Annotated in this window: 53 protein-coding genes (2 of these 53 running past the window's edge); 50 read left to right on the forward strand and 3 right to left on the reverse strand. The window is 74.5% G+C overall.

Annotated elements, in window-relative coordinates:
* The 17 genes from alaS to ACGFZ2_RS22455 all read left to right on the forward strand — a co-directional run.
* Nucleotides 1-2546 carry the 3' portion of an alanine--tRNA ligase gene (gene alaS, locus ACGFZ2_RS22375; RefSeq protein ID WP_393456451.1) on the forward strand. The gene continues 133 nt to the left of window position 1, outside the view, so 2546 of the gene's 2679 nt are visible here — the last part of the coding sequence; the start codon falls outside the window, past its left edge; it ends in the stop codon at nt 2544-2546.
* 73 nt (nt 2547-2619) lie between these two features.
* Nucleotides 2620-3081: a Holliday junction resolvase RuvX gene (gene ruvX / locus ACGFZ2_RS22380; protein WP_350708988.1), complete on the forward strand. Its 462-nt coding sequence runs from the start codon at nt 2620-2622 to the stop codon at nt 3079-3081.
* Nucleotides 3078-4277, forward strand: coding sequence for an endolytic transglycosylase MltG (gene mltG, locus ACGFZ2_RS22385; RefSeq protein ID WP_393263805.1), 1200 nt, complete (start codon nt 3078-3080; stop codon nt 4275-4277). Before ruvX ends, mltG begins: the two co-directional genes overlap by 4 nt.
* Nucleotides 4277-5101, forward strand: coding sequence for a shikimate dehydrogenase (locus tag ACGFZ2_RS22390; protein ID WP_393456454.1), 825 nt, complete (start codon nt 4277-4279; stop codon nt 5099-5101). Before mltG ends, ACGFZ2_RS22390 begins: the two co-directional genes overlap by 1 nt.
* 153 nt (nt 5102-5254) lie before the next feature.
* Nucleotides 5255-6955: a glycosyl hydrolase gene (locus tag ACGFZ2_RS22395; protein ID WP_393456457.1), complete on the forward strand. Its 1701-nt coding sequence runs from the start codon at nt 5255-5257 to the stop codon at nt 6953-6955.
* A 212-nt stretch (nt 6956-7167) separates the two neighbouring features.
* Nucleotides 7168-9099: a hypothetical protein gene (locus tag ACGFZ2_RS22400; protein ID WP_393456614.1), complete on the forward strand. Its 1932-nt coding sequence runs from the start codon at nt 7168-7170 to the stop codon at nt 9097-9099.
* Nucleotides 9100-9191: 92 nt separating this feature from the next.
* A complete protein-coding gene (locus tag ACGFZ2_RS22405) occupies nt 9192-9743 on the forward strand; it encodes an acyltransferase (RefSeq protein ID WP_393263799.1) in 552 nt (183 codons plus the stop codon).
* Nucleotides 9736-11346, forward strand: a complete 1611-nt coding sequence (locus ACGFZ2_RS22410) for a lipopolysaccharide biosynthesis protein (protein ID WP_393263797.1) — start codon at nt 9736-9738, stop codon at nt 11344-11346. Before ACGFZ2_RS22405 ends, ACGFZ2_RS22410 begins: the two co-directional genes overlap by 8 nt.
* A gap of 3 nt (nt 11347-11349) precedes the next feature.
* The gene (locus tag ACGFZ2_RS22415) at nt 11350-12702 is read left to right on the forward strand and encodes an O-antigen ligase family protein (RefSeq protein WP_393456460.1); all 1353 of its coding nucleotides are present in this window, start codon (nt 11350-11352) and stop codon (nt 12700-12702) included.
* Nucleotides 12699-14297, forward strand: coding sequence for a lipopolysaccharide biosynthesis protein (locus ACGFZ2_RS22420; RefSeq protein WP_393456463.1), 1599 nt, complete (start codon nt 12699-12701; stop codon nt 14295-14297). Before ACGFZ2_RS22415 ends, ACGFZ2_RS22420 begins: the two co-directional genes overlap by 4 nt.
* 8 nt (nt 14298-14305) lie before the next feature.
* On the forward strand, nt 14306-15208 hold the full coding sequence (locus ACGFZ2_RS22425) for a sulfotransferase domain-containing protein (RefSeq protein WP_393456617.1): 903 nt from the start codon (nt 14306-14308) through the stop codon (nt 15206-15208).
* The gene (locus ACGFZ2_RS22430) at nt 15205-16479 is read left to right on the forward strand and encodes a hypothetical protein (protein WP_393456466.1); all 1275 of its coding nucleotides are present in this window, start codon (nt 15205-15207) and stop codon (nt 16477-16479) included. The genes ACGFZ2_RS22425 and ACGFZ2_RS22430 overlap by 4 nt, the downstream gene beginning before the upstream one ends.
* Nucleotides 16480-16549: 70 nt before the next feature.
* Entirely contained in the window at nt 16550-17032 is a 483-nt protein-coding gene (locus ACGFZ2_RS22435; protein ID WP_357701423.1) for a UDP-N-acetylglucosamine--LPS N-acetylglucosamine transferase, read from the forward strand.
* Nucleotides 17033-17106: 74 nt separating this feature from the next.
* Nucleotides 17107-17721 carry a glycosyltransferase gene (locus ACGFZ2_RS22440; protein WP_393456620.1) on the forward strand — a complete coding sequence of 205 codons (615 nt, stop codon included), beginning with the start codon at nt 17107-17109 and terminating at the stop codon, nt 17719-17721.
* On the forward strand, nt 17718-18638 hold the full coding sequence (locus ACGFZ2_RS22445) for a glycosyltransferase family 2 protein (protein ID WP_357701421.1): 921 nt from the start codon (nt 17718-17720) through the stop codon (nt 18636-18638). Before ACGFZ2_RS22440 ends, ACGFZ2_RS22445 begins: the two co-directional genes overlap by 4 nt.
* Nucleotides 18639-18819: 181 nt before the next feature.
* Nucleotides 18820-19998 carry a chorismate synthase gene (gene aroC, locus ACGFZ2_RS22450; RefSeq protein ID WP_350708967.1) on the forward strand — a complete coding sequence of 393 codons (1179 nt, stop codon included), beginning with the start codon at nt 18820-18822 and terminating at the stop codon, nt 19996-19998.
* A gap of 46 nt (nt 19999-20044) precedes the next feature.
* The gene (locus ACGFZ2_RS22455; RefSeq protein WP_350708966.1) at nt 20045-20548 is read left to right on the forward strand and encodes a shikimate kinase; all 504 of its coding nucleotides are present in this window, start codon (nt 20045-20047) and stop codon (nt 20546-20548) included.
* 133 nt (nt 20549-20681) lie between these two features.
* On the opposite strand, the gene ACGFZ2_RS22460 is transcribed toward ACGFZ2_RS22455, so the two are convergent.
* Nucleotides 20682-21410 (reverse strand): alpha/beta fold hydrolase, encoded by a 729-nt coding sequence (locus ACGFZ2_RS22460; protein WP_393456469.1) that lies wholly within the window; start codon nt 21408-21410, stop codon nt 20682-20684.
* A gap of 81 nt (nt 21411-21491) precedes the next feature.
* Here ACGFZ2_RS22460 and ACGFZ2_RS22465 point away from each other — a divergent pair, with 81 nt between their 5' ends.
* The 5 genes from ACGFZ2_RS22465 (at nt 21492) to nusB (ending at nt 25560) form a co-directional block, all read left to right on the forward strand.
* Nucleotides 21492-22457, forward strand: coding sequence for a helix-turn-helix transcriptional regulator (locus tag ACGFZ2_RS22465; RefSeq protein WP_393263786.1), 966 nt, complete (start codon nt 21492-21494; stop codon nt 22455-22457).
* A 134-nt stretch (nt 22458-22591) separates the two neighbouring features.
* The gene (gene aroB, locus ACGFZ2_RS22470; RefSeq protein WP_393263784.1) at nt 22592-23668 is read left to right on the forward strand and encodes a 3-dehydroquinate synthase; all 1077 of its coding nucleotides are present in this window, start codon (nt 22592-22594) and stop codon (nt 23666-23668) included.
* Nucleotides 23665-24120, forward strand: a complete 456-nt coding sequence (gene aroQ, locus ACGFZ2_RS22475) for a type II 3-dehydroquinate dehydratase (RefSeq protein ID WP_393263782.1) — start codon at nt 23665-23667, stop codon at nt 24118-24120. The genes aroB and aroQ overlap by 4 nt, the downstream gene beginning before the upstream one ends.
* Nucleotides 24121-24568: 448 nt before the next feature.
* Nucleotides 24569-25126, forward strand: coding sequence for an elongation factor P (gene efp / locus ACGFZ2_RS22480; RefSeq protein ID WP_013285503.1), 558 nt, complete (start codon nt 24569-24571; stop codon nt 25124-25126).
* Nucleotides 25127-25149: 23 nt separating this feature from the next.
* Nucleotides 25150-25560, forward strand: coding sequence for a transcription antitermination factor NusB (gene nusB / locus ACGFZ2_RS22485; RefSeq protein WP_176737511.1), 411 nt, complete (start codon nt 25150-25152; stop codon nt 25558-25560).
* Nucleotides 25561-25673: 113 nt separating this feature from the next.
* On the opposite strand, the gene ACGFZ2_RS22490 is transcribed toward nusB, so the two are convergent.
* A complete protein-coding gene (locus ACGFZ2_RS22490; protein WP_013285505.1) occupies nt 25674-26162 on the reverse strand; it encodes a transcriptional regulator in 489 nt (162 codons plus the stop codon).
* A gap of 284 nt (nt 26163-26446) precedes the next feature.
* On the opposite strand from ACGFZ2_RS22490, the gene pyrR reads away from it, so the two are divergent.
* The 18 genes from pyrR (at nt 26447) to ACGFZ2_RS22580 (ending at nt 48034) form a co-directional block, all read left to right on the forward strand.
* Nucleotides 26447-27031: a bifunctional pyr operon transcriptional regulator/uracil phosphoribosyltransferase PyrR gene (pyrR, locus tag ACGFZ2_RS22495; RefSeq protein ID WP_393456472.1), complete on the forward strand. Its 585-nt coding sequence runs from the start codon at nt 26447-26449 to the stop codon at nt 27029-27031.
* Complete coding sequence (locus ACGFZ2_RS22500; protein WP_091095578.1) at nt 27028-27954, forward strand: aspartate carbamoyltransferase catalytic subunit; 927 nt, start codon at nt 27028-27030, stop codon at nt 27952-27954. Before pyrR ends, ACGFZ2_RS22500 begins: the two co-directional genes overlap by 4 nt.
* Nucleotides 27951-29282 (forward strand): dihydroorotase, encoded by a 1332-nt coding sequence (locus ACGFZ2_RS22505; RefSeq protein ID WP_393456475.1) that lies wholly within the window; start codon nt 27951-27953, stop codon nt 29280-29282. Before ACGFZ2_RS22500 ends, ACGFZ2_RS22505 begins: the two co-directional genes overlap by 4 nt.
* Nucleotides 29279-30442, forward strand: coding sequence for a glutamine-hydrolyzing carbamoyl-phosphate synthase small subunit (gene carA, locus ACGFZ2_RS22510; RefSeq protein WP_393456478.1), 1164 nt, complete (start codon nt 29279-29281; stop codon nt 30440-30442). The genes ACGFZ2_RS22505 and carA overlap by 4 nt, the downstream gene beginning before the upstream one ends.
* Nucleotides 30435-33896, forward strand: coding sequence for a carbamoyl-phosphate synthase large subunit (carB, locus tag ACGFZ2_RS22515; RefSeq protein WP_393456481.1), 3462 nt, complete (start codon nt 30435-30437; stop codon nt 33894-33896). Before carA ends, carB begins: the two co-directional genes overlap by 8 nt.
* Nucleotides 33897-33993: 97 nt before the next feature.
* A complete protein-coding gene (locus tag ACGFZ2_RS22520; protein ID WP_393456484.1) occupies nt 33994-35025 on the forward strand; it encodes a quinone-dependent dihydroorotate dehydrogenase in 1032 nt (343 codons plus the stop codon).
* A 106-nt stretch (nt 35026-35131) separates the two neighbouring features.
* Complete coding sequence (locus tag ACGFZ2_RS22525) at nt 35132-36406, forward strand: adenosylmethionine--8-amino-7-oxononanoate transaminase (RefSeq protein ID WP_393456487.1); 1275 nt, start codon at nt 35132-35134, stop codon at nt 36404-36406.
* A 102-nt stretch (nt 36407-36508) separates the two neighbouring features.
* Nucleotides 36509-37345: an orotidine-5'-phosphate decarboxylase gene (gene pyrF, locus ACGFZ2_RS22530; protein WP_393456490.1), complete on the forward strand. Its 837-nt coding sequence runs from the start codon at nt 36509-36511 to the stop codon at nt 37343-37345.
* A gap of 178 nt (nt 37346-37523) precedes the next feature.
* Complete coding sequence (mihF, locus tag ACGFZ2_RS22535; protein ID WP_007458370.1) at nt 37524-37841, forward strand: integration host factor, actinobacterial type; 318 nt, start codon at nt 37524-37526, stop codon at nt 37839-37841.
* A 25-nt stretch (nt 37842-37866) separates the two neighbouring features.
* Complete coding sequence (locus tag ACGFZ2_RS22540; RefSeq protein WP_393456493.1) at nt 37867-38400, forward strand: guanylate kinase; 534 nt, start codon at nt 37867-37869, stop codon at nt 38398-38400.
* Between the two features lie 46 nt (nt 38401-38446).
* On the forward strand, nt 38447-38710 hold the full coding sequence (rpoZ, locus tag ACGFZ2_RS22545; RefSeq protein ID WP_101366725.1) for a DNA-directed RNA polymerase subunit omega: 264 nt from the start codon (nt 38447-38449) through the stop codon (nt 38708-38710).
* A gap of 14 nt (nt 38711-38724) precedes the next feature.
* Entirely contained in the window at nt 38725-39933 is a 1209-nt protein-coding gene (gene coaBC / locus ACGFZ2_RS22550) for a bifunctional phosphopantothenoylcysteine decarboxylase/phosphopantothenate--cysteine ligase CoaBC (RefSeq protein ID WP_393263768.1), read from the forward strand.
* Nucleotides 39934-40023: 90 nt separating this feature from the next.
* Complete coding sequence (gene metK / locus ACGFZ2_RS22555) at nt 40024-41217, forward strand: methionine adenosyltransferase (protein ID WP_393263766.1); 1194 nt, start codon at nt 40024-40026, stop codon at nt 41215-41217.
* A 65-nt stretch (nt 41218-41282) separates the two neighbouring features.
* Nucleotides 41283-43403, forward strand: a complete 2121-nt coding sequence (locus ACGFZ2_RS22560; protein WP_393456622.1) for a primosomal protein N' — start codon at nt 41283-41285, stop codon at nt 43401-43403.
* A gap of 414 nt (nt 43404-43817) precedes the next feature.
* Nucleotides 43818-44801 carry an AAA family ATPase gene (locus ACGFZ2_RS22565; protein ID WP_393263765.1) on the forward strand — a complete coding sequence of 328 codons (984 nt, stop codon included), beginning with the start codon at nt 43818-43820 and terminating at the stop codon, nt 44799-44801.
* A 197-nt stretch (nt 44802-44998) separates the two neighbouring features.
* Nucleotides 44999-45559, forward strand: coding sequence for a peptide deformylase (gene def / locus ACGFZ2_RS22570; RefSeq protein ID WP_393263763.1), 561 nt, complete (start codon nt 44999-45001; stop codon nt 45557-45559).
* Between the two features lie 7 nt (nt 45560-45566).
* On the forward strand, nt 45567-46493 hold the full coding sequence (gene fmt, locus ACGFZ2_RS22575) for a methionyl-tRNA formyltransferase (RefSeq protein WP_393456496.1): 927 nt from the start codon (nt 45567-45569) through the stop codon (nt 46491-46493).
* Nucleotides 46490-48034, forward strand: a complete 1545-nt coding sequence (locus ACGFZ2_RS22580) for an RsmB/NOP family class I SAM-dependent RNA methyltransferase (RefSeq protein ID WP_393456499.1) — start codon at nt 46490-46492, stop codon at nt 48032-48034. Before fmt ends, ACGFZ2_RS22580 begins: the two co-directional genes overlap by 4 nt.
* A 75-nt stretch (nt 48035-48109) precedes the next feature.
* On the opposite strand, the gene ACGFZ2_RS22585 is transcribed toward ACGFZ2_RS22580, so the two are convergent.
* A complete protein-coding gene (locus ACGFZ2_RS22585) occupies nt 48110-49000 on the reverse strand; it encodes a septum formation family protein (RefSeq protein ID WP_393263759.1) in 891 nt (296 codons plus the stop codon).
* A 264-nt stretch (nt 49001-49264) separates the two neighbouring features.
* Between ACGFZ2_RS22585 and rpe the strand changes: the two genes are divergently transcribed.
* From rpe to ACGFZ2_RS22635, 10 genes are all read left to right on the forward strand, one after another.
* Complete coding sequence (rpe, locus tag ACGFZ2_RS22590; protein ID WP_393456501.1) at nt 49265-49945, forward strand: ribulose-phosphate 3-epimerase; 681 nt, start codon at nt 49265-49267, stop codon at nt 49943-49945.
* Nucleotide 49946: 1 nt separating this feature from the next.
* Entirely contained in the window at nt 49947-50903 is a 957-nt protein-coding gene (locus ACGFZ2_RS22595) for a response regulator (RefSeq protein ID WP_393263758.1), read from the forward strand.
* Between the two features lie 413 nt (nt 50904-51316).
* On the forward strand, nt 51317-52378 hold the full coding sequence (gene ribD, locus ACGFZ2_RS22600; RefSeq protein ID WP_393263756.1) for a bifunctional diaminohydroxyphosphoribosylaminopyrimidine deaminase/5-amino-6-(5-phosphoribosylamino)uracil reductase RibD: 1062 nt from the start codon (nt 51317-51319) through the stop codon (nt 52376-52378).
* Nucleotide 52379: 1 nt separating this feature from the next.
* The gene (locus tag ACGFZ2_RS22605) at nt 52380-53078 is read left to right on the forward strand and encodes a riboflavin synthase (RefSeq protein WP_393263754.1); all 699 of its coding nucleotides are present in this window, start codon (nt 52380-52382) and stop codon (nt 53076-53078) included.
* Entirely contained in the window at nt 53078-53776 is a 699-nt protein-coding gene (gene pnuC / locus ACGFZ2_RS22610) for a nicotinamide riboside transporter PnuC (RefSeq protein WP_357457685.1), read from the forward strand. Before ACGFZ2_RS22605 ends, pnuC begins: the two co-directional genes overlap by 1 nt.
* A gap of 73 nt (nt 53777-53849) precedes the next feature.
* Nucleotides 53850-55115, forward strand: a complete 1266-nt coding sequence (locus tag ACGFZ2_RS22615; RefSeq protein WP_393263752.1) for a bifunctional 3,4-dihydroxy-2-butanone-4-phosphate synthase/GTP cyclohydrolase II — start codon at nt 53850-53852, stop codon at nt 55113-55115.
* Between the two features lie 2 nt (nt 55116-55117).
* Nucleotides 55118-55615 carry a 6,7-dimethyl-8-ribityllumazine synthase gene (gene ribH, locus ACGFZ2_RS22620; protein ID WP_350708915.1) on the forward strand — a complete coding sequence of 166 codons (498 nt, stop codon included), beginning with the start codon at nt 55118-55120 and terminating at the stop codon, nt 55613-55615.
* A gap of 138 nt (nt 55616-55753) precedes the next feature.
* Nucleotides 55754-56017: a phosphoribosyl-ATP diphosphatase gene (locus ACGFZ2_RS22625; RefSeq protein WP_088947482.1), complete on the forward strand. Its 264-nt coding sequence runs from the start codon at nt 55754-55756 to the stop codon at nt 56015-56017.
* A 45-nt stretch (nt 56018-56062) separates the two neighbouring features.
* The gene (gene hisG, locus ACGFZ2_RS22630; protein ID WP_393263751.1) at nt 56063-56908 is read left to right on the forward strand and encodes an ATP phosphoribosyltransferase; all 846 of its coding nucleotides are present in this window, start codon (nt 56063-56065) and stop codon (nt 56906-56908) included.
* Nucleotides 56905-57671: the 5' portion of a DMT family transporter gene (locus ACGFZ2_RS22635; RefSeq protein ID WP_393263750.1), read on the forward strand. Its footprint extends 268 nt past the window's final position; only the first 767 of its 1035 coding nucleotides appear in the window; the start codon lies at nt 56905-56907; its stop codon lies beyond the right edge, outside the window. Before hisG ends, ACGFZ2_RS22635 begins: the two co-directional genes overlap by 4 nt.

Consider the following 57671-nt stretch of genomic DNA (forward strand, 5'->3'; position numbering starts at 1 on the left):
TCGTCCCCTACTTCCTGGGGCAGCAGACCCCGCCGTACCGGCGGGCCGTCAGCGTGCAGAAGTGCATCCGCACGCCCGACATCGACGAGGTCGGCAAGACCAGCCGGCACGGCACGTTCTTCCAGATGAACGGCAACTTCTCCTTCGGTGACTACTTCAAGGACGGGGCGATCCCGCTCGCCTGGGACCTGGTCACCAAGTCGCAGGAGCAGGGCGGGTTCGGCCTCGACCCGGAGCGGATCTGGCCGACGGTCTACCTGGACGACGACGAGGCGTACGACATCTGGCGCTCCGTGGGCGTGCCCGCCCAGCGGATCGTGCGTCGGGGCAAGGCGGACAACTTCTGGTCGATGGGCATCCCCGGCCCGTGCGGCCCGTGCTCCGAGCTGTTCTACGACCGCGGCCCCGAGTACGGCCGCGAGGGCGGCCCGGCGGTCGACGAGGACCGCTACATGGAGTTCTGGAACCTCGTCTTCATGCAGTTCGAGCGGGGCCCGGGCACCGGCAAGGAGGACTACCCGATCCTCGGCGACCTGCCGGCGAAGAACATCGACACGGGCATGGGCCTGGAGCGGATGGCATCCATCCTCCAGGGCGTCGACAACCTCTACGAGATCGACGAGGTCCGGCCGATCCTCGACAAGGCCGCCGAGCTGACCGGCAAGCGCTACGGCGCCCGCTCCGGCCACGTCGCCAGCGAGTCGCACCCGGACGACGTCCGGCTGCGGGTGATCGCCGACCACGTGCGTACCGCGCTGATGCTGATCGGCGACGGGGTCACCCCGAGCAACGAGGGGCGCGGCTACGTGCTGCGGCGCATCATGCGGCGGGCGATCCGGGCCGTGCGGCTGCTCGGCTGGCAGGAGCGGGCGCTGCCCGAGCTGCTGCCGGTCGCCCGGGACTGCATGTCCCCGTCGTACCCGGAGCTGGCCGCCGACTTCGACCGGATCGCCGACTACGCGTACGCGGAGGAGGACGCGTTCCTGTCCACCCTGCGCGCCGGCACGACGATCCTGGACACGGCGATCGCCGAGACCCGGACCGCCGGTCAGAAGGCGCTCTCCGGCGAGAAGGCGTTCCAGCTGCACGACACGTACGGCTTCCCGATCGACCTGACCCTGGAGATCGCGGCCGAGCAGGGCCTCCAGGTCGACGCCGAGGGCTTCCGCCGGCTGATGGCCGACCAGCGGGCCCGGGCCAAGGCCGACGCCCAGGCGCGCAAGACCGGGCACACCGACCTGTCGGCGTACCGGTCGGTGCTCGACTCGGGCGGGCCGGTGACGTTCACCGGCTACAGCGAGGTGTCCCGGGAGTCGACGGTGCGGGCGGTGCTCGGCGTCGACGGCCCCCGCCAGGCGGCGGTCGAGGGCGACACGGTCGAGCTGGTGCTCGACGCCACCCCGTTCTACGCCGAGGGCGGCGGGCAGCAGCCCGACCTGGGCATGATCACGGTCGGCGGCGGCCAGGTCGAGGTGCTCGACGTGCAGCAGCCGGTGCCCGGCCTGATCGTGCACCGCGCCCGGGTGGTCCGGGGCGAGGTGCGGGCGGGGGAGACCGGCTACGCGGAGATCGACACCACCCGCCGGCGGGCCATCTCCCGGTCGCACACCGCGACCCACCTGGTGCACCAGACCATGCGCAACTTCCTCGGCGAGTCCGCGACCCAGGCCGGTTCGCTGAACGCCCCCGGGCGGCTGCGCTTCGACTTCAACACCCCCACCGGGGTGGCGCCGAGCGTGCTGCGCGACGTCGAGCAGCAGGTCAACGAGGTGCTCCTCGCCGACCTGGAGGTGCACGCCTTCGTCACCTCCCTGGAGGAGGCACGGCGGATCGGCGCGATGGCGCTGTTCGGCGAGAAGTACGGCGAGGAGGTGCGGGTCGTCGAGGTCGGCGACTACGCCCGGGAGCTGTGCGGCGGCACCCACGTCGCCCGCTCGGGCCAGCTCGGCCTGGTCAAGATCCTCTCCGAGTCGTCGATCGGCTCCGGGGTGCGCCGGGTCGAGGCGCTGGTCGGCATGGACGCCTTCCACTTCCTGGCCCGCGAGCACCTGCTGGTGTCCCGGCTCGCCGAGCTGTACCGGGTGCCCAACGACCAGGTCGCCGACCGGGTCGAGCAGACCGTGACGCAGCTGCGCGACGCCGAGAAGGAGCTGGAGAAGCTGCGCGCCCAGCTCGTGCTCGGCGGCGCGGCGGCGCTGGCGGCGCAGGCGAAGGACGTGCGCGGGGTCGCGTACGTGGGCACCGAGGCGCCGGAGGGCGCGGCCGGCAACGACGTGCGGACGCTCGCCCAGGAGATCCGGGGCAAGATCGACCCGGCGCGGCCGGCGGTCGTCGCGGTGGCGGCCCGGGCCAACGGCAAGGCGTCCCTGGTGGTCGCGGTGAACCCGGCCGCCCGCAGCCGGGGCCTGTCCGCCTCCGACCTGGTCAAGGCGGCCTTCTCCGGGCGCGGGGGCGGCAGCCCCGACCTGGCCCAGGGCGGCGGCCTGCCGGCGGCGGAAGCGCCCAACCTGCTGCTCACGGTCGAGAAGGCGATCGCCGAGGCGTGATGCGAGACCGCAGCGACCAGGGCGGACCGGAATGGTCCGTCCTGGTTCGCCGTTTCTGGGGGAGTTACCGACGGTGAGCGAGTTGTCCCACGGCGTCCGGCTCGGCGTGGACGTCGGTCAGGTCCGGGTGGGGGTGTCGCGCTCCGACCCGCACGGGGTGCTGGCCACCCCGCTGGTCACCCTCGCCCGCGACCTCACGGCGGGCCCGGACGCGGTGCCGAGCGACATCGCCGAGCTCGCCGCGCTGGTGGCCGAGCACGAGGCGGTCGAGGTCGTCGTCGGCCTTCCGGTCAATCTCGCCGGCAAGCACGGTCCGGCGGCCGTCCACGCGAAGGCGTACGCTGACCGACTGGCCGATGTAATAGCGCCCGTTCCGGTGGCGCTCACCGACGAGAGGATGTCCACGGTCGTGGCGTCTCGTAGGCTTGCCGAGCGTGGTGTCCGGGGGAAACGGCAACGGGCGGTGGTCGACCAGGCTGCCGCGGTGGAGATTCTGCAGAGCTGGCTGGACGCGCAGCGGAGGCGGACACGATGATCGACGATCTGGACCTCGGGTTCGACGAGCAGGAGCGGGGGGAGAAGGGCAAACACCGTCGCAGCGCCATGCGTAAGCGCGACGGGCGCTCCGGCGGCGGGCGGGGCAAGACCGTCCTGGCGCTGCTGCTCGCCCTGGTCCTGCTGGGCGGGATCGGGGGCGGCGCCTTCTACGGCTTCGACCGGATCCAGGGCTACTTCGTGACGCCCGACTACGACGGCGCGGGCACCGGCGAGGTGACCGTCGAGATCAAGCAGGGCGCGCTGATCGCCGACATGGCCGACGCGCTGGTCGCCGCCGACGTGGTGAAGAGCGCCAAGGCGTTCATCGAGGCCGCCGAGGCCAACTCGCGCAGCAAGAACATCCAGCCGGGCACCTACAAGCTGCGCAAGCAGATGAGCGGCGAGAGCGCGGTCACCGCGATGCTCGACCTGAAGAACCGGATCGTCAACGGGGTCACCATCCCGGAGGGTCGGACGGCGAAGAACGTCTACCAGTTGCTCTCCAAGGAGACCAAGATCCCGGTGAAGGACTTCGAGGCGGCGGCGAAGGACCCGCTCGCGCTCGGCGTGCCGGACTGGTGGTTCAAGCGCACCGACGGCAAGAAGGTCAAGCCGTCGATCGAGGGCTTCCTCTACCCCGACACCTACGAGATCCCGCCGAAGGCAACCGCCGAGACCATCTTGAAGCTGATGGTCGAGAACTTCCTCGCCGTCACCGGGGAGATGCAGTTCGCCGACCGGGTGCAGAAGGAGCGCGGCGGCATCAGCCCGTACGAGGCGCTGATCGTCGCGTCGCTGGCCCAGGCCGAGGCCGGCAACAAGGACGACCTGGGCAAGGTCGCCCGGGTGGCCTACAACCGGGTCTTCGGCGAGTTTCCCTGCAACTGCCTGGAGATGGACGTCACGGTCAACTACTACCTCGAGCTGACCGGCCAGGACACCAAGACCTCCGCCCAGATGACCGAGGAGGAGTTGCTCGACACCAAGAACCCGTACAGCCGCAAGCTGCGGGGCTTGGTGCCCACCCCGATCAACAACCCGGGCAAGCAGGCCATGGAGGGCGCGATGGACCCGCCGGACGGCAAGTGGCTCTTCTTCGTGGCGATCGACAAGCAGGGGCACTCGGCCTTCGCGGAGACGATCGCGGAGCACGAGCGGAACAAGGTCAAGGCCAAGGAGGCCGGGGTCATCTGATGATGGCTGTACGGCGGGCGGGGGTGCTCGGGAAGCCCATCGCGCACTCTCTATCCCCGGTGATCCACAACGCCGGCTATGCGGCGGCGGGGCTGGCCGGATGGTCGTACACCCGGATCGAGTGCGCGGCGGCGGAGCTGCCGGACGTGGTCGCTGGCCTGGGCCCGGAGTGGGCCGGGCTGTCGGTGACGATGCCGGGCAAGGAGGCGGCGCTCGCGGTGGCCGACGAGGTGTCGCCGGTCGCCGCCGCCGTGGGCGCCGCCAACACGCTGGTACGCCGCCCGGACGGCTCCTGGTACGCCGACAACACCGACGTCGTCGGCATGGTCGAGGTGCTCACCGACGCCGGGGTGCGCTCCGGCGCGACGGTGACGGTGCTGGGCGCGGGCGGCACCGCCCGCGCGGCGGTGGCCGCGGCGGGCCGGCTCGGCGCCCGTGCGGTGACCGTGGTGGCCCGCCGGCCCGAGGCGGTCGAGGAGCTGCGCCCGGTGGCGCGCGCGGTCGACGTGGAGCTGGCCGGCGGGCCCTGGGCCGACGCGGCCGACCGGTGCCGCGCCGACGTGGTGGTCTCGACCGTGCCGAAGGGCGTCGCCGACCCGCTCGCGGAGACCGTCGCCTGGCGGCCGGAGACGGTGCTCTTCGACGCGCTCTACGACCCGTGGCCGACACCCCTCGCCGCGTCCGCCCAGGCCGCCGGCTGCCGGATCGTCTCCGGGCTCGACCTCCTCCTGGCCCAGGCGGTCGGCCAGTTCGAGCACTTCACGGGCGTCGCCGCGCCCCGGGCGGCGATGGCCGCCGCGCTGGCCGCCGCCCGCGCCGCCTGACCGTCCCCGGCGGAGGGGACCGTCCCCTGTGGTTCTCCAGGGCATCCTTAGGCGACGGTTAAGACGCGCTTACGTCCCGCTGTCCTGCCCACGTCACGTGGCGGTCGTGGATACGCTGCTGAGCGTCACCGCCCGAGACACAGGGAGTGTTCCTTGAGCAGGCACGGACTGCACCGCCGCACCCGGCACCACGGCCCACGGCGCAAGGCCGTGCTGCTCGGCGTCGTCGGCACCACCGTGGTCGCCGGCATCGCCGCCACCACGGTGCCGCTGCTGGCGGCCGACGACGTGTCGATCCGGGCGACGGCGGACACCACGGCGACGACGGTGCCGCAGGACGGCGACAACGGCGCGAAGACCACGCTGGCGACCTGCGCTGCCCGCTGCGACGGCAACCCGCGCGGGGCCCGGGAGGCGGTCATCCGGTTCGCGGTGACCAGCCTGCCGGCGTCCGCCGTCAACATCAGGGCCACGCTGCGGGTGCACGCCTGGCAGAAGTTCCCCGCGACGGTGACCGCGCACGCGTCCACCGCCGACGCCGGCGCGGCGCGCCCGGCGCCGACGCCGCCGGGCCCGGCCCTGGACGCCGTGTCCCCGGTGGCGGCGGGCTTCAACGAGTGGGACGTCTCGGCCCTGGTCAGGGGGAACGGCACCTGGACGGTCTCGCTGGCCCAGACCGGCCTGGAAACGCGGATCTACTGGGCGTCGACGGAGAACAGCAACCCCGACCTGCGCCCGCGCCTGGAGATCCGCTACGACGTCGGCACTTCGCCCACGCCGGCGGTCACCAGCGCCGCGCCCTCGCCGAGCCGGACGGTGGCGCCCACGCTCGCGCCACGGCCGACCCCCAGCGCCAGCCCGACCCGTGCCCTGCCCCGCCCGTCGGCGAGCCCGTCCGGCGGCACCGGGCGGTGCGGCGAGGTGTCGGACAAGCTGGTCCCCTCGTGCGGCGCCTGGTGGGGGATGTACTCCCCGGCCGACGCCGGCGGCGGGTGGGACCACGGCGCCGCGGTCGCCGAGGTGGAGGCGCAGGTCGGGCGGAAGTTCGACATCGTGCACCGCTACCACGACTTCTCCGGCACCGGCAGCAACGGCGCGTTCCCGGACGCCTACCAGCGACAGCAGATGCGCGAGGGCCGGCTGATGTTCTTCGCCTGGGAGTCCCGCGTCTTCTCCTCCGGCACCGTGTTGACCTGGCGAGACGTCTACAGTGGCCGGTACGACGCCACCATCGACGCGGTCGCCGGGCGGATCCGCGACACCGGCGTGCCGGTCTTCATGGGCTTCGACCACGAGCCGGAGGACGAGCCGGCGAAGGGCAGCGACGCCGACTTCGTCCGCGCCTGGCGGCACGTGCACGACCGGTTCGCCGCGGCGGGCGCCCACAACGCCGTCTGGGTGTGGACGATGATGGGCTGGTCCGGCCACTACGACCGGTACGCCGCCCTCTATCCCGGCGACCGGTACGTCGACTGGGTGGGCTACGACCCGTACAACTTCCACGTCTGCAACGGCAGCACGGTGTGGAAGAGCCCCGCCACCACCATCGGCGGCTTCTACCGCTGGCTGGACGAGCACCGCCTCGGCGTCGGCAAGCCGCGGATGCTCGCCGAGTTCGGCACCAACTTCAACGCGGCCGACCCGGACGCCAAGCGGCGCTGGTTCGAGGAGTTCCCGGCGGCGCTCAGGGCGCACCCGAAGATCAAGGCCGCGATCTACTTCAACTCCGCCGGGATGACCCGCCGGACGAGCACGTGCGACATGACGATGAACCACGACGCCTCGGCGGTGGCCGGGTTCACCCGCGCCGGTCGCGACAGCTACCTGCGGCAGCCCACCGGAGGGAGCCGCTGACCGTCGGCACAGGCCGGCGGACGACCGGATGAGTCGGACATCCGACAGAACACACGGTCTGTCGCTTGCGGAGGCACTGACCGCCCAATCGGCGGATATCGCCGAGCGGGGTGGGCGAGGCACGCTACGCGGGTCTTCTTCCACCTTGGAGGCGTAGCGTGCCCGAAATCCCGCGCTTCCGGCGATCCGCCGGATTCCGCACCCGGGCGGGGGTGGTCGCGCTGGTGACCCTCGCCGCCGTGCTGGCCGTCCCCACCGGGACCTCCGCCGCCGTGGTGCCGGCCCCCGAACCGGCGACCCTGGTCTCGGCGAACCCCGCCGACGCCACCCCCCACGCCAGGGACGGCGAGACCCGCGCCTTCGCGCAGGTCGGCTCCATGGTGTACGTCGGCGGCAGCTTCACCCAGATCCGGCAGACCGCCAGCGCGGCGTGGACGACGCAGCGCTACCTCTTCGCGTACGACCGGGCCACCGGGACGATCTCGACCGCCTTCCTGCCGGTGCTCGACGGCGCGGTCAACACGCTCGTCGCCGGGCCCAACGGGACGCTGATCGTCGGCGGCGCGTTCAAGACCGTCAACGGCGTCTCGCGTAAGAACCTGGTGGCGCTCGACCCGGCCACCGGCGCGATCGTCGACAGCTGGGTCGGCCGCTCCGACGGCGGCACCGTCCGCGACCTGGCCCTGCACGGCAACCACCTCTACGTGGCCGGCGCGTTCAACTGGCTCAACGGCACCGCGCACGCCGGCCTGGGTCGGCTCGACGCCACCACCGGCGCGATCGACCCGACCTTCAACGTCAACGCCACCGTCGGGCGCCACGACACCACCCCGTACGTCTGGACCATCGACGTCGCCCCCGACGGCGCCACCCTGGCCGTCGGCGGCAACTTCATGTACGTCAACGGCCTGCCGCGCAACCAGATGGCGCTGGTCGACCTCTCCGGCACGCCGACCCTGCTCGACTGGAGCACCGAGAAGTTCGTGCCGCCGTGCGCGGCGCCGGCGACCTTCGTGCACTACGTGCAGGACGTCAAGTTCGGCGCCGACAGCAGCTGGTTCGTGGTCGGCACCAACGGCGGCGCGGGCTGGCCGGCCGCGTACTGCGACGCGTTGGTGCGGTTCGAGACCGCCGCCCGGGGCGCCGGCCAGCTCGGCACCTGGGTCGACTACACCGGCAACGACACCATCACCTCCGTCGAGGTCGCCGACAACGTCATCTACCTCGGCGGGCACTTCCGCTGGCTGAACAACCCGAACGCCAGCGACCGGGCCGGCGACGGCGCGATCGACCGGCTCGGCATCGCCGCCGTCACCCCGGCCACCGGCATGCCGGTGAACTGGAACCCCCGCCGCAGCGGCAGCGCGTCGATGCCGGCCGGCACCAGCAACTGGGGCTCGTCGGTGCCGGTGCTCTGGCGCGGCAGCGACGGCCTCTACTTCGGCCACAACTCCGACGGCATGGGGAACGAGTACCACGGCCGGCTCGGCATGTTCCCGCTGGCCGGCGGGCGCACCATCACCCCGAAGAACGCGCCGACCGCGACCGCCGGCAACCTCTACGTCGGCACCGGGCCCGGCGAGCTGGCGAAGGTCCCGTTCGACGGCACCGCCGTCGGCGCCCCGACCACGGTCAGCCAGCCGAACTACACGGCGGCCGGCGCCACCTGGCGGGTCGCCGACCGGATCTACTGGTCGCACACGGTCGCCGGCACCCCCACCGGCAGCCGGATCGACATCTCGATGTTCAACGGCGGCGCGATCGGCGTGCCGTGGGAGGCGTCCGGCTACAACGACTGGTTCAACCCGGCGGCGATGACCGGCGCGTTCTATCTCGACGGTCGCCTGTACTACACCCGGTCGGGCGCCAGCGGCCTCTACTACCGCTACTTCGAGATCGACGGCAACTACCTCGGCGCCACGGAGTTCACCCTGCCGACCACCGGGGTCACCTGGTCGACCGTGCGCGGCATGGCCTGGGTCGCCGGCAGGATCGTGTACGGCGCCACCGACGGGACGCTGCGCAGCGTGCCGTTCGACCCGACGGCCGCCCCGGCGGTCGACGGGACGGCGGCGACCGTCGTCGCTCCGGCGGCGGCCGGTGTGAGCTGGTCCACCCCGTCGACGTTCTTCTCCGTGCAGTGAGGGTCAACAGTTCGTAACGGACATCGGTAGATTGTTCACGTTGGGCCGGCGACGGATCAGCCGTCGCCGGCCCCGCGACGTGGGGAGGGTCGTTGGTCGGCGCGGGTGGCATCCGCCGAGGGCTCCCGGTGCGGGTCGTCTTCGCGGTCAAGCGCGGCTGGTACCGGCTGCGCTACCCCCGGTTGACCCTCGGCCGGGGCGTGGAGATCCGCGGCCGGATCCGGCTGCGCCGGGGCGTGCGGGTGAGCATCGGCGACCGCACCCGGGTGAACAAGCTGGTCCGCTTCGCCGGCCCCGGCGAGGTGACGGTCGGCGCCGACTGCCTGCTGAACGCCACCTGGATCGGCACCTGGACGTCGGTCACGATCGGCGACCGGTGCCTGCTCTCGGACTGCGAGCTGCTGGACAACGACTTCCACAACCTGCCGCCCGAGCAGCGGCACGACCCACCCGTCCCGGCCACCCGCGCCCCGATCACGATCGAGGACAACGTGTGGATCGGAGCGCACGCCCTGGTGATGAAGGGCGTGCGGATCGGCCGGGACAGTGTCGTGGGCGCCGCCACGGTGGTCCGCACGGACGTGCCGCCGCGGGTCGTGGTCGCCGGAAATCCACAACAGACGGTGAAGAAGTTCCATGACTGATGTTCCTCCCGCCTCCTGGTCCGCCGGCGTCCCCACCGGTGGCGGGGCGGGCCGCACCGTCACGCTGACCGACCTGCTCCGCGTACCGCTGCACCGGATCCGGCTGGTGGCGGCCGTCGCCGCGGTCGGCCTGGCCGCCGCGCTCGGCTACGTGCTCCTCGTCCCCGCCGCGGTGACCGCCAGCGCGGTCGTGGCGGTCCGCCCCGTCGTCACGGACGCGTTCACGCCCAGCGGGGCCAACGCCGAGCGGGCGGTGAACATGAACGTGGAGAGCGGCATCGCCACCGGCACCGAGGTGGTGCAGCGGCTCGCCGACGCCGGCGGGCTGGACCCGCGCGAGGTGCGCGACGCCCTGGAGGTGGAGGTGCCCACCGGCGGGCAGATCCTGCGCTTCGTCTACTCGGCCCCCACGGCCGAGCAGGCGGTGGAGAGTGTCAACCTGGCCGCCCGGGCCTACCTGGACGTGCGCCGGGCGATGTACGAGAAGCAGCGGGCGGAGATGCTGCGCTCGTACGACGAGAGCATCAGCAAGGTGGCCGCCCAGCAGGCCGCCCTGCAGAAGCGGGTCAACAACGCCCGGGAGGGCGCCGTCGACGCGGCCGTGACCGAACTGGCCGGCATCAACAACCAGCTCACCCAGCTCAACGCGGCGCGTACGGAGATCGCCGCCGTCGACGTCAGCCCCGGCTGGGTCACCCAGACCGCCGAGCGGGCCCTGGCCTCCTCCGCCGGGAACCGCCCGCTCTACGTGCTCGCCGGCCTGCTCGGCGGGACGCTGCTCGGCGTGGTGCTGGCGTACGCCTGGGAGTCCGTCGACCGGCGGATCCGGTCGGTGGACGACGGGCGCGACGCCACCGGCCTGCCGCTGCTCGGCACGGTGCGCAGCCGCGGGTGGCGCGGTCGCAAGGAGGCGGTCGACGCCGACATCCGGTACGTGGCGATGGCCATCGCCGAGCGGGTGCGCCAGCCCGCCCGGGTGTCGCTGCTGACCTCCCGAGAGGAGGACGCGACGGCCATCACCGCCGGCCTGGCGGTGGCGCTGGCGGCGGTCGGCCGGGAGGTCTTCGTCGCCGACGACAGCGGCCGCGCCGACCGGCTGCGCGACACGGTGCTCGCCGACCGGGAGCGGCTGCCCGCCGCGGCCGACCCGTCCCGTCCCGCCGTCCCCAAGCCCCGCCCGGCCGGCTCCGCGGACGCGGCAGCCGGCGACGCGTCCCCGCCGGCGGCCCGCCGCCCGTCGCCGCACCCGCCCGGCGCGCGCCCGTCCACCGACCCGGACGCCACGCTCACCCTGCCCCGGGTCGCCTCCTCGGCGAGCGGAGTGAACAGCCGGGTGACGGGCGCCGACCCGGTGACCGTGGGCGCGGGCAGCGTCCGGTTCGGCACCTGGCGGCAGGGCGCCGACCACAGCCTCGTGCTGTTCAACGCCCCGCCAGCCGAGTCCGACGAGCGCGGTGTCGCCGTCGCCCGGCAGGGCACGGCGGTGGTGGTGGTCGAGCGCGACCGCACCCGGCAGAACGACCTGCGCCGGCTCGTGGAGCGGCTGCGCGCCGCCGGGGTCACCCCGCTCGGCTTCGTGCTGACCCGCAGCGGCCGGGGCTGACCCGTGCCCGTCACCCGCGCGCCGGCCACGAGCGAGCCGGCCGGCGGCCCGGACGGCGCCGCCCCGCCGCCGCAGCCGCCGGCTCCGCCCCGGCTGCCGCTGTGGCCGCTGGCGGCGATGTTCGGCCTGGTGCCGCTCTGGTGGCTGACCGGCGCGTTCTATCTCGGCTGGCCGTTGCTCGGCGCGCTGCTGTTCGCGCTGCTGGTGATCCGGGGGCGGGTGCCGCTGCCCCCGGCCGCCGGGATCTGGCTGCTGTTCCTGGCCGTCGTCCTGGTCAGCGCCACCCAGCTCCAGTCGCCGGCCTCGGTGCTGACCTTCGGCCTGCGGCTCGCCTTCTACGTCACCGCGCTCGTGGTCGGCGTCTACGTCTACGCGGTCGCCCGGGAACGCGCCGACCTTGTCCCGGTGCTCGTGCCGCTCTGCGCGTTCTGGTTCGCGCTGGTCGCGCTCGGCTGGCTGGGCGTGCTGGCGCCCCGGTTCGCGCTGACCACCCCGGTGGAGGTGCTGCTCCCGGGCGGTGTGGCCGGTAACCCGTTCATCCGGGACATGGTCCACCTGAGCACCGCAGAGTACAGCGAGCGGTCACTGAACCCGATCTACCGGCCGGCCGCGCCGTTCGCGTACACGAACAACTTCGGCAGCGCGTACGCGATGACCCTGCCCTGCGTGGTCGCCTTCACCATGCTGCGCCGGCGCGGCGCGCTGCGCTGGGCGCTGTTGGCGTCGCTGCCGCTGTCGCTGGTCCCGGCCTTCCTCACGCTCAACCGGGCGATGTTCCTCAGCATCGGCGCCGGCCTCGCGGTGCTCGGCGTCCGGGCCGCCCTGCGCGGCAACGTCCGGGTGGCCGCGTCGATCGTCGGCGTGGTGGTCATCGGCGGCGTCGCCACCCTGTTCATCCCGATCGCCGAGCTGATCGGCAACCGCGTCGAGTCCAGCGACACGAACACCGACCGGCTCTCGCTCTACGTCGAGGTGATCCGCCGGGTGAAGGAGTCGCCGTGGCTCGGCTACGGCGCGCCGGTCAACGTGGACACCGTCACGGCCCAGGCGCCCATCGGCACCCAGGGGCAGCTGTGGATGGTGCTGTTCAGCCACGGCGTCCCCGCGCTGCTGTGCTTTCTCGCCTGGTTCGTCGTCGCCGCGTTGAGCTGTGCCCGCGCCACCTCGGCCGCCGGGCAGTGGCTGTCCGTGGTGCCGGTGATCTGCCTGGTGCAGATCCCGTTCTACGGCATGGCCAACCAGAACCTCGCGGTCGCCTTCTTCGCCGTCGCCTTCGCGATGGTGCTCACCGAGCGGGAGGAGTCCGCCCGACCGCACCACCTCCGCCCGGTCGGCCCGAAGGCGGTGCCGGCATGACCGCCGCCACCCGCCCGCCGGCCGGCGCCGTGGCCTCCGCCGGCGCGCCGGCCGACGACACGGAGACCCGGCGCAGCGCCCGCAGCGGGGCCGCCGGGCTGGTCGGCGCGGCCACCAGTGGCCTCTTCGGCTTCCTGCTCGCGGTCGTCATCACCCGCGGCTACGGCACGGTCGGCTCCGGCGCGTTCTTCGCCGCGATCGGCGTGGTCACCGTCGCCACCGCCGTCTGCACCCTCGGCGCCGAGACCGGGCTGATGTGGGCGCTGCCCCGCCGCCGTTCCGGCGCCGGCGGCGACGCCGCCCGGGTGCTGCCGGTGGCGCTGTTGCCGCCGCTGCTGGCCGCGGTCCTCGTCGCCGTGGCCGGGGTGCTCGCCGCGGACGCGCTCGCCCCGCGCCTGCTCGACGGATCCGACGCCGACGGTGCGGCCCTGCTGGCGGTCAGTTTCGCCGCGGTGCCGGTGGTGGTGGCGATGACGCTGCTGCTCGCCGCGCTGCGCTGCGTCCGCCCCATCCGGGCGTACGTCGGGGTGCAGTTCTTCCTGCTGCCGGTGGCGCGGCCGGTGCTGGTCGGCGCGGCGGTGCTCGCCGGCGGCGGCCTGCTCGCCGGCATGACCGGCTGGCTGGTGCCGGCGGCGCTCGCCCTGCTGGCCTGCCTGACACTGGTCGCGGGCCCACTCGGCGTCGGCCGGGGCGCCGCGCTGCGGCCGCAGCCCGCCGACTGGTCGGCCTTCTGGCGGTTCGCCCTGCCCCGCGCCGCCTCCGCGGCGATCGACGCCGGCAACATGTGGGTGGGCGTGCTGCTCACCTCGGTGCTGGCCGGCCCGGCCGACGCCGGCGTGTTCGGCGCCGTCGGCCGCTACATCCTCGCCGGTCAACTGGCCATGCAGGGGCTGCGGGTGGCGGTGTCGCCGCAGCTGTCCCGGCTGCTCGGGCGGGGGGAGCGGGGCGCGGCGGCCGCCGTGCACCGGCAGTTGACCACCTGGGGGCTGGTGCTGTCCTGGCCGGTCTACCTGCTGCTCGCCGTCTTCGGCCTGGCGTTCCTCCAGCTCTTCGGGCCGGAGTTCACCGCCGGCGCCCCCGCGATGACCGTGCTCGCGCTGGCCATGCTGGTCAACACCGGGGTCGGGAACGTGCAGAGCCTGCTGCTCATGGGCGGCCGCAGCGGCCTGCACCTGGCCGCCACGGTGGCCGGGCTGCTGGTCACCGTCTCCCTCGGCCTGTGGCTGATCCCGGCGCACGGGGCGACCGGCGCGGCCCTGGCCTGGGCGCTCGGCATCGCCACCGAGAACCTCACCGCGGCATGCTGCGCCCGGGTCGTGGTCGGCCAGCCGCTGGTCGACGCGGCGATGCTGCGGGCCGGGGCGGCCACCGTCGCCGGGGTCGGGTTCGCGGCGACGGTCGGGGTGCTGGCCGGCGGGCGGGGGATCGGCGGGCTGGCGGTGGCGGTGGGGGTGCTGGCCGCCGGCTGCGTCGGCTTGCTGACGTTGCCCCGGGTGCGACGCGGCATCCGGGTGACCATGGTGCAGATCCGTGGGCGGCGGGAGGCGGCCCCGGCCGCCGCCGGGCCCGCCCCGGAGGAGTCGAAGGGCAGGTGAGGTCCGTCGTGCCGTCCATCCGTGACCGGGTGAAGCAGCTCGTCCCGACGCAGGTGACGAACCGGGTGAAGGAGTCCCTCGTCGACTACGGGGTGCGCACCAGCGACCGGCGGCCGCTGCCGGACTTCCTCATCATCGGCACCAAGCGGGGCGGCACGACGTCGCTGTGGAACTACCTCATCCAGCATCCGCTGGTGCCCCGGCTCTTCCCGGCCTGGAACACGAAGTCCGCACACTACTTCGAGGAGCACTGGCGGCGCGGCGAGGCCTGGTACCGGTCGCACTTCCCGACGCAGCGGCAGCGGGAGGCGCTGGCGAGGCGGCACGGCGGGCCGGTCCGGGTCGGCGAGGCGGCGCCGCTGTACATGTTCCACCCCCTCGCCGCCCAGCGGGTCGCCGCGCTGATGCCGTCGGTGCGGCTGATCGTGCTGCTGCGCGACCCGGTGGAGCGGGCGTACTCGCACTGGAAGGAACGGCGGACGCACGGCATCGAGCCGCTCGACTTCGCCGCCGCGCTCGCCGCCGAGGAGGAGCGCACGGCGGGGGAGCGGGAGCGGCTGATCGCGGAGCCGGAGTACTTCAGCGAGCCGTACGACTGGTACACCTACCGTGCCCGGGGCCGCTACCTGGAGCACCTGGAGCCGTGGCTGGACCGGTTCGACCGGGAGCAGATCCTCTTCCTGCCCAGCGAGGACCTCTACCGCGACGCCCGGTCCACCTACCGCCGGACGCTGGACTTCCTCGGCCTGCCCCCGCACGACCTGCCCGACTTCAAGGTCTACAACGACCGCCGCTCGGCACCCCTGGAGCCGGTGGTGCGTGCCGAGCTGACCGAGTACTACCGCCCGTACAACGACGCGTTGCGGCAGCGGCTGGGGCTGGAGCTCGACTGGCCGGACCGGGCCGCGTGACGGCGCAGCTCGCCGCGCCGGCCGATCCCCGGTCCCGGACGGACGGGCTGGGCTGGGTCACCCGGGCGGTGTTCGGCGACGAGCGGCTCGCCCTGACCGTGGGCGGCCCCCCGCCGCCCGGCCACCGCGCCGTCGCCCGGTACGCGGTCGTCCCGTCGGTCGCCCGGGCCCGGTTCCTGCTGCCGCTCGGCGCGCCCCGGGCCACGGCCGCCTCGCTGCTGGCGTACAACGCGTTGCGCCCGCCGAAGGTGCGGGCGGTGCGGGCCGCGCTCGGCGGGCTCGCCCGGGTCGGCGCGGTCGACCTGGCCCCGTTCCCGCGGCTCACCGTGTCGCTGCCCGACGGGCTCGCCGCCGACGAGGTGCTGCTGGCGCGGCGGCTGGCCGGCGCGCTCGGCGGCCCGTCGGTGTACGCGGCCTGCGGCGTCCGCCCGCCGGACCCGAACCACAAGCCCACCCTGCAACTGTTCGACCCGGCCGGCCGGCCCCTCGGCTACGCCAAGATCGGCTGGAACGGCGCCACCCGGGCGTTGGTGACCGCCGAGGCGGCGGCCCTGCGCGAGCTGCCGGCGGTGGCCGGGACGGCCGACCACCCGGCGGCGCCCCGGCTGCTGGCCGAGGTGACCGCGGCCGGGCAGGTCATCGCGCTGGTCGAGCCGCTGCCGCCGGAGGTGCGGGGGGTGCCGGCCGGCGATCCGCCGCGGCTGGCGGCGCTGCTCGCGGTGGCCCGCCGGGGCCGCCCGCCGGCCTCGCCGCGCCCGTTGGCCGGGTCGGCCTTCCTGGCCCGGCTCGCCGCCGAGGCGCAGCGGGCCGCCGCCGGCACGCCCGACGGGGCCCGGGCGGTCGCCGCCGTGGCCGCGCTGGCCCGCCGGCACGGGGACACGGCCGTCGAGTTCGGGCACTGGCACGGCGACTGGGTGCCCTGGAACCTGGGCGTGCACGCCGGCCGGCTGGTCGCCTGGGACTGGGAGCACAGCGGGCCGGACGTGCCGCTGGGTTTCGACCTGGCGCACGACGCGTTCCAGCGCGCCCTGGTGCTGCGGGGCGAGCCGGCGGTGACGGCGGCGCGGGCCGTCGACGCGCACCTCGACCACCACGGCGGCGGGCTGGGGCTCGGGCCGGCGGCGCGCCGGCTGGTGGCCGACGGCTACCTGCTGGAGATGTGGCTGCGTACGTGGCGGCTCGCCGATGCCGGCGCGGGCTGGAACGCCGCGCTGCATCCCGCCCTGCTGGACGTCGTCGACAAACGACAGTCGCCCGGTCGTCCTATTTGACCGGCGGAAGACCTGTGATCTGCTGGCGGAGCGCCGACCGAAACTCCAAGCGAACTTTGTGGGGAGTCGCGTGGAAACGACAACCGAGGACGCCGGCGATCCCGGAGTCCTGCTCCTGGTGGGCTCCAGCGGCGGCCATCTCGCCCAACTGCTCGCCCTGCGCCCGTGGTACGAACGCTGGCGCCGCTGCTGGGTCACCTTCGACACGCCCGAGGCGGTCTCGCTGCTCGCCGGCGAGGACCTGGTCCCGGCGCACCACCCGACCACCCGCAACGTGCCGAACCTGCTGCGCAACGCCGTCCTCGCCTGGCGGGTGCTGCGGTCGCGCCGGGTCGCCGCCGTGGTGACCACCGGCGCCGGGGTCGCCGTGCCGTTCGTGGTGCTGGCCCGGCTGCGCCGCATCCCGACCGTCTACATCGAGGTGTACGACCGGATCGACACCCCGACCCTGACCGCCCGGCTCTGCCGCCCGTTCCTGTCCGCGATGCTCGTGCAGTGGGACGAGCAGCGCCGCCAGTACCCGGAGGCCACCGTCGTGGGGACCCTGCTGTGACCGCCGAGAGCACCGGAACCGCCCCCGCGCACCGGGTCGCCCCCGGCCGTCCCCGGCCGTCGCCGGCGGGCCGGGTGCCCCGACCCCGCGACCCCGACGACGTCGCCCGCGCCCGGCTGCTGGTCGCCGTCGGCACCGACAAGCACCCGTTCGGTCGGCTGGTCGGCTGGCTGGAGGAATGGCATCCCGGCGTCGCCGAGGACGTCGGCCTGACCGTCCAGCACGGACACACCCGGGCGCCCGGCGTGCCCGGGGCGGTGCCGTTCCTCGGCCACGACGAGCTCCAGACCGCCATGGCCGAGGCCGACCTGGTGGTCTGCCACGGCGGGCCGGCCACCATCCTGGAGGCCCGCCGGCACGGTCACCTGCCGATCGTGGTGCCCCGGGACCCGACGCGGGGCGAGCACGTCGACGACCACCAGCAGCTCTTCGCCCGCCGGTTGGGCGCGGCCGGCATGGTGGCGTTGGCCGAGACCCGGGAGGCGCTGTTCGCGGCGCTCACCGCGGGGCTGGCGGACCCCTCCCGGTTCGCCGTCGCGGCCGACCCGGCCGCGTCCGAGGCGCGCCGCGCCGCGGTGGAGCAGGTGGGGCGGATCGTGGAGGAACTGGTGGCCGCGTCGACCGGACGACGGCAGCGGGCGAGGTGGCGGCCGTGGGCACGGCCGGACCGGAACGGAGAACGGCGATGACCGGACACCCGAGCGTCAGCGTGGTGGTGCCGACCCGGGACCGGCCGGAGCTGCTCCGGGCCGCGGTGCGGGCGGTCCTCGACCAGGACCACCCCGGCCCGGTCGAGGTGGTGGTCGTGTACGACCGGTCCGAGCCGGACGGCTCACTGGCCGAGCTGTCCCGCCCGGACCGCCTGGTGCGGGTGATCCGCAACGAGCGCACCCCCGGCCTGGCCGGTGCCCGCAACTCGGGCATCCTGGCGGCCACCGGGGAGCTGGTCGCGTTCTGCGACGACGACGACGAGTGGCTGCCCGGCAAGCTGCGGGCCCAGGTCGAGGCGCTCGCCGCCGCCCCCGACGCGGAGTTCGTCAGCTGCGGCATCCGGGTCAGCTACGACGGGCACACCGTCGACCGGGCGCTGCCGAAGGACTCGGTCACCCTGGCCGACCTGCTGCGCGACCGGATGACCGAGCTGCACCCGTCGACCTTCCTGATCCGCGCCGCCGCGCTGCGGGACGGGTTCGGGCTGGTCGACGAGGAGATCCCGGGCAGCTACGCGGAGGACTACGAGTTCCTGCTCCGGGCCGCCCGCAGCGCGCCGCTGGTCAACCTGCGCACGCCGTACGTGCTGGTGCGCTGGCACAAGCGGTCCTACTTCGCGCAGCGCTGGGACACCATCTCCGAGGCGTTGCAGTGGCTGCTGGAGCGCTACCCGGAGTTCGGCACGCAGCCGGCCGGCGAGGCGCGGGTCGCCGGGCAGATCGCCTTCGCCCGGGCCGCCTCCGGCGACCGGCGGGGCGCGATGCGGTGGGCCCGGCACACCATCCGGCGCAACCCGCGCGAGCCGCGGGCGTACCTCGCCCTCGCCGTGGCCGGGCGGGTGGTCCGCGCCGACGCGGTGCTGCGGACCCTGCACAAGCGCGGCCGGGGCATCTGAGCCGGCGGACCGGCGACGCCGGCCCGCGCCCCGGGTCATCCAGGGGCCCGCGTCGGTGTCCCCGCCCGAACGCCCTGTCCCGGCTTCGGGCGCCGGCCGCTCGTCGGACGGCGGCGTCCGCAGGGCGGGACGCGGCGGGCACCGTACGGCGGCGGCCACCGGGCGTGACAGACTGACCGCTGTGTTGCGCTGGTTGACTGCAGGGGAATCGCACGGTCCCGCCCTCGTCGCGTTGCTGGAGGGCGTGCCCGCCGGCGTCGAGGTGACCACCGGGGACATCGCCGGTGAGCTGGCCCGGCGCCGGCTCGGCTACGGCCGGGGCGCCCGGATGTCGTTCGAGCAGGACGAGGTCGAGATCATCGGCGGGCTCCGGCACGGGGTGACCCTCGGCAGCCCGGTCGCGATCCGGGTCGGCAACTCCGAGTGGCCCAAGTGGCGCACCGTGATGGCCGCCGACCCAGTCGACCCGGCGGAGCTGGCCAGCCAGGCCCGTAACGCGCCGCTCACCCGCCCCCGGCCGGGCCACGCCGACCTGGCCGGCATGCAGAAGTACGGCCACACCGACGCCCGGCCGATCCTGGAGCGGGCCAGCGCCCGGGAGACCGCCGCCCGGGTCGCCGTCGGCACGGTCGCCAAGGCGCTGGTCCGGCAGGCGCTCGGCATCGAGATCGTCTCCCACGTGGTCGAGCTGGGCCCGGTCGCCGTCAAGCCCGGGCTGCGCCCGGTGCCCGAGGACGCCGCCCGCATCGACGCCGACCCGCTGCGTTGCCTCGACCCCGAGGCCAGCGCCCGGATGGTCGCCGAGGTCGACGCCGCGAAGAAGGCCGCCGACACCCTGGGCGGCGTCGTCGAGGTGCTGGCGTACGGGGTGCCGCCGGGTCTGGGCAGCCACGTGCAGTGGGACCGCAAGCTCGACGCCCGGCTCGCCACCGCGCTGATGTCCATCCAGGCGATCAAGGGCGTCGAGATCGGGGACGGCTGGCAGCAGGCGCGTTCCCGCGGCTCCGAGGCGCACGACGAGATCGTGCCCACCGCCACCGGCGTACGCCGGGTCACCGACCGGGCCGGCGGGCTGGAGGGCGGCATCACCACCGGCGAGCCGCTGCGGGTGAAGGCCGCGATGAAGCCGATCTCGTCGCTGAACCGGGCCCTGGCGACGGTGGACGTCACCACCGGCGAGCCGGCCACCGCCATCAACCAGCGCTCGGACGTCTGCGCGGTGCCCGCCGCCGCGGTCGTCGCCGAGGCGATGGTGGCGTTGGTGCTCGCCGAGGCGGCCACCGAGAAGTTCGGCGGCGACTCCGTCGCCGAGATCCGCCGCAACCTGGCCGGCTACCTCGACGCGTTGGTGATCCGGTGAGCGCGGGCGGGTCGGCCGGGCGCGGGGGCGCCGGGCGGTGCCGCTGATGGCGCCGGTCTGCGTGCTGGTCGGGGCGCCGGGCTCCGGCAAGACCACGATCGGGCAGGCGCTCGCGGAGCTGCTCGGGGTCGAGTTCCGCGACACGGACGTGGACATCGAGCGGCTCGCCGGCAAGCCGATCCCGGAGATCTTCATCGACGAGGGCGAGGCCCACTTCCGTGCCCTCGAACGGGCGGCGGTGGCGGCGGCGCTGGCCTCCTGCGAGGGGGTGCTGGCCCTCGGCGGCGGCGCGGTCCTCGCGGAGGAGAACCGCGCCGCCCTGGTCGGGCACCCCGTGGTGCACCTGTCCGTGGAACTGCCCGACGCCGTCAAGCGGGTCGGGCTGGGGGCGGGCCGGCCGCTGCTGGCGATCAACCCGAGGGCGACGCTGAAGCACCTGCTGGACCAGCGCCGCCCGCTCTACGCCGAGGTGGCCACCGCGACCGTGGTCACCGACGGGCGGGCCCCGGAGGAGATCGCCGCCGAGGTCGCGGCGCTGCTGAAGCACTGAGCGGCCGGCCGGCCGCGGCGCAACGTCAGGAGTGCGCCGCGACCGGATCCGGCGGGCGGGACCGCCGCCGCGCGGGGTGCGCCGTCCGCCCGGGCCGGGTGCCACCGTCACGGTGTGGCCGCTCAGGCTGTCGTCAGCTCCCGGCGATCCGGTCGAGCACGTCCGCCAGGCCCTTCGGCTCGCTGAGCATCGGCCAGTGCCCGGTGGGCAGCGCGTGCAACTGGCCACCGGCCAGCCCCGCGAAGAACGGGTGCCCCTGCGCGATCAGGCCCTCCACCACCTCCAGCGGGAAGGTGCTGGCCACCAGCGCGGTCGGCACCGCGCGCCCACCGGTGCGGCGCACCGGGTCGGTGGCGGCGCGCAGCGGATGGGGGGTGGCGCGTCGCCGCAGCAGCGCGAGCGCGGCGGCGTCCAGGCCGGCCAGGTTCGCCGGGTCCTCGGCCGGGTCCCACGCGGGCGGGGGCAGCAGGTGGCCGTCGCCGATCCGGGCGCGCAGCCGCTCCTGCTCCTCCGGCGGGTTGGCGTCGAACTGCGCCATGCCGTCCGGCATCGGCCCGCTCTCCACATAGACCACCCGGGCGATCCGGTCCGGGACGCGCTCCGCCGCCTGGGTCACCGGCAGCCCGCCACCCGAGTGCCCCACCAGCACCACGTCGTGCAGGTCCTCCACCTCGATCAGCCGGACGACGTCGGTGGTGTGCGTCTCCAGGCCCACCTCGGGGCCGGCCAGGTGGGCGCGCTCGGCCAACCCGGTCAGCGTCACCGGGTACACCTCGTGGCCCTTCTCGCGCAGCGCCGCGGTCACCTCCCGCCATGCCCAACCACCCAGCCAGAAGCCCGGAACCAGCACGAACGTCGTCATCTGCCTTCTCCCTCTGTCGTCGCTCCGGGAGACCGTACGATCGAATCCGGACGCTTTCCGCCCTGATTGAAGGAGTGGCTCGTGTCACATCCCGCCGCCAGGGTGCTCGGCATGCTCGAGCTGCTCCAGAGCCACCACCGGCTCACCGGGGCCGAGCTGGCCCGCCGGCTGTCGGTGGACGAGCGCACCGTGCGGCGCTACGCCGCGACGCTGGCCGAGCTGGGCATCCCGGTGGCCGCCGAGCGCGGCCGCCACGGCGGCTACCGGCTGCGCCCCGGCTACAAGCTGCCGCCGCTGATGCTCACCGACGACGAGGCGGTGGCCGTGCTGCTCGGGCTGGTCGCCGCCGAGCGGCTCGGGCTGGGCACCGAGGAACCGGCGACCGCCACCGCGCTGGCCAAGATCCGCCGGGTGCTCCCGTTCGCGCTGGGCGACCGGCTAGCCGCGGTGCAGGAGCACCTCGGCTTCACGCTGCGGCGCCCCACGGCGGAGGCCCGCCCGGCGACCGGGACGTTGCTCACCCTCGGCGCGGCCGCCCGGCACCGGCGCCGGGTGCGGTTGGACTACCGCTCCTGGTCCGGCGCAGCCTCCCGGCGGCAGCTCGACCCGTACGGCCTGGTCTTCCACGCCGGCCGGTGGTACGTGACGGGGCACGACCACCTGCGCGGGGAGGTGCGCACGTTCCGCCTGGACCGCATCGGCGAGGTGGAGACGGGGACCGAGACCTTCGTCGTGCCCGACGGCTTCGACCCGGTGGCCGAGGTGACCCGCTCGCTGGCCGGCGTGCCCTACGCCCACGACGTCGAGGTGCTGCTCGAGACCGACCTGGCGACCGCCCGACGGCGGGTCCCGCCGAGCGTGGCCGAGCTGGCGGAAAGCGCCGACGGGGTGCTGTTGCGCACCCGCGCGGAGAACCTCGACGGGATGGCCCAACTGCTCGCCGGGCTGGGCTGGCCGTTCACCGTGCTGAGCCCGGACGCCCTGCGTACCGCGGTGACCGAGCACGCCCGCCGGCTCGCCGGTTGGGCCGGACGGACGCCGGGTTGACCCGGCCGCCGGCGGCCCGGTCGCCTCGGTGCCGGCGGCCCGGTCGCCTCGTGCCGGCGGTTCCGACGGGCCGGGGTGGCCACCACGTGGACAGTCCCGGTCCGGGACCGGACGGCTGGACTAGGCTGCCGGCGATGGACGAAATGACCCGGATCCCCGTCGGCGGCGAGCGCCCGTACGACGTGCTGGTGGGACGCGACCTGCTCGACGCGCTGCCCGGCCTGCTGCCGGGCGCGACCCGGGTGGCGGTGCTGCACGCGCCCCCGCTCAAGGAGTTGGCCGACGCGATCGGCGACCGGCTGCGCGCGGCCGGCGTCGCGCCGCTGCCGATCGAGGTGCCGGACGCCGAGGCGGGAAAGCACATCCACGTCGCCGCGGCCTGCTGGGACAGGCTGGGCGAGGCCGGGTTCACCCGCAGCGACGCGGTGGTCGGGGTGGGCGGCGGCGCCGTCACCGACCTGGCCGGCTTCGTGGCGGCGTCCTGGCTGCGCGGCGTGCGCTGGGTGCCGGTGGCGACCTCACTGCTGGGCATGGTCGACGCCGCGGTGGGCGGCAAGACCGGGATCAACACCTCGGCCGGGAAGAACCTGGTGGGTGCGTTCCACCCGCCGGTCGGGGTCCTCGCCGACCTGGCGACCCTGGACAGCCTGCCCCCGGCCGACCTCGCCGCCGGCCTCGCCGAGGTGGTCAAGTGCGGGTTCATCGCCGACCCGGTGATCCTCGACCTGGTGGAACGGGACCCGGCGGCGGCCACCGACCCGACCGGCCCCGTGACGCGGGAGCTGATCGAGCGGGCGATCCGGGTCAAGGCCGACGTGGTCTCCGGCGACTTGCGCGAGTCGGGGGTGCGGGAGGTGCTCAACTACGGTCACACCCTCGCCCACGCCATCGAGAAGGAGGAGGGCTACCGCTGGCGGCACGGGCACGCGGTGGCCGTCGGCATGGTCTACGCCGGTGAGCTGGCGCGGCTCGCCGGCCGCCTGGATGCCGCCACGGCGGAGCGGCACCGCACGGCGATGGCGGCGTTGGGCCTGCCCACCAGCTACCCGGCCGACGCCTGGCCCCGGCTGCTGGCCACGATGCGGGTGGACAAGAAGGCCCGGGGCAGCCAACTGCGCTTCGTGGTGCTGGACGGGCTGGCCCGCCCCGCCATCCTCGAGGGCCCGGCGGACGACCTGCTGGAGGCGGCCTACCGCGAGGTCGCGGCGTGAGGGTCCACGTGCTCAACGGCCCCAACCTCGGCCGGCTCGGCACCCGTCAGCCGGACGTCTACGGCGCGACCAGCTACGCAGACCTCGTGGCGCTCTGCGAGGCGACCGGGCGCGAGCTCGGCCTGGACGTGACCGTCCGGCAGACCGACGCCGAGCACGAACTGCTGGGCTGGCTGCACGCCGCCGCCGACGAGGGCGCCGCGGTGGTGCTCAACCCGGCGGCCTGGTCGCACTACTCGTACGCGGTCCGGGACGCCTGCGCGATGCTGCGCGGGCCGCTGGTCGAGGTGCACATCTCCAACATCCACGCCCGGGAGGAGTTCCGGCACCACTCCGTGGTCTCGGCGGTCGCGACCGGGGTGATCTGCGGGCTCGGCGTCGACGGCTACCGCCTGGCCCTGCACCACCTGGCCCACCTGGCCCGCCTGGCCCACGGAAACCGAAACCGCTGACGGCGCGACCGCCGAACAAGCGGGGATCCGCCAGCCGGGGTCGGAATCCGGTTACTCGTCGCGCTGAGTGACGCTCGACGCTCGTCACTCCGCGTCACTGCTTTCCTCGCGTCCGTGAAACGCCTCGCGGACGCTTTGCTCTGCACCCACATGCGCACCGGCGGCCTGAGCTGGGAGTCTTCGGCCGGCCGCGAGAGGCCGCTGCGCGACGAATGTCACACAGGGTGAACGGTGCGTCCGTGGGTGCAGAGCAAAGGGCGCGCGAGGTGGGTGTCCGACGGGCGAGCGGCATGTGCGAAGCGTCACGGGCGTGGAGCGGGGGAGACGGCCGGTGGTGCGGGCGGGGCGGGGGCGGACGCGGCGGGCGCCGGTAGACGGCGGGCAGCGGCGCGCGGCGCAACTAGTAGACTTGCCAGGTCTGTCCGCCAATTGATGATCAAGGCAGGAAATGGCCACCACCAACGACCTGAAGAACGGCCTGGTACTCAACCTCGACGGAGAGCTCTGGGCCGTCGTCGAGTTCCAGCACGTCAAGCCCGGTAAGGGTGGTGCGTTCGTGCGTACCACGCTGAAGAACGTGCTGTCCGGCAAGGTGGTCGACAAGACCTTCAACGCGGGCACCAAGGTCGAGACCGCGACCGTGGACAAGCGCACGATGCAGTATCTGTACGCCGACGGCGAGGACTACGTCTTCATGGATCTGGAGACGTTCGACCAGATCACCGTCCCCGGCGGCACCGTCGGCGAGGCGGCGAACTACCTGCTGCCCGAGGCCGAGGCGACCGTCGCCACCCACGAGAGCGTCCCGCTCTACATCGAGCTGCCGACCAGCGTCGTGCTGGAGGTCACCTACACCGAGCCGGGTCTGCAGGGCGACCGGTCGACCGGCGGCAACAAGCCGGCCACCGTCGAGACCGGCGCGACCGTGCAGGTCCCGCTCTTCATCACCACCGGCGAGAAGATCAAGGTCGACACCCGCGACGGCCGTTACCTCGGCCGCGCCTGATGGCCGAGGGTCCCAAGCAGCAGATGCCTGCGCGCCGCAAGGCGCGCAAGCGGGCGTTGGACGTGCTCTTCGAGGCCGACCTGCGGGACCGCCCGCCGGTCGAGGTGCTCGCCGGCTACATCGAGCGGATCGAGAAGCCCCGGCCCGAGCACCTGGGATACGCGGTGAGCCTGGTCGAGGGGGTGGCCGCGCACCTCGACCGGATCGACGAGGTGATCGCCAGCTACGCCGAGGGCTGGACGCTCGACCGGATGCCCGTGGTCGACCGCAACCTGGCCCGCATCGCGGTCTACGAGCTGCTCTACGTCGACGAGATCGACGACGCGGTGGCGATCAGCGAGGCCGTCGAGCTGGCCCGCCAGATGTCGACCGACGACTCCCCGCGCTTCCTCAACGGGATCCTCGGCCGCATCGCCGAGTACGCCACCCGCTGAGGCGGCCCGCAGCATTCCCGGCACTCGCGGCGTCCTCGCCGCCGGCGGCCGTGTGACACGTACGACAGAAGGGGCCCGTGCCGGACGGCACGGGCCCCTTCTCGTGGTCGGGCTCAGGAGGCGAAGAACGCCCGCGGGTCGGCGACCAGCACACCGTGCTCGGTGAGCCGCTCGATCAGGCCGGACGGCGAGGCGTCGTAGACGATCGCGAGCGCGCGCAGGTCGTCGGCGCGGATCGAGAGCACGCGCCCGTTGTAGTCACCGCGCTGCTGCTGGATGGCGCGCGCGTAGCGGGCGACGTAGGCCAGGTCCTCGGAGGCCTCGTCGTACAGCCGCTCCAGGTCCAGGACGATCTTGCTGGTGGGCTCGTGGCGCACCCCGCTGCCGTCGGGCAGCAGCTCCGAGACAGGAACGCGGTAGAAGTCGGCCAGCTCGGCCAGGCGCGACACCGTGACGGCGCGGTCGCCGCGCTCGTACGAACCGACCACCACCGCCTTCCACCGCCCGTTCGACTTCTCCTCCACGCCCTGCAGGGACAGGCCCTGCTGCTGGCGGATGGAGCGCAGGCGGGCGCCCAGAGACTTGGCGTATTCAGAGGGCATTCGGACACTCCCAGTGCTGCTCGGGGTTCTCCCAGCGATCGCTACGGAGCGTGACGGTACGGGGATTGCGACACGTGGTCAAGTGGTCGTGACCCTACCGTTGGGGACCGTCGGGAGAGTTGTCCCGTTTCGTCGGCTGATTAGAGGGTCAGTGGCCGGCGGCGGTTGGCGCGGTGACCACTGGTAACGTGGCGTGAAGCCCCGGTCCGGGCCGCTCGCGGTCCGGCACCGGCATCCGACGTCCTTTAACGACCCGTCCCGTGAGGCGGGGAAGGAGGTCCGCCGTGGCCTACCCACCGGCTGCCCAGTCGTCGCCGCCGCGACAACCCTCGGTGAAGGTGATCCTCGCCAGCGCCGACGTCCAGCGCGTGGTCGACCGCATCGCCCACCAGATCCTGGAGAAGACCCAGGGCGCCGAGAACACCGTCCTGCTCGGCATCCCCACCCGGGGCGCCCCGCTCGCGAAGCGGCTCGCCGCCCGGATCAGCACCTTCGAGGACGTGGCCGTCCCGGTCGGCGTGCTCGACATCACCCTCTACCGCGACGACCTGCGCCGGCACGCCACCCGCGCGGTCGGGCCGACCCAGGTGCCGCCCGGCGGCATCGACGGCAAGCGCGTCATCCTCGTCGACGACGTGCTCTTCTCCGGCCGTACGGTGCGGGCCGCGCTCGACGCGCTCAACGACGTGGGGCGCCCGGCGTCCGTCCAGCTCGCCGTCCTGGTCGACCGCGGGCACCGCGAGCTGCCGATCCGCGCCGACTACGTCGGCAAGAACATCCCGACCTCCCTCGCGGAGAGCGTGAAGGTCACCCTCGCGGAGACCGACGGCACCGACGAGGTCAAGCTGTACGGGGGGACCCCCTCATGATCAGGCACCTGCTCTCCGGCGCCGACCTCGACGCCGCCACGGCCACCCAGATCCTGGACACCGCCGCCGAGATGGCCACCGTCGCCGGCCGGGAGGTCAAGAAGCTGCCCGCCCTGCGGGGTCGCACCGTGGTGAACCTCTTCTACGAGGACTCCACCCGGACCCGGATCTCGTTCGAGGCGGCGGCGAAGCGGCTCAGCGCCGACGTGATCAACTTCTCGGCCAAGGGCTCCAGCGTGGCGAAGGGCGAGAGCCTGAAGGACACCGCGCTGACCCTCCAGGCGATGGGCGCCGACGCGGTGGTCGTCCGGCACCCCGCCTCCGGCGCCCCGCACCGGCTCGCCGACTGGGTCGACGGCTCGGTGGTCAACGCCGGCGACGGCACCCACGAGCACCCCACCCAGGCGCTGCTCGACGCGTACACGATGCGCTCCCGGCTGGGGCGGCTGGCCGGCCTGTCGGTCGCGGTGGTCGGGGACGTGCTGCACAGCCGGGTGGCCCGCTCCAACGTGCTGCTGCTGTCCACCCTCGGCGCCAAGGTGACCCTGGTCGGGCCGCCGACACTGATCCCCGTCCACATCGCGCAGGCGCTCGCGCCCGGCACCGACGTCTCCTACGACCTCGACGCGGTGCTGCCGCAGTCGGACGTGGTGATGATGCTGCGGGTGCAGCGGGAGCGGATGAACGACTCCTACTTCCCGTCCGCCCGCGAGTACGCCCGCCGCTACGGCCTGGACGGCCCGCGGATGCGCCGGCTGCCCGAGCACGCGATCGTCATGCACCCCGGCCCGATGAACCGGGGCATGGAGATCACGCCCGAGGTCGCCGACTCGCCCCGCTCCACCATCGTTGAACAGGTCGCCAACGGCGTCTCCGTCCGGATGGCCGTCCTCTACCTGCTGCTCGGGGGGAACAACCGGTGAGCTCGTACCTCATCTCCAACGTGAGCGTCGTCGGCGCCGCGCCGACCGACCTGCTGATCCGCGACGGCGTCGTCGCGGCCGTCGGCGCCGGGCTGGACGCGCCGGACGCCACCGTCGTCGACGGCACCGGGCTGGTCGCCCTGCCCGGCCTGGTCGACCTGCACACCCACCTGCGCGAGCCCGGCCGGGAGGACGCCGAGACCGTCGAGTCCGGTTCCCGGGCGGCGGCGCTCGGCGGCTACACCGCCGTCTGCGCGATGGCCAACACCTCGCCGGTCGCCGACACCGCCGGCGTGGTCGAGCAGGTCTGGCGGCTCGGCCGGGAGGCCGGGCTGGTCGACGTGCAGCCCATCGGTGCGGTCACCGTCGGTCTGGCCGGCGAGCAGCTCGCCGAGCTGGGCGCGATGGCCGACTCGGCGGCCCGGGTGCGGATCTTCTCCGACGACGGGCACTGCGTCGCCGACCCGAAGCTGATGCGCCGCGCCCTGGAGTACGTGAAGGCGTTCGACGGGATCATCGCCCAGCACGCCGAGGAGCCCAGGCTCACCGAGGGCGCGCAGATGCACGAGGGCGAGGTGTCGACCCGGCTCGGGCTGACCGGCTGGCCGGCGGTCGCCGAGGAGGCGATCATCGCGCGGGACGTGCTGCTCGCCGAGCACGTCGGCAGCCGGCTGCACGTCTGCCACGTCTCCACCGCCGGCAGCGTCGAGGTGCTGCGCCAGGCCAAGGCCCGGGGCATCCGGGTCACCGCCGAGGTGACCCCGCACCACCTGCTGCTCACCGACGAGGTCGTGAGCGGGAGGAGTGAGCTTGCGAGCCCCGCACTGGCGAACAACTGGAGCCCAGCCGGAGCCTACGACCCGGTCTACAAGGTCAACCCGCCGCTGCGCACCGCGACCGACATCGCCGCGCTGCGGGCCGCCCTGGTCGAGGGCGTGATCGACATCGTCGCCACCGACCACGCCCCGCACGCGGTGGAGGACAAGGAGTGCGAGTGGGCGTACGCCCGGCCGGGCATGCTCGGCCTGGAGACGGCGCTGTCCATCGCCCTCGACGTGCTCGGCCCCGAGTGGGACCTGATCGCCGAGCGGATGTCGCGCACCCCGGCCCGGATCGCCGGCCTGGAGGGGCACGGCCTCGACCCGGCGCCCGGCGTGCCCGCCAACCTGACCCTGGTCGACCCGGCCGCCCGCCGCACCATCGAGCCGGCGGAGCTGGCCAGTCGCAGCCGCAACACCCCGTACGCCCGCATGACGCTGCCGGGTCGCATCGTGGCGACCTTCCTGCGCGGCGAGCCGACGGTCCTGGACGGAAAGGCCATCAAGTGACCCGCAGACAACCGGCGATCCTCGTCCTCGAGGACGGGCGCACGTTCCACGGCGAGGCGTACGGCAGCGTCGGGGAGACCTTCGGCGAGGCGGTCTTCAACACCGGCATGACCGGCTACCAGGAGACCCTGACCGACCCCTCCTACCACCGGCAGGTGGTCGTGCAGACCGCCCCGCACATCGGCAACACCGGCGTCAACGGCGAGGACGACGAGTCCGGCCGGATCTGGGTCGCCGGCTACGTGGTCCGCGACCCGGCCCGGATCGGCTCGAACTGGCGGGCCACCGGCGGGCTGGAGGACCGGCTGGCCGCCGAGGGCGTGGTCGGCATCAGCGGCGTCGACACCCGGGCGCTGACCCGGCACCTGCGCGAGCGCGGCGCGATGCGGGTCGGCATCTCCAGCGTCGAGACCGATCCCCGCGCGCTGCTGGCCCGGGTGCGGCAGTCCCCGGAGATGGTGGGCGCGGACCTCTCGGCCGAGGTGACCACCGCGAAGCCGTACGTGGTGGCGGCCGAGGGCGAGCACCGGTTCACGGTGGCCGCGCTGGACCTGGGCATCAAGCGCAACGTGCCGCGCCGGCTGGCCGCGCGCGGCGTCACCACCCACGTGCTGCCCGCCACGTCCACCATCGACGACCTGCTCGCCACCGGCGCGGACGCCGTCTTCTTCTCGCCCGGCCCCGGCGACCCGGCCACCGCGGACGCGCCGGTGGCGCTGGCCCGCGAGGTGCTGCGCCGGAAGGTGCCGCTGTTCGGCATCTGCTTCGGCAGCCAGATCCTCGGCCGGGCGCTCGGCTTCGGCACGTACAAGCTGGGCTACGGCCACCGGGGGATCAACCAGCCGGTGCTCGACCGGGTCACCGGCAAGGTCGAGGTGACCAGCCACAACCACGGCTTCGCGGTCGAGGTCCCGGGCGCACGGCAGGGCGCCGTCGTACCCGATCAGGTGATCGAGACCGAGTTCGGTGGCGTCCAGGTCAGTCACGTCTGCCTCAATGACAACGTCGTCGAGGGGCTGCGGGCCAAGGACGTGCCCGCCTTCACCGTCCAGTACCACCCGGAGGCGGCAGCCGGTCCGCACGACGCGGACTACCTCTTCGACCGCTTCGCCGAGCTGATCGAGGGCCGGACCCAGAACGAGGGGCGCACACATGCCTAAGCGGACCGATCTCAAGCACATCCTGGTGATCGGCTCCGGGCCGATCGTGATCGGGCAGGCCTGCGAGTTCGACTACTCCGGCACCCAGGCCTGCCGGGTGCTGCGCAGCGAGGGGATCCGGGTCAGCCTGGTCAACTCCAACCCGGCGACGATCATGACGGACCCGGAGTTCGCCGACGCCACCTACGTCGAGCCGATCACCCCGGAGTTCGTCGAGCTGGTCATCGCCAAGGAACGCCCGGACGCGATCCTGCCCACCCTGGGCGGGCAGACCGCGCTGAACACCGCGGTCGCCCTGCACGAGGCGGGCGTGCTGGACAAGTACGGCGTCGAGCTGATCGGCGCCAACATCGAGGCGATCAACCGGGGCGAGGACCGCCAGCTGTTCAAGGACATCGTCGCCAAGGCCGGCGTACGCCTGGGCCTGGACGACCCGTCCGGCCTGGTGCCCCGGTCCCGGGTCTGCCACTCGATGGCCGAGGTCGAGGCCACGGTCGCCGAGCTGGGCCTGCCGGTGGTGATCCGGCCGTCGTTCACGATGGGCGGCCTCGGCTCCGGCATGGCGCACACCCCGGAGGAGCTGGCCCGCATCGCCGGCGACGGGCTCACCGCCAGCCCGGTGCACGAGGTGCTCATCGAGGAGAGCGTGCTCGGCTGGAAGGAGTACGAGCTCGAACTCATGCGCGACCGGCACGACAACGTGGTGGTCGTCTGCTCGATCGAGAACGTCGACCCGATGGGTGTGCACACCGGCGACAGCGTCACCGTGGCCCCGGCCATGACGCTGACCGACCGGGAGTACCAGCAGTTGCGCGACCTGGGCATCGCGGTGCTGCGCGAGGTCGGCGTGGACACCGGCGGCTGCAACATCCAGTTCGCGGTGAACCCGGCCGACGGCCGGATCGTCGTGATCGAGATGAACCCCCGGGTGTCCCGGTCGTCGGCCCTGGCCTCCAAGGCCACCGGCTTCCCGATCGCGAAGATCGCCGCGAAGCTGGCCATCGGCTACACCCTGGACGAGATCCCCAACGACATCACGCTGAAGACCCCGGCGGCGTTCGAGCCGACCCTGGACTACGTGGTGGTGAAGATCCCGCGGTTCGCGTTCGAGAAGTTCCCCGGCGCGGACCCGGAGCTGACCACCACGATGAAGTCCGTCGGCGAGGCGATGAGCCTGGGCCGCAACTTCAGCGAGGCGCTGAACAAGGCGATGCGCTCGCTGGAGACCAAGGCGGGCGGCTTCTGGACGCTGCCCGACCCGGCCGGCGCGACGAAGGAGAACACCCTCGCCGCGCTGCGGATGCCGCACGACGGCCGGCTCTACACGGTGGAGCGGGCGCTGCGGCTGGGCGCCTCGATCGCCGAGGTGGCCGCCGCGTCCGGCGGGATCGACCCGTGGTTCCTGGACCAGATCGCCGCCCTGGTCGAGCTGCGCGCGGAGATCGTCGCCGCGCCGGTGCTCGACGCCGACCTGTTGCGCCTGGCCAAGCGGGCCGGGTTGTCCGACCGGCAGCTCGCCGCGCTGCGCCCGGAGCTGGCCGCCGAGGACGGCGTACGCACGCTGCGGCACCGCCTGGGCGTCCGCCCGGTCTACAAGACCGTGGACACCTGCGCCGCCGAGTTCGAGGCGACCACGCCCTACCACTACTCCTCCTACGACTCGGAGACGGAGGTCGTCGGGTCGGACCGGCCGAAGGTGCTGATCCTCGGCTCCGGGCCGAACCGGATCGGGCAGGGCATCGAGTTCGACTACTCCTGCGTGCACGCGGTTCAGGCGCTGCGCAGCGCGCCGGTCGGCACAGCCGCTGCGTCCGCTTCCGGCGCCGCGGGCGCCGCTGCGTCCGCTTCGGGCGCTTCGGGCGCTTCGGGCGCCGCTGCGTCCGCTTCGGGCGCCGCCGGCGCCGGTTTCGAGACCGTGATGGTCAACTGCAACCCGGAGACGGTCTCCACCGACTACGACACGGCCGACCGGCTCTACTTCGAGCCGCTCACCTTCGAGGACGTGCTGGAGGTCTGGCACGCGGAGGACTCCTCCGGCAGGGCGGCCGGCGGGCCGGGCGTGGTCGGGGTGATCGTGCAGCTCGGCGGGCAGACTCCGCTGGGCCTGGCGCAGCGGCTCAAGGACGCGGGCGTGCCGGTCGTCGGCACCTCCCCGGAGTCGATCCACCTGGCCGAGGAGCGGGGCGCGTTCGGGGCGGTGCTGGCCCGGGCGGGGCTGCGCGCCCCGGCGCACGGCATGGCCACCTCGTACGACGAGGCGAAGGCGATCGCCGACGAGATCGGCTACCCGGTGCTGGTCCGGCCGTCGTACGTGCTGGGCGGGCGCGGCATGGAGATCGTCTACGACGACGCGACGCTGCGCGACTACATCGGGCGGGCCACCGACATCTCCCCCGACCACCCGGTGCTCGTGGACCGGTTCCTCGACGACGCCATCGAGATCGACGTGGACGCGCTCTGCGACGCCGACGGCGAGGTCTACCTCGGCGGGGTGATGGAGCACATCGAGGAGGCGGGCATCCACTCCGGCGACTCGTCCTGCTCGCTGCCGCCGATCACCCTGGCCGGCTCGCACGTCGCGCAGGTCCGCCGGTACACGGAGGCGATCGCCCGGGGCATCGGCGTGCGCGGCCTGCTCAACGTGCAGTACGCGCTGAAGGACGACGTGCTCTACGTGCTGGAGGCGAACCCCCGCGCGTCCCGGACGGTCCCGTTCGTCTCCAAGGCCACGGCGGTGCCGCTGGCGAAGGCGGCGGCCCGGATCGCGCTCGGCGCCACCATCGCCGAGCTGCGTGCCGAGGGGCTGCTCCCGGCCACCGGGGACGGCGGCTCGCTGCCGGCCGGCGCCCCGATCGCGGTCAAGGAGGCGGTGCTGCCGTTCAAGCGGTTCCGCACCCCGACGGGCAAGGGCATGGACTCGCTGCTCGGGCCGGAGATGAAGTCGACCGGCGAGGTGATGGGTATCGACACGGCCTTCGGGAACGCCTTCGCCAAGTCCCAGTCGGCCGCGTACGGCTCGCTGCCGACCGCCGGGAAGATCTTCGTGTCGGTCGCCAACCGGGACAAGCGCGGCATGATCTTCCCGGTGAAGCGCCTGGCCGACCTGGGCTTCGAGATCGTCGCCACCACCGGCACCGCCGAGGTGTTGCGCCGGCACGGCATCGCCTGCGAGCAGATCCGCAAGCACTACGAGTCCGGCGCGGGCGAGGACGCGGTGTCGCTGATCCTCGGCGGCGACGTCGCCCTGGTCATCAACACCCCGCAGGGCTCGGGTGCCAGCGCCCGCTCGGACGGCTACGAGATCCGCAGCGCCGCCGTCACGGCGGACATCCCGTGCATCACCACCGTGCCGGGCGCGGCGGCGGCCGTGATGGGCATCGAGGCGCGCATCCGGGGCGACATGCAGGTCCGCCCCCTCCAGGAGCTGCACGCCGCCCTGCGGGCCGCCGAGTGACCCGCCCCCAGCCGGTTGATCATGAAGTTGTTGTCGTGACACGCCGGTGCGACGGGCAACAACCTCATGATCAACGGGGGCCAGGAGGGTGGGCGCGGTGATCTTTGAGCGGGTGGTGCGGCCGGGGTTGTTCCGGATCGGGGCGGGGGACGCCGAGGTGGCGCACGAGTGGACGCTGCGTCGGCTGGCGGGACTGTCCCGCCGGCCGGCGGCGCTGGCCGCCCTGCGCGCCCGGTACGCCGTCCGGGCGCCGCGCACGGTGTTCGGCGTCGAGTTCCCCAATCCGGTGGGGCTCGCCGCCGGGATGGACAAGGACGGCGCGGCGCTGCCGGCGTGGCCGGCGCTGGGCTTCGGCTTCGTCGAGGTCGGCACGGTCACCGCGCACCCGCAGCCGGGCAATCCGCGGCCCCGGCTGTTCCGGCTGCCCGACAGCGAGGCCGTGGTCAACCGGATGGGCTTCAACAACGCCGGCGCCGAGGCCCTCGCGGCCCGGCTGGCGGCGCTGCCCCGCCCGCTCGGGGTGCCGCTGGGCATCTCGCTCGGCAAGTCCAAGGTGACCCCGCTGGACGGGGCCGTGGAGGACTACCTCGCCTCCTACCGGGCGCTGCGCGGGCACGGCGACTACTTCGCGGTCAACGTCTCCTCGCCGAACACCCCGGGCCTGCGCGCGTTGCAGGACCGGTCGCACCTGGACGCCCTGCTCGCGGCGCTGGTGGGGGAGAAGCCGGTGCTGGTGAAGATCGCCCCCGACCTCACCGAGCCGGCGATCGCCGAGCTGTTGGAGGTCTGCCTGGCGCGGGGCGCGGCGGGGGTGATCGCCACCAACACGACCCTGGCGCGCGACGGCCTCGCCCCGGTCGACCGGGAGCGCGGCGCGCAGGCGGGCGGCCTGTCCGGCCGGCCGCTGGCCGACCGGGCCCGCGAGGTGGTGTCGTTCGTGCACCGGGAGACCGGCGGGCGGCTGCCGGTGGTCGGCGTCGGCGGCATCCTCGACCCCGACGACGCCGCCCGGATGTTCGACGCGGGCGCCGCCCTGGTCCAGCTCTACACGGGATTCATCTACCGCGGCCCGGCCCTGCCCCGGGCCGTCGCCCGCGCCACGGCCGCCGCCCCGGCACCGGCCCGGTGACCGCAGTACCCGTGATCTTGCACTTTCCGCCCCAACCGATGCCTCGCACCGGACGAGAAGGGGGCCACAAGTGCAAGATCGCGGGGGCGACGACGAAGGAGCGCGCGTGACACCCGAGGAGATCCTGGCGGCCGACCGCCGGCACGTCTGGCACCCGTACGCGGCCCTGCCGCCGGCCGGCCCGCCCTACGTGGTGGAGGGCGCACAGGGCGTACGACTGCGGCTGGCCGACGGCCGGGAGCTGGTCGACGGGATGTCGTCGTGGTGGGCGGCGATCCACGGCTACCGGCACCCCGTGCTCGACGCGGCGGTCACCGACCAGCTCGGCCGGATGAGCCACGTGATGTTCGGGGGGCTCACCCACGAGCCCGCGGTCCGCCTGGCGGCCACCCTCGTCGAGCTGGCCCCGGACGGGCTGGAGCACGTCTTCCTGGCCGACTCCGGCTCGGTCGCCGTCGAGGTCGCCGTCAAGATGTGCCTGCAGTACCAACGCGCCACCGGCCGGCCGGAACGCCGCCGGCTGGGCACCTGGCGGGGCGGCTACCACGGCGACACGTTCCACCCGATGAGCGTCTGCGACCCCGAGGGCGGGATGCACCACCTCTGGGGCGACGTGCTGCCTCGGCAGGTCTTCGCCCCCGTCCCGCCCGGCGGCTTCGACACCCCGCCCGACGCCGCCTACGAGGCGGCCCTGGTCGAGGCGGTCGAGCGGCACGCCCACGAGCTGGCGGCGGTCATCGTGGAGCCGGTCGTCCAGGGCGCCGGGGGCATGCGCTTCCACCACCCGCACTACCTGCGGGTGCTGCGCGAGGTCACCCGGGCGCACGGGGTGCTGCTGGTCTTCGACGAGATCGCCACCGGCTTCGGCCGGACGGGCGCCATGTTCGCCGCCGAGCACGCCGGGGTGGTGCCCGACGTGATGTGCGTGGGCAAGGCGCTCACCGGCGGCTACCTGACGCTGGCCGCCGCGCTCTGCACGGCGGAGGTCGCCCGGGGCATCTCCGCCGGCGGGGTGCTGGCGCACGGCCCGACGTTCATGGGCAACCCGCTGGCCTGCGCGGTCGCCAACGCGTCCCTGGGCCTGCTGCGGGCCGGGGACTGGGCGGGGCAGGTGTCGAGGGTGCGGGCGGGCCTGCGGGCCGGCCTGGAGCCGTTGCGGGGCGCGCCGGGGGTGCGCGACGTGCGGGTGCTCGGCGCGATCGGCGTGGTGCAGCTCGACCACGAGGTGGACCTCGCCGCCGCCACCGCCGCCGCAGTCGCCGAGGGTGTCTGGCTGCGGCCGTTCCGCGACCTGGTCTACACCATGCCGCCGTACGTCACCGACGACGCCGACCTGGCCCGGATCGCCGCCGGGGTGGCCGCCGCCGTGCGGGCCGGCTGAGCCGCCGGTCACGGTCCGGCGGGAGTACGCGGGCGGCGCGCCGCCCGCAGACGAGCGTGCCCCGGGCGGCGGACGCCCGGGCGAGGAGAGGGAGAGAACCGGATGGAGAGCTTCGGCGCCCGCCTGCACCGGGCCGTCAACGAGCGTGGTCCGCTCTGCGTCGGCATCGACCCGCACCCGGGGCTGCTGGCCCGCTGGGGGCTCGACGACGACGTCCGGGGGCTTGACCGGTTCGCCCGGACGGTCGCGGAAGCCCTCGGTGACCGGGTCGCGGTGGTCAAGCCCCAGTCGGCCTTTTTCGAACGGTTCGGCTCGCGCGGAGTGGCGATTCTAGAGTCAACTATCCGACAGTTACGCGAGGCCGGCTCGCTCGTTCTCCTCGACGTCAAGCGCGGCGACATCGGCTCGACCGTCGCCGCGTACGCCTCGGCGTACCTTGACCCATCCAGTCCGGTCCATGTCGACGCGGTGACGGCCAGCCCGTACCTCGGCGTCGGCTCGCTCGCCCCGATGTTCGAGCTGGCCGCCGAGCACGGCGGCGGGGTCTTCGTGCTGGCGCTCACCAGCAACCCCGAGGGCGCCGCCGTGCAGCGCGCCCGCGCCGCCGACGGGCGGACCGTGGCGCAGACCGTCATCGACGAGATCTCCCAGCTCAACGCGGGTGCGGAGCCGCTCGGCAGCTTCGGCCTGGTGGTCGGCGCGACCATCGGCGACACCGGCCACGACCTGTCCCGGGTCAACGGCCCGCTGCTCGCCCCGGGCCTCGGGGCGCAGGGCGCCACCGCGGCGGATCTGCGCGTCGTCTTCGGCTCCAGCCTGCCCGCCGTGCTGCCCTCGTACTCCCGCGAGGTGCTGAACGCGGGCCCGGACCCGGCCGCGCTGCGGGCCGCCGCCGACCGGGCCCTGACCGACTGCCGGGCTGCCCTGACCGCCGGCTGACTGACTGACGGCTCGGTCACTTTGCGATGATCATCGCGCGTCCACGTTGCCGAAACCGTCGTTGGCCGCTAGTTTTCCCGGCGCTGGGAACCATGGACCCCTTGGTTCACAGCGACACCACGTTTCACAGATGCGGCGTGGCGTCCCGCCCGTCGCGATAGGGACCTGAGGAGAACTGGTGCCGCTCCCGTCACTGACCCCGGAACAGCGCGCTGCCGCGCTGGAGAAGGCCGCGGAGATCCGCAAGGCCCGTGCTGAGCTGAAGGAGCAGCTCAAGCAGGGCAAGACCACCCTCGGAGCCGTCCTCGAGCGCGCCGAGTCCGACGACGTCGTCGGCAAGCTCAAGGTCTCCGCCGTGCTGCAGGCGATGCCGGGTATCGGCAAGATCCGGGCCACCCAGATCATGGAGAAGCTCAAGATCGCCGACAGCCGTCGCCTGCGTGGCCTCGGCGAGCAGCAGCGCAAGGCACTGCTTGGGGAGTTCGCCGCCAACTGAGGCTGGCAGCGTGTAGAAACAAGCAGTGAGCACGGATGACGAGGCGCGCCCGGCGGCTCGGCTCACTGTCCTGGCCGGACCTGAGGGTTCGGGCACGGAGAGTGTCGTCGAGTGCGTCCGGGCGCGTTCTCCGTCCGTGTGGGTCCCGGTGCCAGCCACCACGCGCCCCCGTCGGGAGGGCGAGCTGGACGGGGTGGACCGCCTCTTCCTGACCCCGCCGGAGTTCGACCGCATGGTCGCGGCGGGGGAGCTGCTGGAGTGGAGCCGGGCCGGGCCCCACCGGCGCGGCACGCCGGGCGGGCCGGTGCGGGCCCGGCTGGCCGTCGGGCAGCCGGTGTTGCTCGGCCTCGACCTCGCCGGCGCGCTGCTGGTCCGGGCGGCGCTGCCCGACGCCCGGCTGGTGCTGCTGCACCCGCCCGGCATCGTCCCCCCGGCGGGCACCCTCGCCGCGTTCGACCACACCGTCCCGCACGACCTCACCGATCGGGTCGTCGAGGAGCTGGTAGGCTTGTCCGGTTCTTCTTTCCTGGCTCCGGCGCGACCGCATCTGCGCGGTTGAGCGCCAGCACCGCTGTCCGCGGTGCGATAGACGCAGAGGTTAATTCGTGGGATCCATCGCAAGCCCCGAAGGCATCACCAACCCGCCGATCGACGAGCTCCTCGAGAAGACGACGTCGAAGTACGCGCTGGTCATCTTCGCCGCCAAGCGCGCGCGCCAGGTCAACGCCTACTACAGCCAGCTCGGTGAGGGCCTGCTGGAGTACGTCGGCCCGCTGGTCGAGACCACCCCGCAGGAGAAGCCGCTCTCCATCGCCATGCGCGAGATCAACGCGGGCCTGCTCACCGCCGAGCCGACCGACCAGCCGTAACCCGCCCCGCGCCGATGTCCCCCCGGATCGTCCTCGGGGTCGGCGGCGGCATCGCCGCCTACAAGGCGTGCGAGCTGCTGCGGCTCTTCACCGAGTCGGGTCACCGGGTCCGGGTCGTGCCGACCGCGTCGGCGCTCCGCTTCGTCGGGGCGCCGACCTGGGCGGCGCTCTCCGGCCAGCCGGTCGCCGACGACGTCTGGTCCGACGTGCACGAGGTGCCGCACGTCCGGCTCGGCCAGCAGGCCGACCTCGTCGTGGTCGCGCCGGCCACCGCCGACCTGCTCGCGAAGGCCGCCCACGGCCTCGCCGACGACCTGCTGACCAACACGTTGCTCACCGCCCGCTGCCCGGTCGTGCTGGCCCCGGCCATGCACACCGAGATGTGGGAGCACCCCGCCACCGTCGCCAACGTCGCGACGCTGCGCTCCCGCGGCGTCCGGGTGGTCGAGCCCGCCGTCGGCCGGCTCACCGGGGCCGACACCGGCAAGGGTCGGCTGCCCGACCCGGCGGAGATCTTCGCGGTCGCCCGCCGGGCCCTGGCCCGAGGCCTCGCCGCCCCCGCCGACCTGGCCGGGCGGCACGTGGTGGTGACCGCCGGCGGCACCCGCGAGCCCCTCGACCCGGTCCGTTTCCTGGGCAACCGCTCCTCCGGCAAGCAGGGCTACGCCTTTGCCCGCTGCGCCGTCGCCCGCGGGGCCCGGGTCACCCTGATCTCGGCCAACGTCTCGCTGCCCGACCCGGCGGGCGTCGACCTGGTCCGGGTCGGCACCACCGCCGAGCTGCGCGAGGCCACGCTCGCGGCGGCCGCCGGGGCCGACGTGGTGGTGATGGCGGCGGCTCCGGCCGATTTCCGCCCGGCGACCTACGCGCCTGGCAAAATCAAGAAGTCGGACGACGGCGACGCACCCACCATCGCGCTCGTCACCAACCCGGACATCGCCGCCGAGCTGGGCCAGCGCCGTCGCCCGGAGCAGGTGCTGGTGGTGTTCGCCGCGGAGACCGGCGACGCCGAGGCCAACGGCCGGGCCAAGCTCGCCCGCAAGCGGGCGGACCTCATCGTCATCAACGAGGTCGGCACCGACAAGGTCTTCGGCGCCGACACCAACGCGGCGACCGTCATCGGCGCGGACGGGTCGGTCAGCCGGCTGCCCGAACAGTCCAAGGAGGACCTCGCCGACGCCGTCTGGGATCTCGCGGCGGCCCGGTTGCCCGACCGTTCCTGACGGCTGGAACCGAGCATGACCGAAGGCCCCCGGCGCGCGCGCGGATGACTAGACTTCCGCGGAACGACTTATCCACAAGCTAGGAGTGCCGTGACACGCCGCCTCTTCACTTCCGAATCGGTCACGGAAGGCCACCCGGACAAGATCGCCGACCAGATCAGCGACGGCATTCTCGATGCCCTGCTCGCCGAGGACCCGCGCAGCCGGGTCGCGGTCGAGACCTTGATCACCACCGGCCAGGTGCACATCGCCGGCGAGGTGACCACCAAGGCGTACGCCGACATCCCGACCATTGTCCGTCGGACCATCCTCGACATCGGCTACGACTCGTCGAAGAAGGGCTTCGACGGCGCTTCCTGCGGCGTCAACGTCTCCATCGGCGCCCAGTCGGCGGACATCGCCCAGGGCGTCGACAACGCCTTCGAGCTGCGTACCGGGGCCTCGGAGAGCGCGCTGGACGCCCAGGGCGCCGGCGACCAGGGCATGATGTTCGGGTTCGCCTGCTCGGAGACGCCCGAGCTGATGCCGCTGCCGATCGCGCTGGCGCACCGGCTGGCCCGCCGGCTGTCGCAGGTGCGCAAGGACGGCACCATCCCCTACCTGCGCCCGGACGGCAAGACCCAGGTCACCATCGAGTACGAGGGGCTGCGCCCGGTCCGGCTCAACACGGTGGTCGTCTCCAGCCAACACGCCGCGGACATCTCGCTGGAATCGCTGCTCACCCCCGACGTGCGCGAGCACGTCATCGCCCCGGAGCTGGAGAGCCTCGGCCTGGACACCGAGGGCTACCGGCTGCTGGTCAACCCGACCGGCCGGTTCGAGATCGGCGGGCCGATGGGCGACGCCGGCCTGACCGGACGCAAGATCATCGTCGACACCTACGGCGGGTACGCCCGGCACGGCGGTGGCGCGTTCTCCGGCAAGGACCCGTCGAAGGTCGACCGCTCGGCGGCGTACGCGACCCGCTGGGTGGCCAAGAACGTGGTCGCCGCCGGCCTGGCCGAGCGGTGCGAGGTGCAGGTCGCCTACGCGATCGGCAAGGCCCACCCGGTCAGCCTCTTCGTCGAGACGTTCGGCACCGAGACCGTGCCGGTCGCCTCGATCGAGCAGGCCGTCACCGAGGTCTTCGACCTGCGGCCGGCCGCCATCATCCGCGACCTCAACCTGCTCCGCCCGATCTACCAGCAGACCGCCGCGTACGGCCACTTCGGCCGTGAGCTGCCGGACCTGACCTGGGAGAGCACCGACCGGGCCGCCGACCTCAAGTCGGCCGCGGGAGCCTGACCGGCACCAGGCGCAGCGACCGGCGACCCGCTGCGGGGTCGCCGGTCGCTCGCGTCTGCGTCGACCTGCCCCTGGCCCACCTGGACCGCCCGTTCGACTACCTCGTCCCCGCCGAGCTGGACGCCGACGCCGTTCCCGGCACGCGGGTGAAGGTCCGCTTCGCGGGGCAGCTCGTCGACGGCTGGCTGCTGGAGCGGGCTGACGACTCGGGGCACACCGGCCGACTGGCGTACCTGGAGAAGGTCGTGTCGCCGGAGCCGGTGCTCGCCCCGGAGGTCGCCCGGCTGGCCCGGGCGGTCGCCGACCGCTACGCCGGCAGCCTCGCCGACGTGCTCCGCCTCGCCGTACCGCCCCGGCACGCCCGGGTGGAAAAGGACGTCCGCGCCCGCGACGCGCCCGCGCCGGCCGGGGACGCGCCCGCGCCGGCCGGGGACGCGCCCGCGCCGGCCGGGGACGCGGCGGTGTCCGCCAGAGGCGCCGACGTGTCCGGCGGAGACGCCGCGGCGCCGGAGGGCGGCCGCACGGCGTCCGGCGGAGGCTCCGGCGTGCCGGACGACGGTCCCGCCGAGGTCGCCGTGCCCGAGGTCGCGGTGCCGGTGGACGCCCCGGCGGGCGCCGGGCCGGTGGTCGGGCCCGGTCCGGACGCCTGGCGGGACTACCCGGCCGGGCCGGCCCTGCTCCGGGCGCTGGCCGACGGGCGGGCACCCCGCGCGGTCTGGTCGGCGCTGCCCGGGGAGGACTGGCCCGCCCGGTACGCCGAGGCCGTCGCCGCGACCGTCGCCGGCGGCCGGGGCGCGGTGGTGGTGGTCGCCGACAACCGCGACCTGGATCGCCTCGACGTCGCCCTGCACGCCGCCCTGGGCCCGGGGCGGCACGTCTGCCTCTCCGCCGCCCTCGGCCCCGCCCGGCGCTACCGGGCGTTCCTCGCCGCCCGGCGCGGCGACGTGCCCGTGGTGGTCGGCACCCGCGCCGCGATGTTCGCCCCGGTCGCCCGCCTCGGCCTGGTGGCGATCTGGGACGACGGCGACGACCTGCACGCCGAGCCCCGGGCCCCCTACCCGCACGCCCGGGAGGTGCTGCTCACCCGCGCCCAGCTCGGCGACGCCGCCGCCCTGGTCGGCGGGTTCGCCCGCACGGCCGAGGCGCAGCTGCTGGTGGAGACGGGGTGGGCCCGCGAGGTGGTGGCCGACCGGGCCACCCTGCGGGCCCGGATGCCGGCGATCGCGCCCACTGGCGACGACCCGCAGCTGGCCCGGGACCCCGGGGCGGCCACCGCCCGGCTGCCCAGCCTGGCCTGGACCACCGCCCGCGAGGCGATCCGGGCCGACCTGCCGGTGCTGGTCCAGGTGCCCCGCCGCGGCTACCTGCCCTCGGTGGCCTGCGCCGAGTGCCGGACCCCGGCCCGGTGCCCGCACTGCGCCGGGCCGCTCGCGCTGCCCTCGGCCGATGGCACCCCGGCCTGCCGGTGGTGCGGGCGGGTCGCCGCCGCGTACGCCTGCCCGGAGTGCGGCGGGCGGCGGCTGCGCGCCTCCGTCACCGGCGCCCGGCGCACGGCCGAGGAGCTGGGGCGGGCCTTCCCCGGCGTGCCGGTGCGCACCTCCGGCCGTGAGGAGGTGCTCGCCACCGTGCCGGGCGGCGCCGGCCTGGTCATCGCCACCCCCGGCGCCGAGCCGGTCGCCGAGGGCGGCTTCGGCGCGGTGCTGCTGCTGGACTCCTGGGCCCTGCTCACCCGGGCCGACCTGCGGGCGGGGGAGGAGGCGCTGCGCCGCTGGCTGGCCGCCGCCGCGCTGGCCCGCCCCGCGGCCGGCGGCGGCCGGGTGGTGGTGGTCGCCGACGGCGCCCTCGCCCCGGTGCAGGCGCTGCTGCGCTGGGACGCCGCCTGGTTCGCCGCCCGGGAGCTGGCCGAGCGGCGGGAGCTGGGCTTCCCGCCGGCGGTGCGGATGGCCAGCGTGACCGGCCCGCCGGCGGCGGTGGCCGACCTGCTGGCCGAGGCCCGGCTCCCGGCCGAGGCCGAGCTGCTCGGGCCGGTGCCGGCCGACGGGGAGCGGGAGCGGATGTTGGTCCGGGTGCCCCGGGCCCGGGCGGTCGCGCTGGCCGGTGCGCTGCACTCGGCGGCCGGGGTGCGCACGGCGCGCAAGGCCGTCGACCCGGTCCGTCTCCAGGTGGACCCACTCAGCCTCTTCTGACCGGGACGACACCCGCGCCGCCCGCGACCACGGCCGGGCCGCCGGCGGTCCGTCGCCACGGCCGGTCCGCCGGTGATCCGCCGCCCTGCCCGGGCCGCCGGCGGTCCGTCGCCACGACCGCGATCCCTCGCCACGGCCCTGCCGCCCGTGATGGGCCGCCCGTGATCCGCCGCACGGTCCCGCCGTTCCGGGCGCCCGACCGGCCCGCCGTCGCACGCCGGGTACGGCGGGCGGCCCGCGATCGGGTGATAGCATCGCCCGTCATGCCGGGGCGTACGACGGCTCCAGGTCGGGGCGCGGCGTCAGACGCGCCGAGCTGGAGTTGTCGCAGGATCGCGCGACGATGGCGGGAGCGCGTCGGTTCGGCGCGATGTCGATGATGTCAATCAGCCGGTGATCAGGGGTGGACCAGTCGTGACCGTTCGTCAGTCGATCGTCTTCAATGGTGACCTCGGCAGCGGCAAGAGCACCGTCTCGGTGGAGATCGCGAAGCGGCTCGGCCTGCGCCGGGTCAGCGTCGGTGACCTCTACCGGCAGATGGCGCAGGAGCGGCAGATGACCGCGCTTCAGCTCAACCTGCACGCCGAGCTGGACCAGGCCGTCGACGGCTACGTCGACCAGCTCCAGCGGGACATCGCCGCCTCGGGCGAGCGGCTGGTCATGGATTCCCGGCTGGCCTGGCACTTCTTCACCGACGCGCTCAAGGTGCACATGATCACCGAGCCGGGCGAGGCGGCCCGCCGGGTGCTCGCCCGCCCCTCCGGCCCGGCCGAGAGCTACACGTCGCTGGAGGAAGCCACGGCCAAGCTGCGGGAGCGCAGCGAGAGCGAGCGGGGCCGGTTCATCGTCCGCTACGGGGTGGACAAGGCACGGCTGCGCAACTACGACCTGATCTGCGACACCACCCGCGCCTCGGCGGACGAGGTCATCGAGCACATCGTCGACGCGTACGAGGGCCGGCTGTGCGCGGACGTGCTGCGCGACGCCCCGCCGCTGCTGCTGCTCGACCCCGCCCGGGTCTACCCGACCGAGGACATCGCCGCCCTGCGCGACCTGTGGGACTCGGAGTTCGTCGGCGACGTCGCCGCGGCCGGCGACGAGGCGCTGGAGCCGCTGCGGATCGGCTACACGGGGGAGTACTTCTTCGTCGTCGACGGGCACCGCCGGCTCAGCGCCGCCCTGCAGAACGGCTTCCGCCTGGTGCCAGCCCAACTCGTCGCCGAGGTCGACGAGCAGGTGGTCGGCGGGATGAGCGCGGTGGACTACTTCGCCGCCCAGGCCCGGCCGACCCTGATCCACGACTGGGAGGCCGCCCACAAGATTGAGCTGCCGCTGCCGGAGCACGCCCTGCTCGGCGGGGGCACGGTGCTGGCCGGGGAGCCGGGCGCCGGCGCCTGAGCCGCCCGGTCGGCCACACCTCAGGACCGGCGGCTGTTCCGCGGGCGCCCGCGGGCCGACCGGACGTACGACCGGCTGCGTGGTGATCATCGACACGGAACCGGCGGCGGCGCAACGCGGTACGCCGCCCGGGACGGCTCCCGGCACTCCGTAGACTGGTACGGCACCACGTCGTCCAGCCGAAGGAGCCACGCCGAGTGACCGTCCAGCCCATCCGTCTGTTCGGGGATCCGGTGCTGCGCACGCCGGCCGATCCGGTGGTCGACTTCGACGTCGAGCTGCGCAAGCTCATCGCGGACCTGACCGACACGATGCGCGAGCAGAACGGCGCCGGCCTCGCCGCGCCGCAGCTCGGTGTGGGCCTGCGGGTGTTCACCTTCGACGTCGACGACGTGCTGGGCCACCTGGTCAACCCGGTGCTGGAGTTTCCCGACGCCGAGGAGCAGGACGGGCCGGAGGGCTGCCTGTCCATTCCGGGCCTCTACTTCGACACCAAGCGCCGGCAGAACGTGATCGCCAAGGGCTTCAACGGCTACGGCGACCCGCTGCAGATCGTCGGCACCGGCCTGATGGCGCGCTGCGTGCAGCACGAGACGGACCACCTCGACGGGGTGCTCTTCGTGGACCGGCTGGACCCGGCCGGCCGCAAGGAGGCGATGAAGGCGATCCGCCAGGCGGAGTGGTACGACCCGGCCGCCCCGCCGACGGTGAAGCTCAACCCGCACACCGCCAGCAGCCCCTTCGGCCTGGGTCGGTGAGCCGCCCGTGCGCGTGATCTTCGCCGGCACCCCGGCCGTCGCCGTACCCGCCCTGGCCGCCGTGGCGGCCTCCCGCCACGAGCTGCTCGCCGTGGTCACCCGCCCCGACGCGCCCGCCGGGCGGGGGCGCGGGCTGTCCCGGTCCCCCGTCGGGGCGTGGGCCGACGAGCACGGGATCGAGGTGCTCACCCCGGCCCGCCCGCGCGAGCCGGAGTTCCTGGACCGGCTGCGCGAGCTGGCCCCGGACTGCGTCCCCGTGGTGGCCTACGGCGCGCTGGTGCCGCCGGCCGCCCTGGAGATCCCCCGGCACGGGTGGATCAACCTGCACTTCTCCCTGCTGCCCGCGTGGCGCGGGGCCGCGCCCGTCCAGCACGCCGTGCTGCACGGCGACGAGCTGACCGGGGCCAGCGTCTTCCAGCTGGAGGAGGGCCTCGACACGGGGCCGGTCTACGGCACGCTCACCGACGAGATCCGCCCGGCCGACACCTCCGGCGACCTGCTGGAACGGCTCGCCCACTCCGGCGCGGGCCTGCTGGTGGCCGTCCTCGACGCGATCGCCGACGGCACCGCCCGGGCCGAGCCGCAGCCCGCCGACGGGGTGTCGCTGGCGCCGAAGCTGACCGTGGAGGACGCCCGGGTGCGCTGGGCCGACCCGGCGTTCGCGGTGGACCGGCGGATCCGGGCCTGCACGCCGGCGCCCGGGCCGTGGACGACCTTCCGGGGCGAGCGGGTCAAGCTCGGCCCGGTCGCCCCGGTGACCGACGGCCCCGAGCTGAAGCCGGGTGAGCTGCTGGTGGAGAAGTCCCGGGTGCTGGCCGGCACGGCCACCGTCCCGGTGCGGCTCGGCGAGGTGCGGGCCGCGGGCAAGCGGGCGATGGCGGCGACCGACTGGGCGCGCGGCGCCCGGGTGGCCGCGGGGGAGGAGCTCGCGTGACGGGCCCCGAGCGGTCCTCCGGCGACCGTTTCCCGGCGGAGCGACGCGGTGAGCGGCCCGGTGGCCCCGGGCGCGCCGATCGCCCGGCGGGCGATCGCCGCGGCGACCGGCCGGCGGGGGGCGGCCGGTGGGGCGCCCGCCCCGGCGGCGACCGGCGCGACGGCGGCCGGCGCCCGGCCCGCCCGGCGGTGGACCTGCCGCGGCAGGTCGCGTACGAGGCCGTCGCGGCGGTGCACCGGGACGACGCGTACGCCAACCTGGTGCTCCCGTCGCTGCTGCGTGACACCGGGCTGACCGGCCGGGACGCGGCCTTCGCCACCGAGCTGACCTACGGCACGCTGCGCCACCTCGGCACCCTCGACGCGATCCTCACCGACGCGGCCGGGCGGGACGTGCAGCGCATCGACCCGCCGGTACGCGACGCGCTGCGGCTCGGGGCGTACCAGCTCCTGCACACCCGGGTGCCGGCGCACGCCGCGGTCTCCTCGACCGTCGACCTGGTCCGCGCGGTCGGCCCCGGCGCGACGGGCTTCGCCAACGCGGTGCTGCGCGAGGTCGCCGGCCGGGACGCGGACGCCTGGGTGGCCAAGCTCGCCCCGCCGATGGAGACCGACCCGATCGGGCACCTCGCGCTGGCGTACAGCCATCCGCAGTGGATCGTGCGGGCCTTCGCCGAGGCGCTCGGCGGCGACCTCGGCGAGACCGCCCGGCTGCTCATCGAGGACAACGAGCGCCCGCCGGTGCACCTGTGCGCCCGGCCCGGGCTGGCCGACCCGGTCGCGCTGGCCGACGAGGTCGGCGGGGCCCCGGGGGCCTTCTCCCCGTACGCCGTCTATCTCTCGGGCGGGGCGCCCGGCGACCTGCCGGCGCTGGCCGAGGGGCGGGCCCACGTGCAGGACGAGGGCTCCCAGCTGGTGGCCAACGCCCTGGCGGTGGCCCCGCTGGACGGCCCGGACGGGCGCTGGCTCGACCTGTGCGCCGGCCCGGGCGGCAAGTCCGGCCTGCTCGGCGCCCTCGCCGCGCAGCGGGACGCGCGGCTGACCGCCGTCGAGGTCTCCGAGCACCGGGCGCGGCTGGTCGCCCAGGCCACCCGGGGCCTGCCGGTGACCGTGCTGCACACCGACGGCCGCACGGTCGGCGCTGACCCGAAACTGCCGGAGGCGCACTTCGACCGGGTGCTGGTCGACGCTCCCTGCACCGGCCTGGGGTCGCTGCGCCGCCGGCCGGAGTCCCGCTGGCGGCGCGAGCCGTCGGACCTGCCGCCGCTGACCCGGTTGCAGCGGGAGCTGCTCGCCGCGGCGCTGCGGGCCGTCCGTCCGGGCGGCCTGGTCGCCTACGTGACGTGCTCCCCGCACACCGTGGAGACGCACGTGACGGTGACCGAGGCGGCCCGCCGCTCGGGAGTGCCGGTCGACTTCGTCGACGCCCGGCCGCTGCTGCCGGCGGGGATGCCCGGCCTCGGCGACGGGCCGACGGTGCAGCTGTGGCCGCACCGGCACGGCACCGACGCGATGTTCCTCGCGGTGCTGCGCCGCACCTGACAACGGACGCCCGACGGGGCGGTCACCCTCGGGTGGCCGCCCCGTCGCGGGTCGGTCCGGTGCCGGTCCGGGCGCTCAGGTGACCGGCAGGCCCTTCGTGCCGGCGCCCTTCACGGAGCGGGTCAGGTTGCGGTCGCTGACCCAGAGGAAGCACTGCACGCCCCGGTTGCCGTTGCGCCACTCCTGCTCGAGGGGGTGGTAGAAGATCGAGCCCGCCCGGTACTTCAGGTCGCCGTTGTTCGGCACCTTGACGTACTTCGCGATCAACGCGCGGCAGGCCCGGTGCACCCCGAGGCTGTCCCGGGTGAAGGCGTCGTAGCTGGTGTCCGGGGCCCGCCAGACGCCGACGAACTCGGCGTGGTGCTTGCTGGTGCAGGCCACCGCCACCATCTCCCGCACCTCGTCGTCGCTCAGCTTGGGGTTGAAGCAGCGGTGGGCGAGCGGGGCGGCGCCGGCCAGGGCGCCCTTCAGGCTTCCCGTCCGGGACTTCGCGCTCGGCTCGTCGAGGCTGGTCTGCTCGCTCAGGTCGCAGCGGAACCAGCGGGCGCCGCCGCCCCACGCCTGCGGCGACGGCAGCACGACGCCCAGCCCGAGCCGGCCGGAGCGCCAGTCCCCGCCGACCACCTCGTTGACCTTCGTGTCGCACTCGGCCCGGGCGGCGCGCATGCCGGCCGAGCCGGCCGGCGGGGGCGTGCTGCGCTCGGTCGCCGCCCCGGTGAGCGTGCCGACGTGCACGGTCTCCACGCGGTGCGACTCGGCGCAGTCGACCGGGTTGTAGGCGGTGAGGTAGCCGACGTCCTGGATGTCCCGGTGGCAGACGCCGGTGGCGGGGACGAACGCCTGCGGTGCGGCGGGCGCCGGCCAGTCGTCGGTCAGGTCCCCGTCGGTGCCGGCCGGGGTGCCGCAGCCGGCGAGCACCAGGGCCGCCACCGCGCCGGCCGCGGCCGCCGTCCACCACCGTCGCATCGCCCCGACCTCCCGCCGATCGTGGTCCGGGCGGCGCGAGGCGGCCGGACACGTCACGGTGCGGCAGCATACGGCACCGCGCTCACATCGCGGGGAGTCCCTGCGGGCCGGCGCCCCGCATCGAGCGGGTCGGCTTCCGGTCGTCGCTCCACAGGAAACACCGCACCCCGGTCGATCATCACCAGTGGTCACCACCGGGTCACCGGGTGCCCCCGTGGGTGGCGCGCTGCGGGCGGCCGATCACCGCGTTCGTACACTGGCCCCGTGACCGTACCGCCGCCGATCGTCGCGCCCAGCATCCTCGCCGCCGATTTCGCCCGCCTCGCCGAAGAGGTCCGTGCCGTCGAGAACGCCGCGGACTGGTTGCACGTGGACGTCATGGACAACCACTTCGTGCCCAACCTGACCATCGGGCTGCCCGTGGTGCAGAGCCTGCGGGCCGCCACCGAGCTGCCCTTCGACGTGCACCTGATGATCGAGGACCCGCGCCGGTGGGCCCCCGGCTACGCCGACGCCGGGGCGTACAACGTCACGTTCCACGCCGAGGCGTGCGACGACCCGGTGGCGCTGGCCAAGGACCTCCGCTCGGCCGGCGCGAAGGCCGGGCTGGCGATCGACCGGGACACGCCCATCGAGCCGTACCTGGAGCTGCTGCCGAGCTTCGACACGCTGCTGATCATGACGATCAAGGCGGGCTTCGGCGGGCAGCGTTTCATCCCGCAACTGCTGGACAAGGTGCGCGCCGCCCGCCGGCACGTCGACAGCGGCCACCTCGAACTGCGCATCGAGGTCGACGGGGGGATCGCCGCCGACACCATCGCGCAGGCGGCCGAGGCGGGCGCGGACGCCTTCGTCGCCGGCACCGCCGTCTACGGCGCCGAAGACCCCGCCGAGGCCGTCCGGAAGCTGCGGGCACTCGCGGAACGCGCCGCCCCCGGGGCCTGACGTGGAGCCCGCCGGCGACCGCAAGGACATCATCCTCGTCGTCGACGACGACGAGGACATCGCGCGCTTCGTCGAGTTCAACCTGCGGCTGCACGGCTTCGAGGTGATCCACGCCGGCGACGGGCAGGAGGCGCTCGAGGTGATCGAGCGCCAGCGCCCCGACCTGGCCGTGGTCGACCTGATGATGCCGCGCATCGACGGGCTGGAGCTGACCCGGCGGCTGCGGGCCGACCCGATGACCTCGGCGCTGCCGGTGATCATGCTGACCGCCAAGGGCATGACGGTGGACAAGGTGCACGGGCTCAGCGCCGGCGCCGACGACTACCTGGTCAAGCCCTTCGACACGGCGGAGCTGGTGGCCCGGGTCAGCTCGACGCTGCGGCGCAACAAGGAGTTCCGCGAGGTCTCCCCGCTGACCGGGCTGCCCGGCAACAGCCGGATCCGCCGGGAGATCTCCGACCGGGTCCGCAGCGGCGTCGACTACGCCGTCGGCTACATCGACATCGACCGGTTCAAGAGCGTCAACGACCGGTACGGCTTCGTGCGCGGCGACGACTTCATCTCGGCCCTGGCGCGCAGCCTGCACCGGGCGGTGGTCTCGGTGGGGCTGCCGCCGGCCTTCCTCGGCCACGTCGGCGGCGACGACTTCGTCATCGTCTGCACGCCGGAGCAGGTGCGTCCGCTCACCTCGCGGGTGTCCGCCGACTTCGAGAAGGCCGCCGACTCGCTCTACGACCCCGCCGACGCCGCCCGCGGCTACGTGGAGCTGAAGGACCGGCGGGGCAACATCCGGCGCGCCGCCCTGGTCACCCTCTCCATCGGCGTCTCCATCTCCGACGCCAACAAGCGGTTCACCGACCCCCTCGAAGCGATCGCGGTCGCCTCCGAGATGAAGACGGTGGCCAAGAGCCAGCCCGGCTCGTACGTGGCGGTGGACCGGCGACGCGGGGTGACGTGACCGCGTATTCCCGCTGTGAAGTAGCTCGCCTCGGTGGCGCCACCCCCCGTCGGGCGTGTAAGACTGCCGGTGTACCCACCACGCGCTGGCGGGACTCGGTGTAATTCCGAACCGGCGGTGATCCACGGCGTGACCGTGGTAAGCCCGCGACCCGGTCGGCCTCGTGCCGCCCGGTGGACCTGGTGAGAATCCGGGGCCGACGGTTGGGGGCGGGAAACCGCGCCCAGACAGTCCGGATGGGAGACAGCGCGCGGGACGGACGGGCCCTGCCCGGCCGCTGACCTCAGCGTGCCGTGCGCGCCCCCCGGGTCGGCTCCGCCGTACCCGGACCTCCGCCGCCGCACGCCCGCGGCCCGTGCCGTTGCCTCCCGTGACCCGCCCGCGCGCCGACCGGCGAATGAGAGGGCAGGGCAATGGGGGGCGTCTCCGTCGACGAGGCGATGCGTCGCGCGGTCGAACTCGCCGCGCGCGGTCTCGGCACGACCAGCCCCAACCCCGTGGTCGGCTGCGTGCTGCTGGACGTCGACGGCCAGGTCGTCGGCGAGGGGTTCCACGCCTACGCCGGCGGGCCGCACGCCGAGATCGTCGCGCTCGCCCAGGCGGGGGAGCGCGCCCGCGGCGGCACCGCCGTGGTCACCCTCGAACCCTGCGACCACACCGGCCGCACCGGTCCCTGCAGCACCGCGCTGGTCCAGGCCGGCGTCGCCCGGGTGGTCATCGCCGTGCCCGACCCCAATCCGGTCGCCTCCGGCGGGGCCGCCACGCTGCGCGCCGCCGGGGTCCAGGTGGACCTGGGGGTACGCGAGGTGGAGGCCGAGGCCGGCAACATCGCCTGGCTCACCTCGATGCGCCGCGGCTGGCCGTACGTGATCTGGAAGTTCGCCGCCACGCTGGACGGCCGGTCGGCGGCGGCCGACGGCACCAGCATGTGGATCACCTCCGAGGCGGCCCGGATGGACGTGCACGCGCTGCGCGGCACCGTCGACGCGGTGATCGCCGGGGTGGGCACGGTGCTCACCGACGATCCCCGGCTCACCGCCCGCAACCTGCGCGACGGCACCCTCAGCATCCGGCAGCCGCTGCGCGTGGTGGTGGACTCGGCGGGGCGTACGCCGGTCGACGCCCGGGTCCGCGACGGCGCGGCCCGGACGTGGGTCGCCACCGCCGCGGAGGTCGGCGTCGGGCCCGACGGTCGGGTCGACCTGCCGGCGCTGCTCGCCGCGCTGCACGGGCGCGGGGTCCGGGCGGCGCTGCTGGAGGGGGGCCCCACGCTGGCCGGCGCCTTCCTCGCCGCCGGCCTGGTCGACAAGATCGTCGGCTACGTCGCGCCCCGGCTGCTCGGCGCCGGCCCGACCGCCCTGGTGGACGCCGGTGTGACCACCATCGCCGAGGCCATCGACCTGGAGTACGTCGACGTCACGCAGGTCGGACCGGACCTGCGGATCACCGCGCTGCCCCGGAAGAGGGAGGGCTGACATGTTCACCGGCATCGTCGAGGAGTTGGGTGAGGTCGTCCGGATCACTCCGACGGCGGGTGACTCGGCGCTGGTCGCGGTCCGCGGCCCGCTGGTCACCTCCGACGCCCGGCACGGCGACTCGATCGCGGTCAACGGCGTCTGCCTGACCGTGGTGGACGCCGTCGACGGGGTCTTCACGGCGGACGTGATGGGGGAGACGCTGCGCCGCTCCGCGCTGGGCGGGCTGCGGGCCGGCGACCCGGTCAACCTGGAGCGGGCCGCCGCGCTCGGCAGCCGCCTCGGCGGGCACCTGGTGCAGGGCCACGTCGACGGCGTCGGCGAGGTGCTCGCCCGGGAGCCGGCCGCGCAGTGGGAGACCGTCCGGTTCCGCCTGCCCGCCGCCCTGGCCCGGTACGTGGTGGAGAAGGGCTCGATCACCGTCGACGGCGTCTCGTTGACCGTGGCCGACGTCGGCCCGGACTGGTTCGCCGTCGGGCTGATCCCGACCACGCTGAAGCTGACCACCCTCGGCGCGCGGGGCGTCGGCGACCCGGTCAACCTCGAGGTGGACGTCCTCGCCAAGTACGTCGAGCGGCTGCTCGGCGCCCGGCTGGCCGACCCCGGCCGCCCCGAGGCCGGCCCGCCCGGCGGGCTCCCGGGCACGGGCGCCCCGGTCGCCGGCCTGCCGGACGCCGCCGCGGCGGGCGGGGCGGCCTGATGGGCCCGCTCGGGTGGCTGCTCGACGCGCAGCTGAGCATCGGCGGCTCGCCGGTGCTGGTCCGGGAGATCGTCGGCAACGGCTTCGGGCTGGCCTCGGCCCTGTTCGGCCTGCGCCGGGTGGTCTGGGCCTGGCCCGTCGGCATGATCGGCAACGCGCTGCTGTTCACCGTGTTCCTGGGCGGGGTCTTCGCCACGCCGCAGGCGCACGACCTCTACGGGCAGGCCGGCCGGCAGGTCTTCTTCTTCGCGGTCAGCCTCTACGGCTGGTGGCGCTGGTCGCGCAACCGCCGCCACGGCGGCGACGACGACCAGGCCGCCGTGGCGCCCCGCTGGGCCACCGGCCGGGAGCGGCTGGGCCTGCTGGCCGCCGCCGTCCTCGGCACCGCCGCGTTCTACCCGGTGCTCGCCGCGCTGGGCTCCTGGGGCCCGCTGCCGGACGCCTGGATCCTCACCGGCAGCCTGCTGGCCACCTACGGCATGGCCCGCGGCTGGGTGGACTTCTGGCTGGTCTGGATCGCCGTCGACGCCGTCGGCGTGCCGCTGCTGCTACGCGGTGGGTTCTACCCCTCGGCGGCCATGTACCTCGTCTACGGCGCCTTCTGCGCCTGGGGCGTCGTCGCCTGGTGGCGCACCTCGCGGGTCGCCCGCCCGGCGCCCGCCCCGATCCCGCAGACCTACTCGGAGGCCGTGGCATGAGCGAGCGTAGCGAGCGAATCAGAAGGCTCAGTGTGATGCGTCATGGCGGCGCGGAGCGAAGCGGAGTGCCGGCATGACCACCTTTGGGAGCATCGAGCAGGCGGTGGCGGACATCGCCGCCGGCCGGCCCGTCGTCGTGGTCGACGACGCCGACCGGGAGAACGAGGGCGACCTGATCTTCGCGGCCGAGTTGGCGACGCCGGAGCTGCTCGCGTTCATGGTGCGGTGGACGTCCGGCTACATCTGCGTGCCGCTGACCGAGAGCGAGTGCGACCGGCTGGACCTTCCGCCGATGCACCACACCAACCAGGATCGGCGGGGCACCGCCTACACGGTGACCGTGGACGCCCGGGAGGGGGTCAGCACCGGCATCTCCGCCGCCGACCGGTCGCACACCATCCGGCTGCTCGCCGACCCCGGCACCGGCCCGACCGACCTGGCCCGCCCCGGGCACGTGGTGCCGCTGCGCGCCCGGGAGGGCGGCGTGCTGCGCCGGCCCGGGCACACCGAGGCCGCCGTCGACCTGACCCGGCTGGCCGGGCTGCGCCCCGCCGGCGTGCTCTGCGAGCTGGTCAACGACGACGGCACCATGATGCGGCTGCCGGACCTGGAGAAGTTCTGCGCCGAGCACGCGCTGACCCTGGTCACCATCGCCGACCTGGTCGCGTACCGGCGGCGCACCGAGAAGCAGGTCGAGCTGGTCGCCGAGGCCCGGATGCCGACCCGGCACGGGGTGTTCCGGGCGCTGGGCTACCGCAGCGAGCACGACTCGGCCGAGCACGTCGCCCTGGTCATGGGCGAGATCGGCGACGGGCGGGACGTGCTGGTGCGGGTGCACTCCGAGTGCCTCACCGGCGACGTCTTCGGCTCGGTGCGCTGCGACTGCGGCCCCCAGCTCGACGCGGCCCTGGACCGGGTCGCCGAGGAGGGGCGCGGCGTGGTGCTCTACGTGCGCGGCCACGAGGGGCGCGGCATCGGCCTGCTGCACAAGCTCCAGGCGTACCAGCTCCAGGACCAGGGCCGGGACACCGTGGACGCCAACCTCGACCTGGGCCTGCCGGCCGACGCCCGGGACTACGGCACCGGCGCGCAGGTCCTCTACGACATCGGGGTGCGCTCGATGCGGCTGCTCACCAACAACCCGGCCAAGCGGGCCGGCCTGGAGGGCTACGGGCTGACCGTCACCGGCCGCGAGGGGCTGCCGGTGCGGCCGCACCCGGAGAACGTGCGCTACCTGCGCACCAAGCGGGACCGGATGGGGCACCTGCTGGACGAGCTGGACGAGGTCACCGAGGCCCCGATGGGCCGGCCGGTCCCCGGCGACGAGATCGGAGCGTAGACATGGCAGGTTTCGGGGAGCCGGGCGTGACGGCGGTGGACGCCGCCGGAATGACGGTCGGCGTGGTTGCCGCGCGGTGGCACGGGGAGCTGACCGACCACATGCTCGACCGGGCGGTCGCCGCCGCCGAGGCGTGCGGGGCCCGCGCGGTGACCGCCCGGGTGGCCGGCTCGGTCGAGCTGCCCGTGGTGGCCCAGGCCCTCGCGCGCCGTTGCGACGTGGTGGTCGCGCTCGGCGTGGTGGTCCGGGGCACCACCGCCCACTTCGACTACGTCTGCCGCTCGGTGACCGACGGGCTGACCCGGGTCGCGCTGGACGAGGGCAAGCCGGTGGCGCACGGCGTCCTCACCGTGGACACGATCGAGCAGGCCCGGGACCGGGCGGGGCTGCCCGGCTCGGCGGAGGACAAGGGCTGGGCGGCCACGGTCGCCGCGCTCGACGCCGCCCTCGCCATCCGGGGCATTGCCACCAGCGGCCACCGGGTCGGCTTCGGCGGCTGAGCGCCGGGGCCGGCGGTGGGGCGGCCGGGTCGATCGACCGGCGTGGGCCGTCCCACCCCTCGGGAGGATGCGGTGGGGAAGACGACGCGGCCGGACCCGGAGCACGAGACCTCGGCGGGCGGCTGGAAGAATCGCGGCGTGAAGACGTTCGAGGAGTTGTTCGCCGAGCTGCAGGCCAAGGCCGCCGCCGGCACCCCTGGCTCGGGCACGGTCGCCGCGCTCGAGAAGGGCGTGCACTTCATCGGCAAGAAGGTCGTCGAGGAGGCGGCCGAGTCGTGGATGGCCGCCGAGCACGAGGGGCCGGAGCGGACCGCCGAGGAGATCTCCCAGCTGCTCTACCAGGTCCAGGTGCTGATGCTGGCCAGCGGCCTCGACCTGAAGGACGTCTACCGACATCTGTGAGTGCGCCCCGACGTTGATCAGATCCGATCGAAGGAGCACTCCGTCATGCTGCGTGTCGCCGTACCCAACAAGGGCGCCCTGGCCGAGAAGGCCGCCCAGATGCTGCGCGAGGCGGGCTACCGCCAGCGCACCGACCCCAAGGACCTCGTCTGCCGGGACGAGGCCAACGACATCGAGTTCTTCTACCTGCGGCCCAAGGACATCGCCACCTACGTCGGCTCCGGCGACCTCGACGTCGGGATCACCGGCCGCGACCTGCTGATCGACTCCGGCGCGCCGGCCGAGGAGGTGGTGGACCTCGACTTCGGCCGGGCCACCTTCCGCTTCGCCGCCCGCCCCGAGGACGTCGACGACGTACGGGAGCTGGGCGGGCACCGGATCGCCACCGCGTACCCGGGGCTGGTCGAGCGGCACCTGGCCGAGCTGGGCGTGAAGGCCGACGTGATCCGCCTGGACGGGGCCGTGGAGAACGCCATCCGGCTCGGCGTCGCCGACGTGGTCGCCGACGTGGTGGAGACCGGCACCACGCTGCGCCAGGCCGGCCTGGTGGTCTTCGGCGAGCCGCTGCTGCGCTCCTCGGCGGTGCTCGTCCGCCGCACCGGCGCGCCGGCGCACCCGCAGTCGGAGCAGCTGCTGCGCCGCCTGCACGGCGTCCTGGTGGCCCGCCGCTACGTGATGCTCGCGTACGACGTGCCGGCCGGCCTGCTGGACCGGGCCAGCTCGCTGACCCCGGGCATCGAGTCGCCGACCGTCTCCCCGCTGCACCGCGAGGGCTGGGTGGCCGTGCAGGCGATGGTGCTCAGCGACGACGTGCACCGGATCATGGACGAGCTCTACGAGCTCGGCGCCCGCGCGATCCTCGTCACCAACATCCACGCCTGCCGGCTGTGAGCGGCCCACCCGCGGCGGCGGGCATCCCGGCCCGGCCGGTGCCGCGCGTCCTGCCGCCGTGGGCGGCCATGGTGGTGGTCACCCTCGCCGGGTTCGCCTCGGCGGCGCAGGGCGTGGCCAACGCCGAGCTGGGCGAGCGGGCCGGCAACGCCACCCTGGGCGCGGTGGTCAACAACCTCGGCGGGACGCTGCTGATCGGCGTCGGGGTGCTGGCCCTGCCCTCGGCACGCGCCGGCCTGGTCGCGTTGCGCCGGGCCCGGCTGCCCTGGTGGGCGTACCTGGGCGGGCTCGGCGGGGCGGCCATCGTGCTGCTCGGCGCGTACATCGTCCCGGTGCTCGGGGTGGCGGTCTTCACCATCGCGCAGGTGGCCGGCGGCAGCCTCGGCGGGCTGGCCGTGGACCGGGCGGGGCTGGCGCCGGTCGGGCGACTGGCGCTCACCCCGGCGCGGGTGGCCGGCGCCCTGCTGGGCGTGACCGCCGTGGCGCTGGCCCAGCTCGGCCGGCCCGTCGGCGACCTCGCCCTCGGGCTGGTGCTGCTGGCCGTGGCCGGCGGGGTGGCCGTCGCGCTCCAGTCCGCGCTGAACGCACGGGTCTCCGCCGCCGGCTCGGCCGTCGCCGGGGTCGCGGTCAACTTCGCCACCGCCACGCCGGTGGTGCTGCTCGTCGCGGCGCTGGCCGGCGTCCTGACCGGCCCGGCCCCGACCTGGCCGGACGCCTGGTACCTCTACACCGGCGGCCTGCTCGGCGTGGTCATCGTGGCGAG

The organism is Micromonospora sp. NPDC048063 (assembly GCF_043202855.1).
Classification (GTDB): Bacteria; Actinomycetota; Actinomycetes; order Mycobacteriales; family Micromonosporaceae; genus Micromonospora.

Bases quoted from the DNA above. Each gene is read 5' to 3' on its own strand.
- mltG (WP_393263805.1), top strand. From the start codon at position 3,078: ATGATCGACGATCTGGACCTCGGGTTCGACGAGCAGGAGCGGGGGGAG.
- ACGFZ2_RS22390 (WP_393456454.1), top strand. From the start codon at position 4,277: ATGATGGCTGTACGGCGGGCGGGGGTGCTCGGGAAGCCCATCGCGCAC.
- ACGFZ2_RS22410 (WP_393263797.1), top strand. From the start codon at position 9,736: ATGACTGATGTTCCTCCCGCCTCCTGGTCCGCCGGCGTCCCCACCGGT.
- ACGFZ2_RS22420 (WP_393456463.1), top strand. From the start codon at position 12,699: ATGACCGCCGCCACCCGCCCGCCGGCCGGCGCCGTGGCCTCCGCCGGC.
- ACGFZ2_RS22445 (WP_357701421.1), top strand. From the start codon at position 17,718: ATGACCGGACACCCGAGCGTCAGCGTGGTGGTGCCGACCCGGGACCGG.
- ACGFZ2_RS22455 (WP_350708966.1), top strand. From the start codon at position 20,045: ATGGCGCCGGTCTGCGTGCTGGTCGGGGCGCCGGGCTCCGGCAAGACC.
- ACGFZ2_RS22460 (WP_393456469.1), bottom strand. From the start codon at position 21,410: ATGACGACGTTCGTGCTGGTTCCGGGCTTCTGGCTGGGTGGTTGGGCA.
- aroB (WP_393263784.1), top strand. From the start codon at position 22,592: ATGGACGAAATGACCCGGATCCCCGTCGGCGGCGAGCGCCCGTACGAC.
- efp (WP_013285503.1), top strand. From the start codon at position 24,569: ATGGCCACCACCAACGACCTGAAGAACGGCCTGGTACTCAACCTCGAC.
- nusB (WP_176737511.1), top strand. From the start codon at position 25,150: ATGCCTGCGCGCCGCAAGGCGCGCAAGCGGGCGTTGGACGTGCTCTTC.
- ACGFZ2_RS22490 (WP_013285505.1), bottom strand. From the start codon at position 26,162: ATGCCCTCTGAATACGCCAAGTCTCTGGGCGCCCGCCTGCGCTCCATC.
- ACGFZ2_RS22500 (WP_091095578.1), top strand. From the start codon at position 27,028: ATGATCAGGCACCTGCTCTCCGGCGCCGACCTCGACGCCGCCACGGCC.
- carB (WP_393456481.1), top strand. From the start codon at position 30,435: ATGCCTAAGCGGACCGATCTCAAGCACATCCTGGTGATCGGCTCCGGG.
- pyrF (WP_393456490.1), top strand. From the start codon at position 36,509: ATGGAGAGCTTCGGCGCCCGCCTGCACCGGGCCGTCAACGAGCGTGGT.
- coaBC (WP_393263768.1), top strand. From the start codon at position 38,725: ATGTCCCCCCGGATCGTCCTCGGGGTCGGCGGCGGCATCGCCGCCTAC.
- ACGFZ2_RS22585 (WP_393263759.1), bottom strand. From the start codon at position 49,000: ATGCGACGGTGGTGGACGGCGGCCGCGGCCGGCGCGGTGGCGGCCCTG.
- ribD (WP_393263756.1), top strand. From the start codon at position 51,317: ATGGGGGGCGTCTCCGTCGACGAGGCGATGCGTCGCGCGGTCGAACTC.
- ACGFZ2_RS22605 (WP_393263754.1), top strand. From the start codon at position 52,380: ATGTTCACCGGCATCGTCGAGGAGTTGGGTGAGGTCGTCCGGATCACT.
- pnuC (WP_357457685.1), top strand. From the start codon at position 53,078: ATGGGCCCGCTCGGGTGGCTGCTCGACGCGCAGCTGAGCATCGGCGGC.
- ACGFZ2_RS22615 (WP_393263752.1), top strand. From the start codon at position 53,850: ATGACCACCTTTGGGAGCATCGAGCAGGCGGTGGCGGACATCGCCGCC.
- ribH (WP_350708915.1), top strand. From the start codon at position 55,118: ATGGCAGGTTTCGGGGAGCCGGGCGTGACGGCGGTGGACGCCGCCGGA.
- hisG (WP_393263751.1), top strand. From the start codon at position 56,063: ATGCTGCGTGTCGCCGTACCCAACAAGGGCGCCCTGGCCGAGAAGGCC.